Source organism: Bacillus sp. Nf3 (assembly GCF_003028545.1).
Classification (GTDB): domain Bacteria; phylum Bacillota; class Bacilli; order Bacillales; family Bacillaceae; genus Bacillus; species Bacillus safensis.
Genome location: NZ_PYUA01000005.1, coordinates 57,235 through 114,905 on the forward strand (window position 1 = coordinate 57,235; position 57,671 = coordinate 114,905).

The window sequence follows — 57,671 nt, forward strand, 5'->3', positions numbered from 1 at the left end:
TTGGCTGACCATTAATGAACAAAACATGATGATCTTACATGGATCAGCGCTCGGTACACTTGATCCAAATTTAGAAAATCCAAAAAAAGAACTGTATCAGCAGAATCACCATATGCTCGTTGCACAGGCAAAAGCGATGACGCTTTGTCATCAAATGCTGCCTGAAGCGAAAATTGGACCGGCGCCAAACATTGCGCTCATTTATCCGGCTTCTCCAAAGCCAGAAGATGTGCTTGCTGCGGCGAATTACAATGCGATCCGCAACTGGCTTTATCTTGATATGGCGGTCTTTGGCCGTTATAACAACCTTGCTTGGGCGTACATGAAAGAAAAAGACATTCTTCCTGTTATCGAAGAGGGAGATATGGATATTTTGAAAAGCGCAAAGCCAGACTTCATTGCCTTTAACTACTACACCTCACAAACGGTTGAAGCGAGTAAAGGAGATGGCAACGACGAATTTGCACGCGGTGGAGATCAGCATTTGAAATCAGGGGAAGATGGCGTCTACAAAGGCGGCAACAACCCGTTCTTAAGTAAAAATGCCTTTGGCTGGGAGATTGACCCTGTCGGCTTCCGTTCAACGATGCGCGAGATTTATGATCGCTATCAGCTGCCGCTTATTATCACGGAAAACGGATTGGGTGCTTTCGACAAGTTAGAAGAAGATGGTTCAATCCAAGATGATTATCGAATTGATTATTTAGAAAAACATATCGAACAAATCAAATGGGCGATCACAGATGGCGTCGAAGTATTCGGATACTGCCCGTGGTCAGCTATCGACTTAATCAGCACACACCAAGGGTGCTCCAAGCGCTACGGGTTCATCTACGTCAATCGCGACGAATTTGACTTAAAAGACCTCAAAAGAATTCGCAAAAAGAGCTCTTATTGGTATGAAACCTTGATTCAGCAAAATGGAGACAACATCGGGAAATAACGATAAAAAAGCCAATCACCTTATGCGGGTGTTTGGCTTTTTTTTGTTCACTTTATTGGCAAGATCATATTGTTCGAGTTGTTCTCACATGATAGTCTGATGGTATATTGTAAAAATTGGTTAAATATCCATTATAAGAAAGGGGCTGTTTATATGATGACAATTCTTTATATGTTCTTCCTATTGTTTTTCATTTTTTATGGTTTGAATTATATAGGACAGAAATTAATTGCGAAGGAATATCCAATGAACCATGGAGTGATTGTGACTCTGTCAGCTGTGGAAGGTATTCTTGTTTTCGTCATTGTTGGTGTGAATGCGAAATTCCCATTTTTATTTACAGTATTTATGTCCGTTAACATCTAACTCTCTACTATCATTATACCCCGAATTTATTGAAATTTATAGACTGTTTCTCGCCCATATCTAGCCGTATACTGTTATACGCAAGTCAAAAATGATAAGGGGTGTGGCTGTATGAATGACAAGCAAAAGGTGTTAGATCCTGGGCCATTTTTTCATGGGACAAAAGCGGAATTGAAGATTGGGGATCTGCTTGAACCGCTGCATTTATCCAATTATCAGGATAAAAAATCGAACCATATTTATTTCACCGGAACACTAAACGCAGCCAAATGGGGTGCTGAATTAGCTAGGTCTAATGCAAAAGAAAGAATTTATATTGTAGAACCGTTAGGCGAGTTTGAAAATGATCCAAATGTGACGGACAAAAGATTTCCCGGCAACCCAACACGTTCTTATCGATCGAAATCTCCGTTGAAAATAGTCGCAGAATTAGGTTCATGGGAAAGACATTCCGATGAAGAAATCAATCATATGCTAAGCTCCTTAAAAAAATTAAGTGAAGAAGGAAAAAATATCATCTACGATTGATGTTACGTATATCTAAATAACACAAAAGCCGCCTCATGAACTGGGCGGCCTTTTATTTGATCTTATTGGAACAACGCATCCATCAGCTCATCAAATGTTTTGGCTTGCTTGAGGGCGCGAATGCGCTCTGGATTGTCTAGTAAATCGACGGCCTGTTCAAAGAATTGGTTCATGCAGGCAGCGTCATCCTTATGAATCGCTAATAAAAAGACAATTGATACTTGGTCTCCCTGCCAGTCAATCGGCTGTTTTAAGTGTGCGATGGCTACAGAGGAAGTCCCTTCATTTGTGATGAGCGGATGCGGCATTGCAATACCGCTGCCAAGATAGGTAGACGACATTTGCTCACGCTGAAGCACCGAGGGCCGAAATGAAGACGATACTAGCTGATGCGCCTCCAAACGGCTGCATAATATATCTAATACCTCATCCTTGCTGCTTAGGTCAGCATTCATTAAAGTCAATCGCTCTTGAAAAAACGCCATCAGCTCTTTTGAGGGTGCCCCGTGTCCATTTAATAAATGAATGACTTCATTCACACGCTGTATATCATGCTGTTCAAAAAAGGCACTGACCTGAATGACTGGTTTCCCCTTTGATGTGAGTGGAACGGTTGTGATGATGACGTCACACGGCAAAGAGGAGCTCATGAGATAATCCTGATAGGAATAGAGCTCAACGATGTCAAGCTCGTGCTGAAAGGCTGACTTCAATTTAATTTCAAGGAGCCTTGCCGTCCCTAGTCCAGACCCGCACACGATAATGGCTTTCTTTTTTTGCGAGGTGTCGAGCTGACTTCTTTCAAACGAAGCAGCGATATGCAAGGCAACATATGCGGCCTCGTCTTCATTTGGTGTACGCACCAGCTGTAAGGCATTGAGTCCGCTGACAGCCAAATCAAACGGGTAAGGATAGGACGCTTTGATCTCATGTAAAAGCGGATTTTGTAAGGATACGCCATATTGGATTCGATTTAATAGCGGCTTCATATGAAGCATCAAGTCTTGCTGCAGAATGCTGTCATCAGCAAAACGATGGCCGCTTGTTTTTTCAATGTGCTGTAGAAAGACTGTAACCGCCTGTTGGACTTCCACTGTTGTTTGATGCTGGGCGGCTTCTTTCCACGTTTGATTTGCCAATAGATGCATGACTAAGTAATCTGTTTCATCCTCTGATAAGGTCACATAAAAAGTGTCACTCACCTGCTGTATGATTTTTTGTGCAATTCTCATTAAAACTGGTGATCTTTGTGTGCGGACAGTACTAGCGGATACCCGCTGGTTTTTTCGTGTTTGCTGAATCGCAATGGCTAAGTGAATGACTAAATTTTTTAAGGCAATGTCTTTAATGAGCAATGACTCTTGATGCAGGTTCGTCAACACAATAGATCGAATGGTTTCAAGAGAAATATCAGGAAAATGGAGCTGCTCCCGCTCGGTGATATGAGAGAGAGCAGGCTCTTCTTCAAGAAGTAAGTCTGCATAGCACGTTCTTTTTTGCAGCTCGTCTCCTTCAATCTTTAAGCCAAATCCAGGCTTTGATACAAGGGTCATGCCGTAACGGGCTAACATCTCTCGTCCTTTTTTCAAATCACTGCTGACCGTCATGCGGCTGATAAACAGTTCTTCAGCCAGCTGGTCAATTTTTAAGTAATCTGATTGAAGCAGCAGCTTTCTCATCATAAATCGTACACGCTCTTCTGGCATGACGGGGACAAGAGAGCGGGCAGGAAGTTTTTGTTGATGAAGCCAAAGTAAGAAAGCGTCTTGGTCACTCGTTAAAAGAGTATATCCCTTTCCGCGAATCGTTTTAATTATGGCTCCAGCTTCCTTTAAATACTCATTTGCTTCCTTGATTAAATTGCGGATAGAGCGGTCAGATAAGCGAAAAGAGGCAGTGAGCTCCTCCAGCTTCACGAACCCCTTCGTTTCAAATAGCCGCTGAATCAGCTGATAGGTTCGAGGATCTGCCGTCATCATCATTGCGCGGCTCCTTGCGCCTGTAAGGCATCCGTTCCAAGAGCGATGGCGCCCATTAAACCAGATAATCCATCAAAGGATGGTTTTGTGATAATTTCATGTAAAGGCTTTGGCAGCTGCAAATAGCCGCGAAGCCGCTTGTCTGTTTCATCAAGAATAAGTGGCAGCATAGCTGGCTGTTTCATCACGCCTCCACCTAAAATGATGCGTTCTGGTGAAAGGGTGAGCAGCAGGTTAGCAGTCATCTGCCCGAGATAGTAAGCATGAAGTGACCAGGCAGGATGATCCTCTGGCAGCATGGGTGCCAGTGTATGATAGCGCCCTTCTATGGCAGGTCCAGATGCCAGTCCCTCTAAACAATCATGATGTATAGGGCAGCAGCCTCCGTATGTGTCATGAGGATGCCGCTGAACAGTGATATGACCCATTTCTGGATGCAGCAATCCGTGAATAAGGCGATGTTCAATATAGGCACCTCCGCCTATTCCAGTCCCAACAGTAATATAGACCAAGGAGGCAGGTTTTTCTGCTTCAGTTGAAAAACGGGCTTCTCCGAGTGCTGCACAGTTTACATCGGTATCAAGCTTCATCGGGATCCCGAGGGCTTGTTTTAAGGTAGAGAGGAAAGGGAATTGGCGCCAGGCCGTTTTTGGTGTGTCTAAAATCGTCCCGTAGCTTGGGCTTTGCTCTTTCACATCGACAGGACCGAATGCCCCAATTCCAATTGCATCAACACGATTCTTTGTAAAGTAATCGATCACTTGCCGGCATGTTTCATCTGGATTCCCCGTCGCAAAGGAAGTCATGTGTTCAATCGTTCCGTCTGTTGTTCCGTAGCCGCAGACAAATTTCGTTCCGCCTGCTTCAATGCCTCCAATTCGCATGATCAATGCCCTCCATTAAAGAGGGGCGGAATCCAATGGATCCCGCCCCTACATGTTCATTTTTTCTTTACAATGTAGGTTTGTACCTGACAAGGTGTAAGCGGTTCAATGTGTAATGATCCATGTTGTGCTTTGAGTATCTGTCCTTCAGGTGTTTCTCCTAAATTCGCTGTTTCTCCGTGTTGTAGAGATGAACTATTGATTGAAGCGGCTGTTTGACGCGTTAAATATGGATTGAAGAGACGAATGACAATGCCTGTTCCATGCTCTTCTTTTTTCAGAGCGCTTAGAATGGCTCCATCTGTCTCGATGTCAAGCAGGCTATAAGTAGATTGTAAGTCTTCTTTTTCATCTCGGAAAGAGAAAATTAAACGACCGTTTAAAAAATCTGCGCGCTCATAGCATTGAACAGGGGTGGTATACCGTTTGGCAAGCTGCGCTAAGTGTCCCTCGCTGACTGCATCCTTGCTATAGTGCATACCAAATGAGAATGACAGTGCACCTTGCAGCTGAGCGTCAGGTGTCTCCACAATTTTTTCCCCAGATGCGCGTCCTGGACGATAAAGGAGATTTTCTTTCCCCATTTTTCCGAAACAGCGGAAGAGTGTATACGCAATGGTTGTGTAACCTTCTCCTGTGATTTGGTATTCTCTCACGCAGTCGGTCAACAGAGCGGCACCATATGCTTGATCACGAAGTGCAACAAAGGATTGCATCGGTTCAATGGTGATTGGTTTTTCTTCCCAATGTTCATTGTTCCACCATTCAAGCTCTTGCGTGAGCTCTGTTGGACGTTCGATTGTACCAAACTGTTGATCGCTTAGTGATACGTTTGATGCGATGCCTGTATCAAAAAGAACACGAAGGCGATGATCTAATGCATGGTTATCGACATCTACATGAAAACGGATGACAGCCTCGTCTTTGTTTAATGCCACCTTCGCTGTGATCGGAAGTGAAGTCGCAGCCGATTGCTGAGAGCGCGCCTCTAGGTCATAAGGGACAGTGAGCTGAAGCTTGATGGTCAGCTCCTCTTGCAGTCCGCTTTTAGACACTGAGATGTCCGCTGATGAAAGATCTTTTGATGTGACATACAGATCCTCACGCGGTGGTGAATAGTTGTAAGAATCCCCATCGTCTCCGTTGTCTTCAAAGATCATTTGCTCAGAGAAGGTCTTGCCAGTTTGTTTGTCTGTGATGTCCAGTGATCCGTTGTCATTTGCCGCAATGCGGTAATACGTATTTTCGATCACGCGTCCTTCTGTTTGTTCCCACGCAGATTCGCTTGATTCATTGAAGACCATGCTGACTTGTGTATAGCCTACTGACGGTAAGTCGATGGCTTCAATCAGCAGCACGGCTTTCCATACTTGCTTTGGCATGTACACTTCTTTACTTGGGTTAAGAGAAATTTGCTGTGCCAGCACATAATCTGTGACATCGGTTTTGCTTTTCACTGTGTACTGAAGCGTTCGTCCATTTGCATCCTTTAGTATAAATGGACGTTCTGTGATAAACGTTTCGACTTCAATGACTTCAGAGCGCGTTGAAGGCAGTGTATTGAATAAAGTGAACGTGATTTCCTGCTCTGTTTGCAGTCGAATAGCGATGAGACGCATGTGTAAGTCCACCAGATTCTCGGCGATTTCCTTTGCCTGTTTGTAGCGGAAGAAGACATCTTGGTTTGTCGTGTCACTATTACAGCCGCCAATGCTGTCATGCGCTGCATTTTCAAACATGAGGTACCAAATATCACGAACCGTGTCATGAGGATAGTCATGTCCGAGTGAATAGCTGATCGTTAAGATTGGCTCCATCACATTGACGAGATAGTTTTCAATTTGATTGTTTAAGATTTTTAAATCAGCTCGTGTTGAAAAGATCGATTTGTGAATCCGCATATGCTTCGCGTGAATAAGCTCTCCTTGTAACGTCTCAAAAGATGTCCGCTCTTTTTTCACGGCTGCAATATAATCTTCTAAACTACTGATTTGATAATGATTCTCGTCAAGCTCATTGGCTTTTTCTAATAAGTCAGGCAGGTTTTTACGGATCGGTGCCTGGTCAAAGCCATTTGGGAAATAGACATTCTTTGTGGTGGCCTTTGCTTGCAGCGCACCAATTTTTTCAGATAAAAAGGCTTGTAAGTCCTCATCCTTCTCAGGAATATTTCCACCGTAGTAGTAGCCAAATGGCAGGTTCACAGCAAAGACTTCACTGCCGTCAGCGCCGCGCCAATTGAATTCAGTATGATTCGTCATATGGTCAGAAACGCCACGCCAAAATGCTGTATCGACAATGCCGAAGCCGCGATAAATTTGGGGCATTTGTGCGGATTGACCGAAGGAATCAGGGACATAGCCGACTTTCATCACGTGGCCGAACTGCTGACAGCGTTCAATTCCATATTGCAGGTTCCGCACAATCGATTCACCTGAAATGACGAGCTGGTCGGTTTGGGTATACCATGGGCCGATGATGAGACGTTTCGCTGTGACGAGCTTCTTGATTCGATTCTCATCCTCTGGACGCCATTTCAAATAATCATCTAATAAGGAAGCCTGGGCATCGAGCATGAAGTAATGGAACCTTTCATCTGTTTCAAGGGTATCTAAAATGTCCATTACGCTTTTCATTAAGTAGATACGGGAGCGGGAGGTGGTGAAATACCATTCCCGGTCCCAGTGAGTATGTGGAATCACATGTACATTGACAGTCATTGATCAACGACACCTTTCTTCGTTCAAATTATCCTTCTAGCACAAGGTCAAAATCATCTTCTTCTTTCTGCTTCTGATCATGTTCCGGCGTTTTTGGCTCTTTTTTCTCAGAGAAATTCACAAGCAGGTTGGCGCCAATACCGATGACGAGTGCGCCAGTAAGGGCTCCGATTAAATAAGCCCACCAGTTTCCGACTGAGAAGAAGCCGTATAGCCCGCCAATTGGCGGCATGATGTCATGAACTCCTAATAATGCAGCGACCCCGCTTCCAACAGCACATGCGACAACATTGAGCGGAATCAATTTCAAAGGATTGACGAGGGTAAAAGGGATCGCCCCTTCCGTAATACCGATAATGCCCATAACAAGGCCGCCTCGCCCGGCTTCTCTAAAGGTTGGAGAGAAGTTGCGTTTTCGAATCAATGTCGCAAGCCCGTATCCCAGCGGTGGAATGACAATCGCAATATTGACAAGAATGGCAGGGAGATAGACGCCTGATAGGAAGAGCGCGTTACCAGCCATCCATGCGGATTTATTCACCGGTCCGCCAAGATCGAAGCCAATCATTGCACCTAAAATGAGAGCGAGCGCGAGTGTGCTTGTTCCATCAGCGACCATGCCTTTAATCCATTCAATTAATGCCGTGTTCAAAGCGCCTAATGGTCCGCCTAGAAGAACTGACATTAGAAGTCCGGTTAAGCCAACGGTAATCAGCGGCAGGATGAGCAGAGGGACGAGCCCAGCTGCAGAGCCTTGAATTTGAATTTTTCTTTTCACAAAAAGAGCAACATATCCTGCGAAGAAGCCTGCAATGACGGCACCTATAAATCCGGCATTTGTTGAGCTGGCAAGGGCACCGCCGATAAAACCAGCCGCAAGACCTGATTTATCTGCAATGGAATAGGCGATAAATCCAGCGAGCAGGACGTTCATTAAGCCAATGCCTGTCCAGCCAACCTGCTCCATTAAATAGGCACCGTGCAGTATGCCGCCAGCATCCTTATAGGTGTTTAAATCTGAAACACCAAACCCTAACCCGACCAATTTTGCTAAACCAACGATAAGTGAAGCACCGATGATTACCGGAAGAATATAAGAAATACCGGTCATGAGATGGCCTTCAATGACTTTTAATTTTGCTTTCATTTTCTTTGCTCCTTTCTATATGGCATTGCTCATGTTTATTGAGATTCAGATTTTTTCTTTTCTACAAGTGCTACGGCTTTGGTGATAATTTGTTCAGCATTTTTTAAGGCACGTCCGATTTCGACACGTACAGTGGGAATGCCTGAGAAGCGTTCTGCATCGTTGATATGCTGATTTGAGGCAATGATACAGAGGTCTGCCTGCTGTGCTTCCTCTGCTGTAATGCCGTTCACCTGTCCCATAATTCCTTGCTGTTCGATTTTGATCTCGTGTCCGAGTTGTTTACCCGCATTTTCTAACGCTTTGGCTGCCATTGGAGTATGAGCTAACCCTGCTGGACATGAAGTGACACCGACAATTTTCATTGTGTAATCCCCTCTTTCAATTGTTGTTCAATGACTTCGTAATAGTAATCAGCTGTTTGACCTGGTTGAATCTTTTCGATAAAAGCAGGTTCCATTAGGCTTGTCGCAATACCTGACAGTAATTTCAGATGTGTGACATTTGCTTCTTCTAGTGGAACAAGCAGTGTAAATAAATAGCTTGTGGGCAAATCATCGAAGCTTCCCCATTCAATGGGTTGTTCAAGTTCTAAAAAAAGAAGTGAAGCCGTTTTTACAGCGGAGCTTTTTGTATGTGGAATGGCGAAGCCTTGTTGAAGTCCTGTTGAGACTTCGTCTTCCCGTTTCAATAAATCCGTTAATAGCCCTGCTTGATTGTTTGTAATCTGAAGGTCTTCAGCTTTCTCGGAAATGTATTGTAAAATCTCATTCTTTGATCGTCCGTTTACTTGTGTGAAAACATGATCTTTTTGGAACAAGCTGATCCCTTCTCTCTTGTTTGTTAAGCGCTTACAAGTTGATTGTAATGTACTTTTCAGCATGGTTAAATAGCATCATTTTCCGTTTGAAACGGCAAAAAGTTTATGAAGCTATCCGTCTTGCTGACTGAATATCTCAAATCCTAGCTTAAAACGAGTTTAATTATATAAAAAACAGATTCTACTAAATGTATTTCTGTGATATTCTTCCAAGGTATCATAAAAGATAAGGGGGTCTTTTCATGTTCAAAAAGCAGGTCAAATCCTGTGTGGTCGTACTCATGGCCGTTATTCTATGTATGGCAGCATTACCTGGATACGAGGCAGCAGCTGCCAGTCATGGAACAAGTGTCAATGAAGCCATTGGGTTAAAAAATGGTGAAGTCATCTCAGGTACATTACAGAATGAAAAGGAAGAGTCATGGTATCAAATCACGCCATCTGCACAAGAAGTGGCAAAACATACACACATGCAAATTTCTGTGAAAAGTAAACAAGTGCTGTCCGTATCGGTCTATCCAAGTAAGGACAGAGCGATGAAGGATGACACCTATTCAAGGTATCGCGTAGACACAGTAAGCGGAGAGACAGAGATCAACTTCCCGCATGCATGGTCAGGTCCCTATTATGTCAAAGTGCTCTATTTAGGGTCAGAGGAAGACAGCCGTGATGAGGAAGAGGATGCGGCATATACAATCGGATATAAAGGAGCTAACCTTCCGCCTTCTGAACCCGTTTTCCCTGAAGAGGATGAGCCTGAAATCATCATTATTGAGAAAAAGTACGGGCGTGAAATTTTTCAATCGATTCGTACAATCGAAGATAAACGATTCAATGAAACAGCAGAAGGTCGGAAGCTTTCGCGTCTGCTCCAAAAGACAAAACCGTTTCTCAAATCGAAGCTCATCAAACATCAAAAAGAGCAGCAAAAGGTATACAATCATCTGCTCACATTAAAAACACTGCTAAGTGACGTAGAGAAAAATGGTGCATTTAGCGGTCATATCGTAACAGAAAAAGAACAGCAGGCGATCGACTCCCTTTTTGATATGCTCAAAGAAGCAAGTCCGGCTTATTTAAAAAAGGAATTAGAAGCTGTCAGTCAAAAAATTGGCATTGATCAGCTTGAAGGAAAATCAGCTGGTTATGTATTAGAGAAACAAAAGCTTGTAAAAGAAGAGAAGGTTAAAACGAATAAGATCATTTTTAAATTAAAGGATGGCCAAACACTTCAATCTACGAAAAAGAAGATGAAAAGCTACGGCATCCAAGAAAACCGTGTGACATCACAGTCAGCCAGTCCTTTATTCAAAGGCATGTATGTCTATGATGTACCAGCAGGTCAAGAATCAGCTGGAAAGACACTAAAAGCAGGCAAAGCGGCCATCAAGAGCACGGCAAGAAAGCTCTCCAGCATGCCGAATGTTGAATTTGCAGAGCCTGTTCAAACCTATCGCGCGCTAAGCAACGACGCGCAGTATGGTTATCAGTGGCCGCTGAAAAACAGTGCGCAAAACAGTGGGAAAAAAGGCGCTGACGTCAAATTTGAACAAATGAATACACTGATTGGCACAAGCAAAATGAAGCAAACATTAATTGCTGTTGTGGATACAGGTGTAGACAGCCGTTTGACAGATTTAAGCGGGACTGTTCGGACAGACTTAGGTGCGAATCTCATTGGGCGAAACAAAGATGCCATTGATGACAATGGACACGGTACGCATGTGGCAGGCATCATTGCCGCAAAATCCGATAACCATTACTCAATGGCAGGTCTCAACCAACATACGGGCATCATTCCAGTGAAGGTGCTGGATGCTTATGGATTTGGAGATACAGAACATATTGCACTTGGCATCAAGCATGCAGTGGACAAAGGCGCAAAGGTGATCAACATGAGCCTTGGCGGCTACTACAGCAGAGTGATTGAATATGCAATGAATTATGCTGCACAAAGAAATGTACTAGTCGTCGTGGCAAGTGGGAATGATGGCGTACCAGAAATGGGCTACCCTGCGACGTCAAAATACGCAATGGCGGTTGGCGCAAGCAACCGTATGGATATTGCCGCTGAGTTCTCAAGTTATGGCAAAGGACTGAGCATGTCAGCACCAGGTTCTGATATTCCGAGCTTAATGCCTGATGGGAACGTCTCATACCTTAGCGGGACATCAATGGCGACACCATATGTGGCAGCAGCAGCAGGATTACTGCTTTCTAAAAATCCATCCTTGAAGCCAAATCAAGTGAGAAATCTTTTGCAAAGTACAGCAGATGACATCTCATTTAAATCTATTGATGGAAAAGACGACGTTTTCTATGATGAAAACGAGGAACCAATTGTTGATCCGAAAATTCCAGGTGTCGATTGGATGACAGGACACGGCAGACTGAATGCATTTGCTGCATTAAGTGCTGTCGAATTGAATGCATCTGTGAGCAAAGTGGAGGATCAGCATCAAAAGGTGACAGGTAAAGCAAAAGCTGGCGCTGCTATTTCTGTGTATAGAGGAAAAACCCTGCTTGGAAAAGGCACAGCAGGCAAAAAAGGAACCTTTAGTGTGAAGATTAAACATCAGAACAAAAACAAGGTACTTCACATTAAAATTTCAAAAGGAAAGGCCGCAACGACGCTCAAAACCGTCGTGAAAAAAGGCAAAGCACCAGCTAAGCCGAAAGTGAGCAAAGTAACAGTCAAAAGTAAAGCGGTCAAAGGGACTGCGGGTGCAGGCTTGACCATTAAAGTGAAAAACAAATCAAAGAAAGTCATCAAAACAGTCAAAACCAATAGCAAGGGCGCATTTACTGCCCAAATAAAACCACAAAAAGCTAAAACGGTTTTGTATGTGACCGCTTCAGATGTGAGAAAAAGAGAAAGCAAAGCAGTAAAAGTGGTTGTGAAAAAATAAAAGAAGAACTTCCCTTTCTAAAAAAAGGGGAGTTCTTTTGTTTTATACTGGAAAAATACCAATTCCTGTCGATAGTAATATAGTAGGAAATAAAAGGAGGATTTATCGATGAAAAAAATCATGTTTGCTTTCGTTCTATCATTGCTTCTCGTATTCCCAACCTTTGCACATGCTGAAGAAACGGGAGCAGCACCAGCATCTGTACAAGTAACAAGTGTTACAGCCGCAGACGGTGGAATGGTCAATTACGGCTCTGGCAGTAAATATCGAGTGGGTTCGTATTATCCAGCTACGTTTAAAGGAACATTAAAGGATACAAGCGGAAACCTCATGCCTAATCAGCCGATCCAGCTTTATTTTGAAGCAGCGATCAAATCATATGCTCAAACAGCGACAGGAACAACAGACGAGTACGGACAATTCTCATTGACCATTCAAGTTCCTGCAGGTGCAGGCTACCGTTCATATAATAATGCAGGCTGGTCTACACATTATTACGATATCGTTCCAGTTACTTTTACTTCAAACAATATCAAGCTTTCTTCAAATGTCACAAGTGTGTACCATTTGGCATATACATCACGTTACTAATCTCATAAAAAAAGAATGTCAACAATCTGAAACTTCCCTTTCTAAAAAAAGGGAAGTTTTCTGTTTTTTTACTGGAAAAATACCAATTTATGCCGATGGTAATATTGTAGGAAAAAAAAGGAGGATTTATCGATGAAAAAAATGTTGTTTGCTTTCGTTTTATCATTGCTTCTCGTATTCCCAACCTTTGCACATGCAGAGGAAACAGGAGCAGCACCAGCATCTGTACAAGTAACAAGTGTCACAGCAAAAAATGGTGGAATGGCCGATTACGGTTATGGCAGTAAATATCGAGTGGGTCCGCGTTATCCAGCTACGTTTAAAGGAACGTTGAAGGATAAAAATGGTAAATTGATGGCTAATCAGCCAATCCAGCTTTATTTTGAAGCAGAGATCAAGTCATTGGCTCAAACAGCGACAGGCACAACAGACGAGAATGGACAATTTTCACTAACGATTCAAGTTCCTTCAGCTGCAGGCTACGATTATTTTGATAATGGCAGGTTTAAACATTATTTTGATGTCGTTCTAATCAAGTTCACTTCAAACGACATCAAGCTATCTTCAAATGTCTCAAGTGTGTACCATTTGGCATATTCAATCAATTCTTAACTAATCTGCTGGATGAGACGACTTAGCGAAAACCCTGTCGTTTTCATAGAAAAAAGGATGTCATCAAGTGACATCCTTTTCTTTTTGTTAGCAAACCTGCTGGGCGGTAACCGAAAGAGTCGATAAACAAACACTCATTAGCCGTTATTCCCAGATTCGATCGAGCGTTTACCTTTTAATCTTGAGCTTTGATGGATAAGAACCTTCACACTTGAACTTTGATCCTTGAACGTTCAGCTTTGAGCTTTTATCAAGGATCATCCTAAGATGATCATCAGATGAGGAGGGAATGACCTTTCCCTCGGAGGTGTTTAGTTCTATCGATTTTCGGCTCACTAACAAAATCAATTAATCGATCTGTATTTTCGTTAGTGTATTGCTTTCAGACAAGGAAAAATCAACTTCCATTTGGAAATCTTCAATTTCTTTCGAAAGCTGTTCAATTTTTACTCGAAGGCGAAGCGGATCGATGATCACTGCCTCATTTTCAGCTAGAAAAGACTTCACGATCTCTTGGTTGGCAGCCGCTTGTGTCTTTCCATCTTTCCCAAACAAGGTTTCTAAATGCTGATCAAGTCTCTTTTTCACATCTTCATTGGTTTGTTCTGCTTTGTCGACCAGCTCTTTGTACACTTGTTTCATTTTCCGTAAATAACGAATATCGTAGTCTATCGACGTCTTACGTTCAATCGCCTCTGCCACCGTCATACGGACACCTGCCACATCAATCATTGTGGTTGCATTTGATACAACGATGGCTGATTTGATGGCATTCCGGCGTTTGATTAAAGCTTGAATCGATTGATCATCAGCCTTCGCCTTTTTTTCAATTTCTTCTTGCTTCTGAAATCCGTGCTGTATATGTTTCCCGATCATCAATCCACCAAGTACGGCGTCATCAACGGTTCGGTTGATTCTTTTATCTAACATTTTCAGTTCACTTAATGCTCTTGTAATGGTCATTTCCATATTCACGACAACTCCCTTGGTTCATCCTGAAAATCATAGATTCCTATCATATACCAAAGTGTGCTTCTTTTACTAGTGATATCCTTTTCTGTAAGCAGCTTTATATAGAAAAAACCTGATGTTTATACACCAGGTTTTTCTCGTTTTTTCTGAATCCAAGCTGTCATGTAATACGCAGCATAGCAGAGCGCAATGAAAGGAATGCCGCAGATGAGGGCAATCCGCTGATTTGGATCAAAGGCAATGCCGATGACAGATGCTAGACATAGGAGGAAGGCAGCAATCGGAACCACTGGATAGAGCGGAGTTCGAAATGATAAATCTTGAAGCTGTCCGCCTTCCTGTAAAAATCTTTTCCGAAACATCAACTGTGAGGCAGCAATTCCCATCCATACGACCACAACAGCCAGTCCAGAGATTGACACAAGAACAAGGTATACCGTTTCTGGAGCGATCACACTCGATAGCAATGAAAGAATACCACCGATCATACTTAAAATGAGTGCATTCAAAGGAATTCCTTTTGATGTCAGTTTCGCCAGTTTTTTAGGAAGTGTCCGTTCTTCAGAAAGCGACCAGAGCATACGAGATGACGCGTATAATCCTGAGTTTGCGGCAGATAAGATCGCGGTCAGGATGACAAAATTCATGAAATCTGCAGCATAAGGAATCCCGATACGATCAAATACCACGACAAATGGGCTTTTGATCACCCCGGCTTCTTCTACTGGAATCAAGCCAGCCAAAACAACGATCGTTCCAACGAAAAACAGGACGAGACGCAGGACAGTTGTGCGAATGGCTCTTGGGATGGTCTCGTCAGGATTGACGCTTTCACCCGCAGCAATCCCAATCAACTCCGTCCCTGAAAAAGCAAAATTGACAGCAAGCATCGTCATTAAAATGGGTAAAAAGCCGTTTGGGAAAAGTCCGCCTTCGCCAGTGAAATTAGAAAAGAATGGAGCGGCCTCACCGCCCTTTAATGGAATCAAACCAAACATTGCAGCTCCGCCAAGAATAATAAAGAGAATAATAGCCATCACTTTAATACTGGAAAACCAAAACTCTGATTCTGCAAAAAATTTGACTGTAAATGCATTCAGTAAAAAGATGAGAAGAGCAAAAACACCACTCCACATCCAAACCGAAGTGTCTGGAAACCAGCGCTGCATTAATAATCCTGCCGCTGTAAATTCCGAACCGAGTGCTACTGTCCATGTCAGCCAGTATAGCCAAGCGACCGTATAGCCTGTACCAGGTCCAATGTATTTTGTTGCGTACGTATGAAATGCCCCTGTGACCGGCATAGCAACAGACAGCTCACCTAAACAAAGCATCACGAGGTAGACAATTAATGCCCCCACAAGATAGGCAAGAATGGTTCCCGCAGGTCCGGCCTGATTGATGGTATACCCAGAGCTTAAAAAGAGCCCTGTTCCAATGACGCCGCCTAGAGAAAGCATGAACAGGTGCCGGCTCGTCATTTTTCGTTGATATTGTTGTGACTGATCTTTTGCTTGTTCCATGTCTTCCCGCCCTTTTGCTTAGAAGTATGTGTGATGATTCATGATGTGGTTCGTTTTAAGATGTCATTGATATCTTCTGGAGTCGTGCGGCAGCAGCCGCCGATGATATGCGCGCCGTCTTTGTACCATTGATACGCACATTCGCCAAAAGTAAGATGTGGCGTATCACCGCTCCAAACCTTTTCTTCAGGATCATATACTTCACCTGAGTTTGGATACACCACAATCGGTTTGCTTGTTCCTTTTTTCATTTCTTGAATGAGAGAAGTGATAAATTGCGGCGGCGTACAGTTCACGCCGACAGCAGCGATTTGTTCATAAGGTTCAAGTGCCTGTACACATTCCCGTATGGAGTCACCTTCACTAATGTGCAGGCCATCCTTTGCGCTGAATGTGATCCAAGCAGATACCCCGCTGAATTCATCCCGCAGCAGCTTTGCGATGGCTGTTGCTTCAATCAAACAAGGAATTGTTTCACATGCAAGAATATCTGCCCCCGCTTTTACTAATGCCTGAATTCTTGGTCTGTGAAAATCAATGAGAGCCTGCTCAGAGAGTCCGTAATTTCCCTTATATTCTGAACCATCAGACAAATAAGCGCCGAATGGCCCCACAGATCCAGCGACAAATGGTTTTGTCCGCCCTTCACGACGCGCTTCATCCTGCCAAAAAAGATCGCGTGCCTCTTTCGCTAAAGTGACAGAGCGTTTCATGAGTTCAAGCGCTTCTTCTTTTGTATAGCCTTTTTCAGCAAAGCCTTCAATCGTTGTTTGGTAGCTGGCGGTTGTGGCACAGTCAGCACCTGCTTGGAAGTAGTCCAAGTGTACTTGCTGAATCAATTGTGGCTGTTCAATAAGTATTTTGGCTGACCATAAACTGTCATTTAAGTTACAGCCCTTTCGTTCAAGCTCTGTTGCCAATGCACCGTCTAAAATCAAAGGTGCGTGAGCCTGTAAACGGCTTTGAATAGGATTCATCGGAATCAAACAGCCTCCTTTTTAGATCGGAAATAATGGATATGATATGAGGCAGTAGTTTAAATGACTAAAGCGTTTTTGTCAAGGAGAGGAAAAAGCATATTAGGGCGCGAAAACCCTGAAAACATGCGGGTTTTGATGCATAAAAATGCAGTCAAAATAATAGAAAACCAAGTCATTGACAGCCTCTAAAAAGAGATATATATTATGGAAAGATTGATTTCAGAAAGCTTCATCAAAAGGCGCCGTCTTTTGATTTTTATGTTGTCCAACGACTGTCTTCTTTCGTGCAGAAAGAGGGTTTTTTATATGCTTAAAAAAGGAGGAAAGAAGAATTGAAAAAATGTGTAAAAGATATAGCGATGATTTTAGTTGGTTCTTTTTTATTTGCCGCAGCAGTGAACATGTTTGTCATTCCGCTTGAATTTGGTGAAGGCGGCGTAACGGGGCTGTCCATTATTTTTTATTATTTGTTTGAGATTGCACCGTGGCTGACGAACCTCGTGTTGAATGCGATCTTATTACTTGTGGGATATAAATACTTGGACAAGAAGACCACGATTTATACGGTGGTTGCCGTCGCAAGTAACTCTCTATTTTTACACTTGACCACAACATGGGTCGTGAATGTTCATGAATTGATCATTGGAGCGATTTTTGCAGGAATTATCATCGGTATTGGGATTGGTCTAGTGCTAAGAGCAGGCGGAACAACGGCGGGCTCTGCCATTCTCGGAAGAATTGCCAACAAGTATTTAGACTGGAACGTGAGCTATGCCATCTTGTTCTTTGATCTGATCGTTGTATTTGCTTCTTACTTTATTATTGGTGCGGAAAAATTAATGTTCACCATTGTGATGCTGTACGTGGCGACAAAGGTGATGGACTTCGTGATAGAAGGACTTAACACGAAAAAGGCAGTGACGATTATTTCTTCATGCAAAGATGATATTGCGGAAGAAATTAATCACACCCTGGATCGAGGCGTAACGATTTTAAACGGACGCGGTCATTATTCAAAGGAATCGAAGGAAATTCTTTACGCAGTCATTCAAAAGCAAGAGCTCATGCGCCTCAAGAAAATTATCAAGAAAATTGATCGAGACGCATTTGTGGTTGTCCATGACGTGCGCGATGTGTTCGGAGAAGGATTTGTAAATATATAAAAATGAAAAGACCCGAAAAAGGGTCTTTCAGCGTGTAGACAAACCCTCGCATTCTTTGTCAGTCCTGCGCGCTGGTGCTCACGAATGGTTACATTCGCTCCGCGCCAGTGCTCGTCCTTCCTAGACTGCAAAGGTTTTCTATCACGCTGAAAAGAAGACAAAGAGCTAAAAGACCCGAAAAAGGGTCTTTTTTTTATTCTCTATACCTCTTGTCACACAATACTATGTAATGTATAGTATAAAGAGTTAGGAGTTGTAAACATGAATGCACAATTAAAAAAAGGATTACTGGAATTTTGTGTACTGGCGGTATTAAAGAAAGGCGATTCCTATGGTTATCAAATCATTAAAGATATGTCCCGTTGTATTGAGATATCAGAATCGACATTGTATCCGATTTTAAAGCGTTTAGAGCAAAACAATTATGTGGAGACATATTCCCAGGAACATAACAGTCGATTAAGAAAATACTACCGTATGACAGAAAGCGGGCGGGAGCATATGGCGCAGTTTTTAGAGGAATGGGATCAGGTGATGGCGATTTACGACTTTATTTCTGGAGGACAGGGCAATGAATAAAAAAGAATTTTTAAGCAGCCTAAAGAAGCATCTGCATCTTCTAGGCGACAAAGATAGTGATCGGTTTATCGAATACTACGATGAAATGATTGAGGATTATCAGGAAGATGGCTACAGTGAACAGGAAGCGGTTCAACAAGTCGGGCAGCCTGCTATGATCGCTGAAGGGATTATGAAGGAACAAGGAATAAAAACCGTTCAGGTGCCGACGTTTGGAGAAAAAGCCACAAGACTCTCCATTCTCATTTTAGGTTTTCCGTTATGGGGCAGTATTCTAGCAACAGTCTTTCTGCTGATTCTTTCTGTGTATATGGTGATTTGGTGTATTCCACTCGTGACAGGTACAGTGACGCTGGTTGGTCTGCTCGGAGGTTTTTGGAGCATCATTGGTTCTCCATTTATCTTTCAGGACGGTTTGCATGTGGTGGTGACGCAGATTGGCGTTGGTATTCTTCTATTAGGTGTCGGATTATTAAGCGGCATAGCCACGGCGTATTTGACAAAGCTATTTGTGCAAATGACTATTCAAACAACTAAGGCATTCATAGGGATGTTTAAAAAGAAGGTCGTGAGAGTATGAACGTGAACGATTTAAAAAAGCAAGTCATCAAATGGGGGATCATCTTCACCGTTGCCGGAGGAATTGTCATGGCAATTGGTTTTGGCATATCAGGCTTTGATCTAGATGCATATCACAACAATGACCAGAGCAACGTGTTCCGCACCATCAATTGGAGCAAGCCATAATAAATGAAAAACCCGCTTATGCGGGTCTTTTTTTCGCTCGGGCCACAAAGAAGAAATAACAGCAAAGTGCGCCTAGATCACAAAGCATAATGATCAGCCCCATTGGAAAGGCCGTTTGGCTTCCGGCTAGTCCGACAAGAGGTGTCATGCAAGCGCCTAGCAGCATTTGCGCCACACCGATCAGTGCAGCTGCACTTCCTGCATGTGCCCCGTGATGCTGCATTGCAAGAGACGGTGCAGAGGTGCCGACAATTCCAACGCTTGATACCACAAAAAAAAGCGGAATGAGAATACCGTACAATCCTGCATCAATCGAGATCATGAAAAATAAAGTGACTCCCCCTACCGCAGCTGTCAGCAATCCAATGCGAAGGACTTTCTCTTCACCGATTTTCGCAGCGACTCGGGCAAATACTTGTCCAGCTGTGATGATCCCAAGACTATTCACCGCAAAGGCCGCACTAAAGCCTTGTGGAGAAAGGTTAAAAATATCCTGGAGCACAAACGGTGAACCGGAAATATAAGCAAACATCGCTGCGAATACAAGACCTTGTGAGAGGGCATATCCAACAAAGAGACGATCACTGGCTAAAATTTTCATCGCGCCTGCAATCTGTTGAAAGCCCCCGGTCTGTCTACGATCCGCAGGTAAGCTTTCTTGCAGTGAAAAGATGGATCTCAGCAGCATCAAAGCCCCGAGAATTCCGAGTAGGACAAATACACCCTGCCATGTCGTGAAGCGTAAAATCTGTCCGCCTGCAATAGGTGCTGCTGCCGGAGCCACCCCGTTGACTAACATCAGCAGTGCAAAGAATTTCGTCATTTCTGATCCTTCATAATGATCTCGCACGATAGCTCGTGCAATGACAATGCCTGCTGAACCAGCAAGTCCTTGAATCAATCTAAGAAGAATGAACATCCAAATCGATGTGACCACTGTACAAAGAAGTGATGCCGCTATAAAGATGATCAAGCCGATCATCAGCGGTTTTCTTCTGCCGATCGTATCGCTGATCGGGCCTGCAATCAGCTGGCCAAGCGCCAGTCCAATGAGACAAGCCATGAGACTTAATTGGGACAACGCCGTACTTGCCTCAAAATCACGAGCAATATGAGGCAATGCAGGTAAATACATATCCATTGCCAGCGGAGCAAGGGCTGTTAAAGATCCGAGCAATGCGGCAAGGAGAAATCGATTTTTTTTCGATTCTTGGGGATAAGATAAAGAACTCATATGATGACAACACTCCTCGTATACTTCCTCAACACAGCATAATGAATCAAGCGTTCCTTTTCAATGAAAAATTTTCAAAGATGTTTCCGTGCAAAATGATTGATCTTTCGAATGAGACTCTTTACATTAAATGAGTAGAGAAAAGAGTAAGGCTATCACATGCAGTGATTGCATGATACGTATATCCACTAATAGAGAGCAGGAGGTGCTGACATGGAGCAGCAAGAGCTAATCATTCGTCAAGCAGTCAAAGAAGATCATGAGGCCATCAGGAACGTGCTGATCAAATCCTATGCACAGTATGCGCCTCAATTTACAGAGGAAGGCTGGCAAGATTATTCTGCCGCGCTTGCAGCAGCTGTAGATAATCCGAACATGGAGCTGATGTTGGTGGCGGAGCTTGACGGCAAGGTTGTGGGGACGCTTCAAATGTTCCGATCATCAGAGCAAGCATATGACAATCCCGAAATGGGCATTACATCAGCCATCGTCCGGTTTTTAGGAGTAGATCCCGATGTGAGGGGAAAAGGAATTGCAGAGTCATTGCTACGTAAAAGTATTGAACTAACGCAATCATGGGGCGAAAATGTCCTGTATCTGCATACATCTGATAAAATGCAGGCCGCCATTCGCCTATATGAAAGAATGGGCTTTGAGCGTGCGCTTGATAAAGATTTTGTGAGCTCGAGTGGGACGCATGTCAAGAGTTATCAATATGTGATCAAGAAAGAACAGCCAGCAGGTTCATAATATAACGTGCAGCAAAAGGAAGAGCTTACGTCCATGGGCAGCTCTTCCTTTTTTCAATTTACGCCCACAGTGCCAGCGCCCAATATGATACCCCCCACGAGATTAAACCGAACATGACAAAGAATTTTAACATACGCTCATAAGGAGACAGCTTTCGTTCTCTCTTCGTTTTCACTAGCTGCCAATAAAGGGCAAAGCCGCAAATCATGAGGATGATTTGTCCAAGCTGTGTAAAGTTTTCAAGAATCGTGATTCCGTTCATTTATTTCACCTCATCATAGGTCTTCCATAAGTAAATGAGGCAATCCTTTATTTCTTCAAAAAAAATCGGTGTATACTAGAAAGAAACGAGTGTTAGAGGGAGTTGTGACATATTGTTTTCGCTGCATGCGGATCGTTGGGATGAAGTCATCGAGAGAAAAATCAAATACGATCAAAAAGTTGTGGAACATACCTGTCAGCTGTTAGACGCACAGAAGCAGCAGGCTGTGCTGTTTCACAAGATTGAAGACCCGTTTACGATGAGGGCAGGTGATGGTGCTCTAACCATTCCTAAAGGAAGCTATACGACTGCCTATTATTGGAAGGATCGTCCTTACAACATATATTTCTGGAGAGATGATCAAGGAAAGGAACTAGGGTCTTATCTTAATATGGTGGGAGATACTCAGTTCAACGGCCAGCTGGTCATGTTTGAAGATCTCATTATTGACCTTCTCGTTCTTCCGAATGGTGATGTCTTTGTGCTGGATGAAGATGAATTGCCGGAGAGTTTAGCGGATTTTGAACACGGTTCGGTGCAACGGGCATTAAAGGGCGTGATGGCTTCGTTAGAAAGCATTCTCGATCAAGTGAGGGCAGATGCCGAAGGAAAATATCATCACAGTTTGTTTGAGCCGATGTTGAAATAGAAAAAACGATTCCTCGCTGAAAGGAATCGTTTTTTTGTTAAACCTTAATACGGTTTAATCGTTTTTGTAAATTGGTTTTTGTTTTGGAGGCTTTTAGCTGTTTGACAGCGCTTTGGGCCGCTGCTTTTGTTTTCTTTGTTCGTTTCGCTTCCGCTTTTTTGACCTTTTGTTTAGCGTCTGTCACTTTCTTTTGATAAGCGACTTGTTTTTTGACTTTGTCGAGCCGGTTTTGCAGGCTTGTTTTTTCTTTGCCTTTGTTTAGTTTTTTGATGGCCGTTTGAGCACTTTTAATAGCGCCCTGTGTTTTGTTTTTTTCGGCTGTTTTGACCTTTGCACGTGCCGAGCGGATATCAATGGCTGCTTGGACTTTCTTCACCCGTTCTGTGAGTGCTGTTTTTTGTTTGCTTGCAGTGAGCCGGCCAATTCTTGTTTTGGCTTGATTGACATCTTCCTGCTTTTTAGATGTTTCGGCTTTTTTAACAGCACTAGCCGCAGCCTTTAAAAAGGAGGATTGCGGCACATATTGCACGCGGCCATAGCCGAATTGTGGATCCTTCCCTTTTGCACCAAGATCCACTGTATAGCTGCGCAATAAAGTGCGAAGCTGTGCATTTGTTTTCTTCGGATGAAGCTGCTTTAACAGTGCCAGCATTCCTGTGACATGCGGTGCAGCTTGTGATGTACCCGTTGCATACCAATATTCATTTTTTAAATAAGTGCTGATGACGTTCTGGCCAGGGGCAGAAAATTCAATCCCTTTCCCTGTATTCGAGATAGACGCAAGTTTGTCTTTGTCAGTCGTTGCAGAAACGGCAATGACGCTATTGTAAGCGGCAGGGTAGCTAATATGATTCTTTTTCCCATCATTTCCGCTTGCAGCGACCACAAGCAGTCCTTTTTTATAGGCTTCATCCACTGCTGAACGCAAGATGGGGATATTGTCTTCAAAGCCTAAACTTAAATTAATAATGTCCATCTTGTTGGTAATCGCCCAATCGATGCCTCGAAGCAGACTATATAGATCGCCTTCTCCCTTTTTATCTAACACTTTCACAGCATACAACTTCACACCAGAAGCGACGCCGACTGTTCCATAATCGTTATTAAGCGCACCAATCGTGCCGGCTACATGTGTGCCATGTCCTTCATCATCTTTATAAGAGGATGTGTAGTTCACGAATGATTTACCGCCGGCTACCTTTAAATCCTCGTGTGAGAAAATGCCAGTATCTAAAACGGCTACTTTTACATTTTTACCAGTGACGCCTTCTTTTATTGCTTGCTTTATATTTAGTTTTTGCAGGTTGTAAGATTTTTGTACCAATGCATCCTGATTAGTAGCAGCGGCTGTTTTCTTCACAGTAGAAGCCGCGAGTTTAACCTTTACGTTTTTTGAGACGTAAGCGATGTTTGGGTCTTTTTTGAGTGAGGTGACCGCTTGTTCATCTGCTGTCACAGCGACAGCGGGAAGATGTATGTATTGTGCGTTCACTTTCTCACTTTCATCAATAGCTGTTTGTTTTCCTTTTTGGTTTTTATAGACGATGATAACATCAGTTTCCTTTGATGGTGCAGCTGCTGCCTGTGAATGGAAGGGCAGAGCAGTTGTCAACGCAAGAAAAAAAGCGATGATGACGATTATTTTCCTTTTCAAGACGTGACTCCTCTCATCCGATGATCTCGGTCTTTTTTTCTCTATTATATCGGAGAAAGCAGGGGGATGGGATAGTAGAATTGTCGTCTTGTTGAGAAAGTTATTTTTACTAGTAACCTGAAATTGAAATTCATAGAATTCTAGTAGACAATAGAGACATCAAGATAAGAGAAAGAAGGACATGCTGATGAACGTAAAAGAGTATATGACGTATGATGCGACTGGCTTAGCAGCACTTGTGCGGAATAAGCAGGTAATGGCCGAGGAGCTTATGCAGACTGCATTTGATAGATTGAATGAGGTCAATCCAGAACTAAACGCTGTGATACAGACGAGACAGGCTCAAGTTTTAAAAGATATCAAGGAGTTACATGAGTATCAGCCATTTGCAGGCGTTCCGTTTGTGCTAAAAAATATATCGCAAGGGATTAAAAACGAACCGCTGACAGCAGGCGCTTTGCTGTTAAAGGATGTAAAAGCCAACTCGGATTCGCACTTTGTTGATCGATTGAAGCAGGCTGGTTTTCTCATGATTGGACATACAAATACACCGGAATTCGGTTTAAGAAATGTGACGGAACCTGCGTTACATGGGCCAACGAGAAATCCTTGGAATACGGACTATTCTCCAGGCGGCTCAAGCGGCGGGACAGCAGCAGCTGTTGCAAGCGGCATTGTACCTGCTGGCGGAGCAAGTGATGGCGGTGGTTCCATTCGGATTCCAGCCTCCTTTACCGGTTTGTTCGGTCTTAAGCCCACGCGGGGAAGAACGCCGGTAGGCCCAGGCGCAGGAAGGCAGTGGCAAGGGGCTTCCATCGACTTTACACTCACAAAAACCGTGCGGGACAGTGCAGCCCTTCTTGATCTTCTTCAAGTCATTCAGCCCGAAGCTGCTTTCCAAACGCCGTTATACGATGGCAGCTACCAAGAGGATCTGGCGAAACGTACATCTTCTATGCGAATTGCCTACAGTGTAGAATCTCCAGTTGGCACGAAGGTCAGTGAGGAAGCGAAGCAGGCGGTTCAGCAAACAGTGAAATGGCTGAGTGAGCAAGGTCATCAAGTAGAAGAAGCCAAGCCGGAAATTGATGGGGTTCATCTCATGCAGCAATATTACGTGATGAACAGTGGAGAAATGTCTGCGTTATTCACTTCCTTGGCTCGTTCGTTAGGGCGTCCAGTAAAGCCGGAGGAAACGGACATCGTGGCATGGGTGCTGGCGGAGGCTGGCAAGAATGTGACCGCAGCTGCTTATACAGAAAGTCTTGATGTGTGGGATCGGGCTGCTGCACAAATGGCGTCATTTCATCAAACCTACGATCTCTATGTGACACCAGCTACTGCCTATTCGGCTCCAAAGGTTGGTGAGCTTATGCATTCAGATCAGGAAACAGACGCACTTTTACGTGTGTCATCTCTTTCAATGCAAGCACAGCAGGATCTTATTTATGATATGTTCCTCAAGAGCTTGACCTACACCCCATTTACACAGCTTGCCAACTTAACAGGTCAGCCATCAATGAGTGTACCTGTTCATCTCACTAGCGCGGGCATGCCTTTAGGGGTACAGGTAACAGCGCCTAAAGGGAAAGAGGACTGGCTGCTCAGGCTTGCAGCAGAAATGGAGACATCCTCGATTTGGAAAGGAATTAGTCAATTAAATCGATAACGCATGATAAGCGACTTTGGTCTATGGAGGGAAAAGAGTGTCACACGTGAGTACGAAGGATAAAATCATTCAAACGGCAGCACTTCTTTTACGTAAACAGGGATACCATGCGACAGGATTGAATCAAATTATCAGAGAGAGCGGCACACCTAAAGGCTCTCTTTATTATTACTTTCCAAATGGAAAAGAAGAGCTGGCCATTGCATCTGTTGAATACATTAGTCAAAAGGTCATCAATCAAATTGAAGAAGGCTTTGCTTATTCGGATGATCCGTATATTGCCATCGATCGTTTTATGACAAACATCATTCGAGGATTTATGGAGAAAGAAAGTGAAAGAGGGATTCCAATTGTCTTGCTGGCGGCAGAGTCAAAGCCGGAAAACACGCAGCTCCATGCTGCATGCAAACAAGAAATGATCCGCTGGCAGGAGCTTGTAAAAGAAAAGCTAATGAACAGCGGGTATGAAGAAAACAAAGCGGATGAGCTGGCTTCTCTCCTTCACTCAATGGTAATCGGTGGTCTATCGATGACCACTGCACTCAAACAAACGACCCCTTTAGAACACGTAAAAAGTTACCTTAGACACTTATTTATGCGAGAAGAGTAAAATCTCTCGCATATTGTCTATCTATTATATCAATTGGTCTATATAATATAGATAGTCAATTCGTCATGAGGAGTGATGGGATGTCGGAGCAACCGCAATCGATCAAGCAATCCGAAGGTACCTCTTTTTATACCATGTCTGGTTCAGGAAAACTGTATGGGCTGGAGAATCAGCTTGTTCAAATGCTGGCAGAAGCAAATCAAACGAATCAGCTGTTTGAGCTTGCCTTAATCACAGGTGGGAAAGGAGCTTATTTCCCGCTGCACTGTCATGAGCACTTATTTGAAACCATTTTTGTGCTGGAAGGAAAGCTTGAAGTGATGCTGGACGGTAAAAAATACATGGTAACTGCCTTTGATTATATTCATATCCCGCCCAAAACGATTCATGGCTACAGAATGCATAGTCATAAAACAAGATTTATTTCATATACGCTGGGCGGAAAAATGAAAGATGTCTATCAGCAAATTGGGAAGAGGCTTTTTCAGAATGAAAGTTCTATGATGAATCATGCTTTCGATGCAGCCAGTTTTCAGCAGGCTGAAAAAGAAAGCGATATCATCCTGATGCATGGAATCAGAGAACTGTCCAATACAACGAAGCCCTCCGTTTTATTTCATAGTCAGCTCCCTCACGAAATAAAGTCCTATGTATTAGAGGCTGGTGAAGGGAAGCAATACATCATTGATGGTCAGATTCATGAGCTGATTGCAACAGTAGAAACAACAGGGGGCGGATTCAGTCATTTTGTGGTTGAAGGAGCGAAGGAGAAATATTTCCCGCCGCATTATCATCAAGTTCATACTGAAGCGCTCTATTGTGTTGAAGGAAAAATGAACATTCATTTGAATGGAGAAGATATTTGCTTGATGCCGGGTGACTTTGCCTATATCCCGCCTGATACGATTCACTCTTATGAATTTATGTCTCATTCAAATAAAATATTGGTTTTGCTGCTACCAGGAGAAATAGAGCAGGTGTATGAGCAGTTTGAAGAATCTCCAAGACAAAGTATATGTCCCTATTTTATTCAAGAAGGGAATTTCATGTTCAATCGGGAGACTTCAACTCAATATGATTTGTTTTTTGTCGAAAAGGAATAAGTGTGTAACGCGTTACACAACATCATGAGTCTGTCGAAACAATCGACAGGCTTTTTTGTTTTTTGCTTCCACATAAATTTCTCATATGATGAATGAACCATTCATTCAAGGTGAAGCTATGTAAAGATGACTTGAGCTAAAGGAGGAAATGCATGTGAGAGCTGTTACTTATCAAGGGAAAAATAGCATTGCAGTGAAAAAAGTAGATGCACCGTCGATTCAAGATCGAGAAGATGTGATTATACGGATTACATCGACATCAATTTGTGGATCAGATTTACATTTGTATCAGGGGAATTTCCCGCTTCCAATCGGCTATGTGATTGGGCATGAACCAATGGGGATAGTGGAGGAAGTTGGCCCGGATGTCACAGCCGTAAAAAAGGGAGACCGTGTCGTCATTCCATTTACAGTTGCATGTGGTAAATGCCAATATTGCGATCATCACTTAGAAAGCCAATGCGACAACTCAAACCCGCACTACGACTCGGGTGGGCTTTTTGGCTATAGTGAGAAATATGGGAATTATCCCGGAGGACAGGCAGAGTATTTACGCGTACCTTTTGGAAATTACACCCCGTTTAAGATTCCAGAGGATTGTGAGCTGGAGGATGAACAATTGCTGTTCTTATCAGACGTCCTACCAACCGCCTATTGGAGCGTAGAGCACGCAGGTGTGAAAAAAGGCGATACGGTCATCGTGCTAGGCTGCGGACCTGTTGGGTTAATGGCACAGCAATTTGCTTGGCAAAAAGGAGCAGAACGTGTGATAGCCGTCGATTACATCGATTACCGCCTGCGGCATGCAAAACGGATGAGCGGCGTGGAGGTTTTTGACTTTACAGAAGATCCCGACATGGGAGAAACGCTAAAGGAGCTCACCAAGGGCGGGGCCGATGTTGTGATTGATTGTGTGGGAATGGACGGGAAGAAGTCGCCGCTTGAAAAAATTGAGCAAAAGCTCAAGCTGCAAGGCGGAACGATCGGACCCATTCAAATTGCCACAAAAGCCGTTCGCAAATGCGGAACAGTGCAGATGACGGGCGTGTACGGCGGCCTGTACAATATGTTCCCATTAGGTGCTTTTTTCGCAAGAAACGTCACCTTGAAAATGGGCCAAGCCCCTGCTCGAGGATACATGTCAAAGCTCTATCAAAAAGTGACAAGCGGTGAAATCGATCCTAGAGCCATTATCACGCACAAATTGCCATTAGATGAAGCTGCTCATGCGTACCACATCTTCAATGATAAACAGGATGATTGTATAAAGGTCGTCTTAAAGCCATAAAAAGAAGGCTTAGGAGTATTCCTAAGCCTCAGCGTGTAGACAAACCCTCGCATTCGGTGTCAGGTCTGCGTGCCGGTGCTCACGAATGTTTAATTCGCTCCGCTCCAGTACTCGTCCTTCCTAGGGCTGCAAAGGTTTTCTATGACGCTGAAAAGAAGACAAAGGGCTTTTAGCCCTTTGTCAAAAATCTAAAGGCTTAGGAGTATTCCTAAGCCTTTAATGTGTGCTCGTCCATCATTTTTTCGATTAATTCAAAAAATGTTTTTTTATCTTCCTCTGAAAGGTGGTTGAACAATTGATTCACAAGCAGCTGGCGATTGTCGATCATTTGTTTAGCAATTTGTTCACCCAATTCAGAGAGTTCAATCCACACAGTCCGGCGGTCATTATTATTTCGAGAGCGGATAATCAGCCCTTCGTCTTCTAAGTGATTGAGAGCGGTTGTTGTTGCAGAGGGAGATAATGAAACTTCCTGAAGAATATTTTTCACAGTACATGATTGATGGCGGTAGATGATACGTAAAATAAATCCTTTAACATTCGTGACGTTTTTCGGAATATTTTCTTCATCTAATTGTTTCGTCGCCTTTAAATACTTTGTCAGTGCATGGTCTAACAAACTTGCCTCTAGCTCGAAATGTTGCATTCTCCATACCTCTTTTCCTATTGCATTCGCATTTTCCGATCAATTACTAGGTCTATCTTATCATAATAATCATCATGATTTAAACCAAAATGGAAGACGGCTATAAAATTACCTATATTATCAATTAATAAAAAGAACAATTCCAAAATGAAATGATTTTACTTTCAGCTGTTTTTATTTTAGAATGTGAATGAGATAAAATCTGCCAACCCAATTCACTGGAAATTGGCTATTGGAAATCAAACGTTTGGAGATGAAGATATTGAATACTTTACAGGCATTACTAAACGACAGAATGGAACGCTCTTCACAAATTGAGGCGGTAACTGGCGGAGGTGTGTCTTATACATTTGAAGAATATGCAAAACGCATCGACCAGCTCGCTCATTACTTACATCAAAAAGGAATTCGAAAAGGTGATCGCGTTTGCTTTATTTGTCAAAACCATCATCACTTTTCAACGATTATGCTTGCAGCCATTAAAGCAGGTGCAGTCGCAGTTCCGCTTAGCTGGCAACTTACTTCTTTTGAGCTGGAAGGGATTTTGAAAAAAGCAGAGCCAAAGGCTTTATTCTTTGACCGGGAATTCCGTGACATTATTGCTGCGGTGGATGTGTCTTTAGACAACTGTCTCATGGTAGAATCTGGTGTAAATGCGAAAACAACGCAGCTGTTTGAAGACATATTGGCTTCAAATGATGGCAGTGATCATGCAGAAGAGGTATCAGAAGAGGATCTAGCGATGATCTTATTTACCTCTGGGACAACGGGTAATCCAAAAGGCTGTATGGTCGGACATGGACGAATCTATCAATTTTTAACAAGACGTGGGAATCGAGGATTTGACTTGAAAGGAAAGCGGTACTTAGCGAGTCACCCTCTGTATCATATGAGTTCAATTAATCACCTGATCGCCGCTGCGATTGAAGGGTATACGCTTGTTTTCTTACATGATGCAACACCGAAGCGCATTTTAGAAACAATTGAAAAAGAAAGAATTACGTTCATGATGGCTTTCCCATCAGCTTATACGTACATGCTGGAAGAAATGAAGCGTGGTTCGTATGATCTTTCATCCTTTGAAATTGCGATTTCTGGCGGTACGAAGGTGCCGGTCCGTTTGATTAAGGACTACAAAGAAGCAGGCATTCAGATGATGCATGGCTACGGAAGCACGGAAGCATGGGTTGTCAGTGCGTGGCATCCTGCGATGGGCGAGGATAAAATGGGCTCTGCTGGTAAAGTGGATCCAGATGTAGAAGTGAAAATCGTTCATCCTGAGACAGAGGAAACACTGCCAGCTGGAGAAATTGGCGAAGTCGTCATGAGAAGCCCATTTTATTTCTTAGGCTATTATCATCAGCCTGACGCTACTGCGAAGGTACTCAAAGATGGCTGGTTCCATATGGGAGATGCAGGCTATCTAGACGAAGACGGTTTTCTATTTATCACAGGCAGATACAAAGATGTGATTTTATACGGCGGAGATAATATCTACCCTGATCAAGTAGAAGAAGTCATTGAAAAAATTCCGGGTGTGATTGAATCAGCTGTCATCGGGGTGCCGGACGAATTATATGGTGAAGTGCCAAGTGCATATATCGTAAAAGACGAATTCGCCGATTTCTGCGAAGAAGATGTGGTGAACTATTGTCAGGAACGTTTGGCAGATTACAAAGTGCCATCCATTCATTTCATCAGTGAACTGCCAAAAAACAAGCTTGGTAAAATCATGAAGAAAGATTTACGTGAATTGGTTGTGAATGCTTAGTACCTATTCTGCTATAATGAAATTTGGATGATTTTTTGTTTTTCTAACGTTTTGGAGGGAAAGGGTTTGCGACATATTCTTCGTAAGAAACACATTCACGATTTGTTGGAACAGAGCAGACAGCAAAAGGTAAAGAAAACGCTGGGCGGGCTTGATCTCACGCTTCTTGGTATAGGGGCAGTGATTGGCACAGGAGTTATGGTATTAACTGGAATTACAGCAGCTAAGGATGCAGGGCCGGCTGTCATTTTCTCCTTTGCGATTGCAGCCATTGTGTGCAGTTTGGCAGCACTTTGCTATGCAGAAATGGCGTCAGCGCTTCCTGTATTCGGCAGTGCATACATTTATTCATATACAACTATGGGCGAGCTTGTAGGCCATTTGATGGGCTGGACCTTATTATCTGTTTATATGCTGACTGCTTCAGCTGTCGCCAGCGGCTGGTCGAGTTATTTCAACAGCCTGCTTGAGGGATTTGGAATTTCGATTCCGCATCAATTCTTAGCGGGACCAGAGCAAGGCGGATATATGAATCTGCCGGCGATAATCATTGCTTTACTGATTGCGTGGATCTTATCTAGGGGAACGAAGGAAAGTAAAAAATTTAATAATATCATGGTGTTTGTGAAACTCGGTATTATTGTTCTTTTCATTGTAGTAGGCGGCTTTTATGTACAGCCAGCCAATTGGCAGCCATTTATGCCGTTTGGCGCAGAAGGTGTCATTGCTGGTGCTGCTGCTGTATTTTTTGCCTTTTTAGGATTTGATGCGATTTCTGCTTCAGCAGAAGAGGTGAAAAATCCGCAGCGGAACCTGCCAATTGGGATCATAGGTTCATTACTAATTTGTACGGTCATTTACATTGTCGTTTGTTTGGTCATGACAGGTATGGTGCATTATACAAAGCTGAATGTTACAGAAGCTATGTCCTATGTCCTGCAAAGTGTACATCAAAATAGCGTGGCTGGTATTATTTCTGTTGGTGCGGTCATTGGATTGATGGCTGTGATTTTCGCCAATAATTATGCGGCAACTCGAATTGCCTATGCGATGGGCCGAGACGGACTTTTGCCTAAAGTGTTTTCAAAAACAAACAAAAGCGATACGCCTGTTGCTAGCATATGGATGATTGGCGGAATGACAGCTGTTATTTCAGGCTTTATTGATTTGAAGGATCTGTCCAACTTAGCGAATATCGGTGCGTTATTAACGTTTGCCATGGTCAGTTTATCTGTGCTTATTTTGAGAAAGACACATCAGCAGCTTGAGAGGGGTTTCAGGGTTCCTTTTGTGCCGGTTTTGCCGATTATATCAATGGGCTGCTGCTTGTTCCTTATGCTCAACTTACCAGGCCGGACATGGCTTTACTTTGGGATTTGGCTGTTAATCGGTGTCGTCATGTACGCAGCGTATTCAAACAAACACAGTGAATTAGCGAAATCTTCATGAGAAAAAGGTGCAAATCCGTTGACGATTTGTGCCTTTTTTCATACGATTTGGGATAAGCTATAAAAGAGATAATGGACGGAACAAGAGGAGGATGAGGGATATGATTAGTGTTAGTCCTTATATTGTTGTAGATGATGTGAAAGAATCTCTTCAATATTATCAAGGGATTTTTGGTGGGGATATTCAGATATTAAATGAACATCAAGACCGTGTCCTGCATGCTGAATTGCATCTTGGGGAATCGCTGCTTCATTTTTCAGATACGTTTGGACGCACGCCAAAGCCAGAGAATCTCAGATTGATCATGCAGTTTGACAATGAAGAAGAACTAAAGGCTGTCTATGAAGCACTGGAAGCTGATGGAGATGTACTGGTTGAATTACAGGATACCTTCTTTGGCGCACTTCACGGACAAGTACAGGACCGGAAAAACGGGTTAATCTGGGTTCTGAATTATATGAAATAGACTAAGACCTTCACGAGTGTGAAGGTTTTTTTGTGAGTGTTTTTATTTTCTGAAAAATGGAAAATATGCTATGTTGGAAGAATAAAAGGACAAGGAGAAGGGTGGCAAAGGAATGGAACAAATTGAGTTTCAATCAATCCAAACAAATGGTATAACACTTCATACAGCAATGGCTGGACCGGAAAATGGCCCGCTGCTTGTACTGCTCCACGGGTTTCCTGAGTTTTGGTACGGCTGGAAAAATCAAATCATCCCCTTGGCTGAGGCAGGCTATCGTGTTGTCGTTCCTGATCAAAGAGGCTACCATCTAAGTGACAAGCCAGAAGGAGTCGAATCCTACGTATTAGATCAATTGAGAGATGATATTGTGGGTTTGATCAAGACGCTGAGCCCGAACCAAAAGGCGATTGTTGGCGGACATGACTGGGGCGGCGCTGTTGCTTGGCATTTGGCTTCGACCCGTTCTCAATATGTCGAGAAATTAATCATTGTGAATATGCCGCATCCGCGGGTGATGATGAGGGTTCTTCCTTTTTATCCGCCGCAGTGGAAGAAAAGCTCTTATATCGCTTTTTTTCAGCTCCCAAATGTTCCAGAGGCAGCACTTCAAGAAAATCACTTTCAAAAGCTGGATGAAGCCATTGGGCTAACGGCAAGACCACATTTGTTTACTAAGGAAGATGTCTCAAGCTACAAGCTCGCTTGGACACAGCCAGGCGCCTTGACCTCAATGCTGAATTGGTACCGAGCCATTAAAAAAGGCGGCTTTGAAAAGCCAATTTCCAAACGAATTCTCGTTCCTGTTCGCATGATCTGGGGGATGGAGGACAAATTTTTAAGCAGAAAGCTGGCGAAGGAAACGATTAAGATCTGTCCAAATGGCCAGCTGATCTTTGTCGATGATGCCTCTCATTGGATCAATCATGAAAAACCAGACGTCGTCAACAAACTCATACTTGAATTCTTGACATAAAGAATAAAGCTCTGATCAGAGGACCAGAGCTTTTTTTGATTTATCCAATTTGATTCTTTTTCAATGCAGCAGGTTCGTCGTCCCAGCATTCAATTTTCTCATTGTTTGGAACGGCATTTTTATAGAAAACAGGATCTTTGCCTTCTTTTTTCTGTCTCGTGTAATCCTTCAGTGCTGCGAAGGCGACCTTAGACAGCATGGTAATGGCGATGAGGTTGACGATGACCATGAGTCCCATGAATATGTCAGCTAGCCCCCAAACAAGATCAACTTTAGCAATTGAGCCAAACAAAACCATTCCTATAACAGCAACGCGGTATATGTTTAGCCAAATTTTGTTGGCTCCCAGGAATTCAATGTTCGTTTCCCCATAGTAATAGTTACCAATCAATGTACTAAACGCGAATAGGAAAATCATGATGGCAAGGAATCCAGAGGCCCATGGTCCAATGTGCTGACTGAGAGAAGCCTGTGTTAATTCAATTCCTTGCAGATTTGTTGTTTTATACGCATCAGAAAACAGGACAAGGAAGGCTGTGCTTGTACAAATAATTAACGTATCTGTTAACACGCCGAATGCTTGGATTAATCCTTGTTTAACAGGGTGGCTCGTTACAGCCGTTGCTGCTGCGTTAGGTGCACTACCCATACCAGCTTCATTTGAGAAGAGACCGCGTTTAATCCCTTGTAATAAAGCACCGCCCAGCGTACCGCCAGCGAACTGTTCAAACCCGAAGGCGTGTTTCACAATCGTGCTGATGACACCAGGAAGTTCCGTGATATTTGTGACAATGACAAAGAACGCAATACCGATGTAGGCAACTGCAAGCACAACCACAATGTATTCAGAAGCTTTTGCAATCGCCTGGATGCCTTTGAAAATGATCGCTGCAAAAATGACTGCCATCACAATACCGACTGTTAAACGGTCTAAACCAAAGGAATTTTTAAAAGCGACAGTGATCGTATTGGATTGAACCGCGTTAAAGACGATTCCAAAAGAAATCGTAATCAGGATCGCAAATAAAATCCCCATCCAGCGCTTGTTTAACCCTTTTTCCATGTAATAAGCGGGTCCACCGCGGAAGCCTGTTTTGTCTTTTACTTTATATACTTGAGCTAGTGTACTTTCAACGAAACTTGAAGCGGATCCGATAATGGCTACGATCCACATCCAAAAGATGGCACCAGGGCCACCAATGGCAATAGCGATAGCAATCCCTGTGATATTCCCTGTCCCTACGCGTGCTGCCATACTGATGGCGAATGCTTGGAACGGTGATATTCCCTCTTTTTCTTTTCTTCCTTCTTTCAGGACACGCAGCATTTCTTTAATCATTCTCACTTGCAGGAAGCGTGTTCTATATGTGAAGTACACCCCAACACCAAGTAACAGAGCAATCACAATATAAGTCCAAATAAAATCATTTGTATGTGTTAAATAAGATAGCAAAGCTTTTTCGTTCATAACATCACCTCTTCGAATTCATCACTGTTCTTTTTAAAAAATACTGAGATCCCACTCTTTAGCGAGCTTTTTCAGCATCATGACACCGGTAATACTATTTCCACAATCGTCAATGGCAGGACCGTAAATGCCAATGCCACAGCCTGTCTGAAACGGGAACTCTCTTCTTGCGCTTGGCGGAACGCAAGCCATAATTCCTCCAGACACACCACTTTTGGCTGGAACGCCTACGAAAGCTGCAAAATTCCCAGACGCATTATACATGCCGCATGTCAGCATCAATGCCTTTGTTAGTCTGGCGATATCTTTTGGGATGACTTGGACTTGTTTAAAGGGATGGTAACCATCACTTGATATAATCAGTCCAATCAAGGCGATGTCCTCTGTTGTGACCTCGATGGAACATTGCTTTAAATACACTTCTAACGTGTCCTCGACATCCGATTCTAAATAATTGGTTTCTTTTAAATAATAAGCAAGTGCCCGATTTCGATGTGCAGTTGCCCATTCTGATTGATAAACTTCTTCATTAACAGAAGGACGCTTACCTATTAAGTTTTCGATTAAATCGAAAATATATGCTAGCTTTTCTGTAGAAGTCTTTCCGGGAAGGATGGAGGATACGGTAATAGCTCCAGCATTAATCATTGGATTAAAGGGCTTCCCTGGTTTATGCATCTCAAGACGGTAGATGGAATTAAATGCATCACCAGTTGGCTCTACATCTACCCGATCCAAGACGTAAGGTACGCCTCTTCCTAAACAGGCAGCTATAAAGCTGATGACTTTTGAGATACTTTGCAGGGTAAAGGGAACGTCCCAATCACCATATCGTACAGATGATCCATCTGGGCCTATCACGCTGATACCAAGTTGAGAGGAATTCACTTTTCCGAGTGCTGGAATGTAGCCAGCATTCTGCCCGTTCTTGTAATACGGACGTATTTCTTCTGCCCATTGATCAACAGAAGACTGGCATGCGTGTTGTGTATTATTAGAAATTGCTGTTTTCATACGATTCCTCCAATCAAAAATCAAAAAGTACCCTATTGAATTGGCGGATGACAAAAAATGCGATCAAATAGGCACGAAAACATGTTACACATCTTCAAAGAACTTGTCATGCGCTGCTTGCACCACTCCTTTACACCTAAATATATGTACAAATGAAGGCATTGTCGGCGGAAAAACAAAAAGGGTTTTTAGCGAAAATTCAGAAAACGCTTACATCTAGTTTCACTAAAATTGTTCATTCAATTTATCTTGGAAACTACACAATCTGACGTAAATCTACAAAAAAACTTACAAATAAAAATCTGTCTGTCGACTATTGTCTAAACAATTCCTATTATTGTCGTCAATGATCAAAACACTGAATAGCTGAAAGGTCACCTTGCTGCCCCGGAGAATAGTCATAAAAAAGGATTTTGGAGATAAAAAGAGCGGTGAAAATTATTTTTTTGGACATTGTGGAGAAAAGAGTCTCCTTGTATACTGTGGCTATGCAAACAGGGGAAGGGATGTCAGTCATTTGAGTTTAAATCAACTTGTCAAAAAGGACGCATTCATTTTAATTTTTATGATGGTCATTGTGCCGCTTGCAGGAGAGCTGAAGTTTTATCCTGTGAATGAGACGTTTCGCATCAGCTTTGGTGCGCCTGCGTTTTTCTTTTGTTTATTACTTTTAAGAACATCTAGACCGCTATTGCCAGGATTTTTAACAGGCGCAGCTATTGTGCTTTTTCGTGTAGGCCTAGATTTGATTCAGCAGAATGCTGATCTGGCTTCATCATTGTATCAGCAATTCCCAAGTTTCTTTTTCTATTTTACGTATGCTTTCTTGTTTTTTGCCGTCCGTACGGGACGCTTTAAACAGCGCTCAATTTTCATTGGAATCATCGGACTAATGATCGAATTAGTTGCTGATTTTGTCGAGCTGTTTGTACAATTTTTAGTGTTTGATACAACAATGACTTTATCAAAGCTGAGCGATATGTTCCTCATTGCGTTTGCTCACAGCTTTGTTGTGATCAGTTTTTTTAATATGATGAAGCTGTATGAGGCACAATCAAGAGAGAAGCAGATCATGAAACAAAATGAGCATATGATGATGGTCATTTCAAATTTATATGAAGAAACGGTGCACTTAAAGAAAACATTAAAACATACAGAGCATATTACGCAGGAATCATACCGGCTTTATCGTCTGCTGCATGAACACGAAGCAGGGAAAAAAGTGAGTCAGGAGCTGTTAAAGCTCGCAGGAGAAATTCATGAAGTGAAAAAGGACAATCAGCGCATTTATGCTGGGCTTTCAAAGCTGATTTCGAAGGAAAATATGCAAGATTACATGAAGGCGGAAGAGCTCGTTCAAATTGTGATCCGTATTCAAGAGAAGTATGCTCTATCTCTTGGGAAAAACATCTCCTTTACCTCTGATATAAGGGGCATTCATCTGCATGATTATCATGTGTTTATTTTCTTATCGCTGATTAATAATTTAATGGCCAATGCAGTGGAAGCTATAAAGGATACCGGCATGATCTCACTCGAATTGAAAGGAAGTCATGATAAAATAGAGATTCGGATTGAAGATGATGGACCGGGGATTCCTAAAAAAATGAGAGAGATTGTGTTTGATCCAGGCTATACTTCTAAATTTGATGCATTTGGAACACCGTCTACTGGGATAGGCTTATCCTATGTGAGAGAGCTGGTTCAAGAGCTAGGCGGTCATATTCAAATCGAAGCAAAAGAAATAAAAGGTACAGCTTTTCTGCTTGTCCTTCCTATACAAAATTTAATACAGAGAGGGTGAGTGTATGCGATTCTTCATTGCAGATGATGATCGTGCAATACGCTCGATTTTAGGTCAAATCATAGAGGATGAGGATTTGGGAGAGGTCGTAGATGAAGCGGGTGACGGAGTTGGATTAGAGGCACATTCACTGAACCTCAAGAAAGTAGACATCCTTTTGATTGATCTTTTAATGCCTGCTAGAGATGGCATTCAAACCATCCGCCATATTCACCCTGAATTCAAAGGCAAGGTCATTATGATTTCCCAAGTAGAGGCGAAAGAGATGATGGCAGAAGCCTATGAACTGGGGATTGAATATTATATCCATAAGCCTGTCAATCGCATTGAAATCGTCAGTGTGATTCGAAAAGTCATGGAGCGTATCAAACTGGAAAAATCGATTTACGATATACAAGCCTCCCTTCGCCACGTACTGCCATTAGAGCCTGTGTTTTCTCAAGGTGCCGGCGCTGGAGCGAAGAGAAGAACGATGAAAGAGGCAGGGGAATTCCTCTTATCTGAGCTCGGAATTGTCGGTGAGAACGGCTCTAAGGATCTACTGGAGATACTTCTCTATTTACATGAAACTCAGTCAGCCAATTCTCATGAGGTCAATTTCCCGCCGCTAAAGCAGCTGTTTATCAAAACCGCAGAAAGAAAGCTGGATCATGGTGCAACCGATGTAGAGGTGATGCGGGAAGTGAAAGCGGCGGAGCAGCGGATTAGACGCGCTATTCATCATTCCTTGAATCATTTTGCCTCACTAGGATTAACAGATTTCTCAAATCCTAAGTTCGAGCACTACGCGTCGAAGTTTTTCGATTTTACCGATGTCAGCCAAAGAATGAAAGAAATGCAGAAGACATCTTCTCCCGCAGGATCAACGGGCAGAGTCAATACAAAAAAATTCGTTCAAATCTTTTATTTTGAAGCAAAGCAGTTATTCGAAGAAATGAGCTGAGGAAAATCTGTTGGTATGATTGGAGAAAATAAACAGAGAAAGTCTGCTTTTCCTATGATCTGTCTTGATCTTCAGGTGTCTTTATCATTTAACTGATCATTCTGATTTTTCTTTTTTCTTGAAAATAAAACCCTCCTGTACAATCGTTTGTTAAAATAGTGAGGTTAGACTAGAATGTCGGAGGTTTTATTTTGGGAAAAATTAAACGAAATGCGCTCTGCCCATGCGGAAGCGGAAAAAAATATAAACATTGCTGTGGTCAAAAATCAGGCGGAGAACAAACGTCTGAGCTTGTGTTTAAGGAAGCTGTACAAGTTCAAAAGGATTTAATGAATTATGCTTTTTCTAAACATCAAAGAGCGATCAATCAATTCATTAATGAGTTTTCTTTCCTTGCAGATATGGATAAAGAAACGCAACAAATCTCAGTTTTTCATTTGAGTGTATGGGGCATCTTTTTCCGTCCATTAACTGATCAGAAAGAAACCATTTTCCAAGAATTCCTGACAAAGAAAGCAGAAGATATTACCCGTCCGAAAACAAGACAAGTGGTCCAATCTTGGACAGACATGGAGCCATCTTTGCTTTTATTAAATGAAAAAACGGACGAGTCTCTTTACTTTGAAGATATGGTAACAGCAGAGAAGGTTGAAGTAGATGTAAAACCGGATCAAACGGTACTGCCTGAAAAGGGAAGTCTCGTTCTTGGTTTTCCTGTTCAATTTGAAGAAAAAGCAGAGTTTTTCATTCAGTATACGATGTTTGCGAAAGAGTTCACGGATACTCTTCTTCTTCAGGTCCGCCAGCTTGTTGACGCATATGAAGCAAATGGAGGAGCGCGCAGCACATTTATGAGAGAATCATTCCCTGATGTGCTGAAGTGTATGTTTGCGAAGCAAGAAGTAGAAGAATCAGAAACACCTGCTCAAACAGAAGGCGATGCAGGTCTATCAGCAGATCGTATGGACTGGGCAAGTGACGTCCAGTTGGAAACAGCTAAGCTGATTGAAGACGGAATGAAGGAGCATGGTGACCAAAGCCTGACAGATGGTGCTTTAACGGTTTGGAAAGCCTACTGTGATCAGAAATCACCTGTGATCCGTAAAGCAGCGTCATTTGCTGCAGGAATCGAATACTATATTCATTCACTTGCAAGCGATGCTCCGCTTTCTCAAGCACAAGTAGCGAAGAAGTATGGCATTAGTGCGTCGACTGTATCGAGCCGTTTTAAAGATATCGAAAAAGCGGTGAAAGAAGAGCAAGAGGCGACAGTATAATCTAAAAAAGACGCGGCACCTTCAGAGGCCAGCGTCTTTTTTTAGATTATCTCGTTTTAATAAAACCACTCATGTACTGCTCTGTATTATAATCGTTGAGGTCGATTTTCCATTGTCCATCCCCATTACGTTTCATTTTCACTTCATATTCAGCTGGGCTGGAGACGGGAGGAAGCTTTTCGAATTCAGATGCGTACATGTTTAAGCTTTTTTTATACAATTCTTCTTTAGAACGGATTTTCCCGTTGTAAAACTCGTCTCTTTGCTTGTCTAGCTTGTCTTTTAAGTTGGAAGCATCAAGGCCTGTTACTTGAGCGACAACCTTTGCTTCGTCATCAGAGATGGTTTTCACACTTGTTTCTACTTTGGCTTTATCCTTCATGGTGTTTTGAATGCGCTTGTACATCGACAAAATATCTCGGTCACTCACTTCATTTCCGTATATTCCTGCACTTCTTTTGAAGTCTTTGACAAACATTTCATGGTATTTATTGACGACATCCGATTGGTTGTCACCCGTTAAATCTGCGAATTGATCGTTTTTTTTGTCAAAAACAATAATATCGGTATAAGCGGATAACGCTTTTGCTGGGTTATCCAGCTTTTTTGCTGAATCGAGTATTTTGTTTCCATCTAGATCGATTTGGATGGAATCACTGTTTTTCTTGATGCTGTCCTGATACACAAACTGATATTTTTTCCCTTTGTCTACTAAGAAATAAAGAGCTCCTGAAAGTGACTTGCCTTTGTTCAATGAACCAAGGTCAAGGCGGTCTTTACTGCCGTAGAATTTTAAATCAGATACTTTGGCATCGTCCTGATAAAGGGAGAAGTCAGAGTTATATAATGAAAGGGCTTTGTCACCTTTGTTTGTGATCGTCAGGTTGACTTTTAGTACCAATTCATTGTCTCTCAGGGTAGTTGTTGAGTCTTCTGGTAACGTATATTCGTAGCTATTGACTTTTACCTCTGCTGTTTTCGTTGACTTTTGGTCAGCGTCTGTTGATTTGGCTGAGCTCTGGCAGGCTGCAGAGATGATCATCACGAATGAAATCATGAGGAGGGCACTTATTTTTTTAAGATTCACAGTTGATGCTCCTTTGCTTTTCTTTCGTCATTTCATTCCCGCTATCTGACTATGAAAAAAGAAACAGATAGAATGGTATATTCGGGTGTTAAAGGGGAAAATATCCTAATGACGATTTGCACTATTCATTCTATCGAAATTCATTCATGATGAGGAATAGGTTTTAGTCCCTATTTTTAATAATTTTTAACACAATTACCTATAAAATAAGGAATTAAATAAGCATAATATACTGGTTAATAAGTATTGATTTATAGATTTATTTTAGGTTTTAAATGTTTTTTGTATAAAAATCTTGAAATAAAGGTAGTTTTTTATTTGACGAGGCGATGCCGGATGGCGAAGACGACAGCCTGTGTGCGGTCTTGTGCATTGAGCTTTTGTAATATACGATGCACATGCGTTTTTACTGTACTTTTGCTGATAAATAATTGATCAGCGATGTCTTCATTCTTTAAGCCATAGGCCATTTGCTGTAAAACATCGCGTTCACGTTCAGTAAATGATTCGTGAAGCAGATGAGTGTGATGTGTATCATTTGCTTGCTGAAGAGCTCGGGCCATCATGTGCTCAGAGGCTGCCGTTCGAAAGACAGATTCACCAGCAAAGGCGGTGCGGATGGCCTCAATTAATTCCTCAGGCATTGTATCCTTCAGCAAATAACCGACTGCCCCTGCACGAATCCCGTCAAAGACGTATTCTTCCGTATCAAAGGTCGTGAGAATCACAACTTTTACATCTGGGTGCTTTTTTAAAATGTGCTCTGTTGCCGTGATGCCATCCATTCTAGGCATTTGTACATCCATGAGCAGTACGTCGGGTTTGTTGGTCAAGCAAAGCTCAACCGCCTCCTGACCGTCTGACGCCTCCCATATGACGTCAATATCCTCTTGAGCGCTTGCAATATAACGAAATCCTTGGCGGATCAGCGGCTGATCATCAATAATGCCAATCTTAATAGGGGTTGTCATGTCTCAGAGTCCTCCTTGATAGGAATTTGAACATGGATACAAAAGCCGTGCGGTTCGCGTATGGACGTCTTGAGGGAACCGCCTGCTGCGTCACACCGTGCCTTCATGCCTGACAGCCCAAATCCAAATGAAATATCTTTTTCGCTGGTCAAGTATCCATCATCTTCAATGTTCATCATCAGCTCATGCTGGTGGTTATATAGTGTAATGGTCATCGCGGTCGCCTTGGCATGGCGAATTGTATTGGTGATGGCTTCTTGTAAAATGCGGTAAAGCAGTTCAGAAACGGAGAGCGGCCATTTTTTATACGTAAGCTGCTCTGTATAAAATTGAATATCTAGCTCTCCTGATATCTCTCCTTGCTTGATGAGACTGCGAAGTCCGGCAAGTCCGAGACCTGCATCATCTGACGCCATATGATGAACCACAGAACGAACTTCGGTGAGACAATTTTTAGAAATATTGATCAGCTCCTGAAACGTCTGCGCCATATGCTCTGGTTCTTCCTGTTTTAAACGGTAGGGCAAAGACTGCAGCTGGACAATCATTGAGGTTAATTGGTGACCGATGCTGTCGTGCAGGTCACGTGCAATTCTGCTTCGCTCCTCCAGCACAGCAAATTGGAGTGACTGAACGGTCGCTTCTTCAAGCTCTATATGCGCCTTTTTTAATTGTTCATGGGCTTCTGATAATTCCTTGTGAACCAATTGCAGTTCTCCGAAATGTTCTTCCTTTAATTCCTGTTCACGCCGCCGCATTCTAGAAATCAAGACAAGTGTATACACAAGCAGCTGGAATAGCGGGAGAGTGATCACCATGTTCCAAGAAAAATCATTTACATAATAACTGACCCCACTAGTGAAAAAGATGATAGCAAATAGATAGGGATGATGCGCCTCTGAAAAACGAAAAGCGATAAAACCAATCATAAAAAAGGTCAACCCAATACTGTCTTGAATATGACCTGTCACCATCCACAAGAGATGTGTCAGAATCCACATCAAGAGGAGCATAGAAATTTGCTTTTTAGGTGACAGCTTACTTTTTGGAAAAAGACAAAGGAGAAACACCAAATAGACGAAGGTGCGAAACACCAATTCGCCTATTGAAAGGGGCTCATACATTTGAATATACATATAGGTCAATACAAGGCCTAATACGAATTTTCGCCTTATTTGACCTAAAAGCTTGAGTGGCTGCTGAAGGTTCATATCAAAAACTCCTGTCTATCAGTTAAATAGCAGCAGATGCCTTGATGTTCATATATCTTTTTAAAAGAATAAAACGTAATCCGATCATACTGCCAATTGGAAGGAATGTCAGGCCATTTGCGAAAATGATCAGGGAATGACCGCCATCCTGTACAACTGAACCTACTGTCATCCGGATAAGGATGATTCCGATGAAAAAAAGTGTTCCATAGAGTGAGCTGGCGGCGGTGATACGTCCCGACTGTTGATCATATGTTACTTTGTATAGTTTACCTCTCCAAAGCCCGATTGCAAAACCTACGAGTGCAAAGCCAGTCATCACAAGTAGGCTTATCGCCGTGATTTGAATATGCTGAGTGATGGAATAAGAGAGAAAGCCTAATAAAATGAGCGGCCCTATGAGAAATCTGACGGGGCGGATTTCTTTTTCTTTGCCTGTTCTCAATAGCATAATAATAATGATGATGACAATTTGAATGGTCATGAGAAGATCTCCTTTTCGTTTTAGTCTATCTTCATCATACGCATCTTCTATTTTCGCGGCGTCCACCCGCAGGTTGATTTTCAGAGAGCGGGATACTTGAATGTTGGAAATGATTCGTGGGAAAATAAGGATGATTATGTAGATAAGGGAGATGAGCTTTTGAAAAAGGTAACGCTTGGACGAACTGATTTGCAGGTAAATCCGATAGGGCTTGGTACGAATGCAGTAGGTGGACATAATTTATTCCCGAATCTTAGTGAGGATGCTGGACGGGAGCTTGTGGAGACGGCTCTTGATCAAGGTGTCAATTTCTTAGATTCTGCTTTTATTTATGGGCTGGGCCGTTCAGAGGAATTAATCGGTGAGATCATTGCCAAAAGAGGCGGCAGAGAAAAGCTTGTCCTTGCGACAAAAGGAGCTCATAAGGAAGTAAACGGGCAAATTGAACTTGATAACAGCCGTGATTTCTTAAGAGAGCAGGTTGAAAATAGCCTAAAACGACTGCAAACAGATTATATTGATTTGTACTATATGCATTTCCCGGATGGACGTACGCCGCTCGAAGAAGTAGCAGGCACATTAAAGGAATTGAAGGACGAAGGGAAAATCAGGGCAATCGGTGCATCAAACCTTGATTTTGAGCAGCTTCAAGCCTTTAACCAAGATGGTTACTTAGACGTGCTTCAATCAGAGTATTCTCTACTGAAACGTCAGGCAGAGCAGGAACTTCTTCCATACTGCGTCGAGCATGGTATTTCCTTTATTCCTTATTTCCCATTGGCATCAGGCTTGTTGACTGGGAAATTTACAAAGGATGCGACATTTGATGATATTCGAGCAAAGGACCCGCTTTTCCAAGGAGATGCATTCCTTTCAAATCTCGAAAAAGTAGACAAGCTGAAGGCCATTGCTCAATCAAAGAATGCAGAAACAGCACACGTCGCACTCGCTTGGCTCTTAGCTCAGGATGGCATTGATGCTATTATTCCAGGGGCAAAACGAGCAGACCAAGTCCTGCAAAATCTAAAAACAAACGATGTTCAACTAACTGAAGAGGAAATTAATCAAATCGACAAGATTTTCTCTTAACACGAAAAAAAGGTGCAGCTATGCACCTTTTTTTTATGACATTGTAAGAGGGATTTTGATGACGAGCCGCAAATTTGGAGAACGGTATGTGAAATCAAGTGTACCGTCTGCCTTTTCAACAAGCTGATGAATGATATACGTCCCCATGCCTTGATGATCGCCGCCTTTTGTCGAGCGGCCAAAAGTTTTGAATAAATGATCTAACACGTGTTTTTCCATACCCTTTGTGCTGTTTTCACAATGGATTAAAAATAGCCCGCTCCGAATAGAGGTTGTGACCGAAATGCTGCCCTCTTTTCCAGCTTTCTTTGCTTCAATCGCTGCATCTAGGGCATTATCAAGCAGGTTGCCAGTAAAACTAACCTGATCCGCCTTTGAAAAGGGCAGCGATGAAAAGGGAGCTTGAAGGTCTAGTGAAAGTGCAATGTTCTCTTTCTCAGCCCGCTCCAAAAAGGGGTGAAGGGTAGAGGCTAAATATGCATTTTCTCCTTTCATCCATGGGAAATGTTTGACGTATTGCTGAATCAAATCTTTGATCTCATGCTCGTCGTTCGACGCCGAAAAGGCATTTAAATGTCTGGCTGTTTCATGATGTTTACTGCGCAGCTCAAGAAGTAATTCGTTGGTTCTAGCTTCTGCGTTTATTAGCTCTTGAAGCCGTCCACTTAACTGATTCTCTGTCTGCATCACCTTCAATGAGAGGATATCGACTGTCAACATGATGGTGAGCGCCAAAAGACAGCTCAGCCCATTCTCTTGCGTTAGAAACAGCAAAAAGCCTGCACAGGTGATGAGTATAAAAGCACCTAACATCACATAACCACTCGTATGAGGTAAAAATCTTTTGTACATGAAGAATGTATAAACACACATCGTGCAAAAGGTAAGAATCCACAACACAATTGAGGATAGCGGCAGGAAAGCTTCAGCAGCTGTATGAAACGCAAGACCCAGCCATATGAGGGCATAAATGCGAAATCCAAGATAGAAAGCGTTCACGTTCGTTCTCCTTAAAAATAGTATTTCTTAAAGAATTCTAATTGCTGCTTGGTCATCATGGCTTTTTTATCTGTCCCTTCAAAAGACACGATAAACGAATTTTTAGCATACGCCGAGAAATTCTTAATGTAATGAATATTGATGATAAACGATCGATGGGAGCGGATAAAATCTTTTTCAGCCAGATCACCCTTTAACTCGTTTAAAGTTTGATATGTCTGGATTTCTCCTGTTGTTGTCACGATAGTTGTTGACCGGCCCGTTCGCTCAACAAAAATGACATCCTTTTTCTGCAGCACATGAATATCTGACTGCTGCTTAATGAGAAGTCGCCCATGAATGCTTTTCTCCTGTTTGGTGGACATATAGCGCTCTAAGCATTTGGCAATGCGATCAGCTTGGTAGGGCTTCATAATATAATCATGTACATTCAAATCAAACGCATGGACCGCATATCCACTGTTTCCTGTCACAAAGACCACATCGACATTCAGTGCGTGAGAGTGAATGAGGTCCGCCAATTCATAGCCGGACATTCCAGGCATTTCAATGTCAGCGAACAACAGATCAATGTCTCCTTGTTTGACCTTCTCATATGCATCCTCTGCTGACTGTGTGACAAAGACAATGTCCACAGCCTCCATTCTGCCCACAATGGCGTGCAGCTTTTCTAAATCTACTCGGTAATCATCGACGAGACCTACTTTTATCATAAAAATCACCTATGACTCTTCTTATTATTTGTCTATTTTACCATTTGTTTTTTTGAAATAGATCATTTCAAGACAGAAAAAGGACGTTTCGCGACATTTTTATATCAGGCAAGCATTATTTTTTCTATCATAGACTTAGAAAGTAAAGTTGAAAGGGGCGAACCAAATGATTACTCTCAGCGATTGCAGCTGCTGGTTTAAAGATAAGAAAAAAGTCGTGAAAGCGATGAAACATATGACGTTCTCCGTGAAGGAAGGGGAAGTCGTTGGTATCCTAGGAGAAAATGGTGCAGGGAAAACGACATTATTGCGCGCCGTAGCCACATTATTAGAGCCTACGCACGGGTCAGTCACTGTCGCAGGCTTTGATACGGTGAAAGAATCAACGGAAGTGAAAAAGCGAATTGGTGTCTTGTTTGGCGGTGAGACGGGGCTTTACGATCGTTTGACGGCACGAGAAAACCTTGAATACTTTGGCAAATTGTATGGCTTAGATCAGCATGAAATCAAAGCAAGAATAGAGGATTTGGCAAAGCGTTTTGGAATGAGACAATATATGGATCGCAAGGTGAAAGGATTCTCAAGAGGGATGAAACAAAAGGTGGCGATTGCCAGAACGTTAATTCATGATCCTGACATTATCTTATTTGATGAGCCGACAACAGGCTTAGATATCACGTCGAGTAATATTTTCAGAGATTTTATCCATCAGCTCAAGCAGCAAAATAAAACGATCCTCTTTTCAAGCCACATCATGGAAGAAGTCAGCCAGCTTTGTGACAGTGTCATGATGATTCATCAAGGAGAGCTTGTGTACAAAGGGACACTTTCAGAATTATATACTCAGGAACAAAGTGATGACTTGAACTATATCTTTATGTCGAAGCTCGCTAGGGGGATTTCATAATGTGGAAAACCGTCTTTTTGAAAGAAATGACAGATGCGCTGAGAGATCGAAAAACGTTGCTCTTAACCGTGCTAATTCCTCTTTTGACCATGCTTGGACTGGTGTTCTTTTATGAAAGCATGATTGCAGATCCAGGGGATAAAGCCTATACAGTCGCCATCAATGAACAGCTTCCAGCCGAAATGAACCAAATGATCAAAGAGGTTAAAAACCTAAACCTTGAAACATTTGATGATCCGCAGCAAGCCGTCAAGGATGGAGAGGCAAATGCTTACCTGGAAATGCCGAAAGAGGCAGGCGATATGCTCAAGCATCAAAAGCCATTCGCTATTAAAATTCATGGATACACGACAGATGATGATTCGGTCATCACCGTTCAAATGCTGCAATCAATGCTGGAGCAATATCAAAACCAAGTGGTCGAGAAGCGTTTAGCAGCGGATCAAATCGACACATCCGTTATTCATCCGTTTGAGGTGCAGTCCGTTGATGTAGAAGAAGGGGATGAAGGGGAAAACGGAGTGACCGCTATGCTGTTGTCGATTCTCCTTCCGATGATTTTGGTGACCTCCGTCATCTCAGGAGCTTTGCCGGCTGCGCTTGATATTGTAGCAGGTGAAAAAGACCGAAAATCAATTGAAGCCTTATTCCTGACACCTGCCAGCAGACTCCAGATTCTCATCGGAAAATGGCTCGCTGTCTCTATGTTCGGTATTTTAAGTGGAATTGTGGCGATCGGCATGCTGCTCCTATCCACTTTGCTCTTTACAGAAAAGCTGAAGCAGGCTCTGAACTTTGGTGATCAAATGTGGAGCATTATTGGCGTCATGTTTGCGGCGTTAATCATCTTCTCCTTCATGGTATCCATGATTGAATTGCTGCTCAGCGTCATTTCGGGCTCAGTCAAAGAAGCGCAGTCGTACATGTCCATGATCATTACGCTAGGTGTGCTCCCGATGTTCTTTACCATGAGAGCAGGTGCTACGCAGCTAGATACGTATTACTTTGCGGTCCCATTCCTTAATATTCATGCGCTTTGTAAGCAACTGATGTTTGGTATCATCGATCCGGTGGCTGTCACTTTGACACTCGGCTCCTCAGCCTTGGCAGTCGTTATCCTGTTTGTCATCGTGAGAAGCTTGTTTATGAAAGAAAAATGGATGCTTGCGAAATAAAGAAAGGAAAACTTGTAGATTTTTTCTACAAGTTTTTTTATATTCGGAGATTCATATAAAAAAGGCTCGGGATAGAATTGTTATGGCATAATGGAAGAGGAAATGACATAATCATCCTATTTTTACTAAAGAGAGGAGGTGGAGATATGTCTTATCAAACAGATGACGATGATGTGTTAGGACTATGTAATATATATGCTCAGCAAACACACCATTTTGAAGCCTTTATTTTGGGAAATAGGAAAGGCTTATTAGAACTAAGAAATGCAATAGACAAGGCTTTAGAAACCGGTTGTTCTACTTCAACATTATTTCCGTCTGATTATGAAGGATATGATGTCTATGTTGCTTTAGTAGAAGAGGAGCAAAGGTTTAAAAAATTAACGACTCCTTATGTAGAGGAATACGCACAAGAGGAAGATGCGGTTGATCCAATTGAGATCATTAAAGAATATGAAGCTAAAAAGGGGAATTCCGTATAAAGAGATTCCCCTGCTTGTGAACTCGTTTGCTAGTGAATCAAATGTCTATGGATTTGGCTTGTCATTGGGTTTTGTCCAGTACTTGATGTCTTCCAATGCTCTTTCAATGTCATCCATATCGTCAATTCCTAAAGTACTATCAAATTTCGAAGATAGTATCTTTCGTACTTTAGCGAGCCTTTGAGTGACCTCCCACTCATCTATAAATCGTGTGGTTTCTGTTTCATATTCTCCTCTATATGCTTCCTCACCATACTGATGAAATTTTTCACCATAATAAGAACCCATGTTATGCAAAGACAAAAGAATCAAATTCATTTCTTTTAATACCTCTAACATTTCATCACCCGTGTAGGTGATGTTTTGATTAGACTTTAGCATTGACTCCCACCCTTAAAATAAGAAATGTTGATATACGCCGCAACCAATACGCTTGTGTTCATCATATTAAAAAAACCCCCGGGATCGGGGGTTTCAGCGTGTAGACAAACCCTCGCATTCTTTGTCAGTTCTGCGCTCCGGTGCTCACGAATGTCAAATTCGCTCCGCTCCGGTGCTCGCCCTTCCTAGACTGCAAAGGTTTTCTATCACGCTGAAAAGAAGACAAAGGGCTAAAATAAAGATCATTTTAGCCCTTTGTCAACAATCTGAAACCCCCGGAATCGGGGGTTTTTCTTTAGTTCTTGATGAATTTCTCAACTAATGAGCTTGTTTTGTAGTCGTTCAAATCGAGTTTCCATTGGTCGATATCATTTTTCTTCATGTTCACTTCTACTGTTTCTTCAGAAGATGATGGTCCTAATTTTTTAAATTCATCTGGATAGATAGAAAGTAGATATTTCTGTGCATCATCATAAGATGCTGAACGGTTTTTGCTGTAGAACTCAGTCGCTTTCTCTTTCAAACGATCGACAAGCGGACTTGCATCGATTGGTGTAAGAGTTACAGTCACGACAGCTTTATCACCACTGATCGCTTTTGTTTTTGTTGATACTTTTGATTTTTCAGCTAATGTTTCTTTTACTGCTTTTAAAAGCTTATCAAGGTTTTCGTCCTTCGCTGAGCTAGAAGAAATACCTGATGAAGTGATGTAACCTTGTTTGAATGATTTATCGAATTCATTCACAACAGTTGATTTGTTATCACCTGTTAGTTTTTCGAAATCGTCGTTTTTCTTACCAAAAATCATCACATCAATATAAGAAGAAAGAGCTTTTGCAGATGCTTGTAGTGTATCTGCTTTTTTCATTAAGTCTTTTCCTTTAATATCGAATTCTAGTGTTTTGTCATCTTTTTTCGATCCACTGCCTGGCTCTGTGTAAACAAGCTGATAGTCCTTGTCTTTGTCAACAACAAAGAATAGACCGCCTTTTGTTACTTTATCAGCATTTAAAGAGCTTGAAGATAATACTTCGTTGTAGTCATCTGGAGAGATCGTAGATACCTGTGCGTCATCTTGGTAAAGTGTGAAGTTGCTTTTATCAACATTGAGAGGCTCTTTGCTGATATTTTTTACAGATACATTCACTTTTAGTACATACTGATCATCTTGTACAGATGTATCGTATTGAGGTGGTAATGTGTACTCAGCACTTTCTACCTTTACTTCTGCTGCATCAAGAGATTTTTTGGTATCGTTTTCTTTCGCAGCTGTTTTGTCTTTACCACCACTACAAGCGGCAGCGACAACAGTTACACACAAGATCAGAAGAAACAGGGATAATTTCTTTTTAAACATGTCGTGTTTTCCTCCTCGGGTTTATGGTGAATTTCATTGAAAAGCTGTAGTTCATATCGTTCTTTTTGCACAAAAAGAAAAATACTGTATGTTTTTTACTGTAGAATGAAGCGAAAGTACTGTCAATACCTCAGTGCGTTTCCGAGGTTGATTGGCTTCAAGTAGTAAAAATGACACTAAGTTGAGAGGAGAAACTTGTAATTTATTATTTGATATCTCCTGTAGAAACTCAACATTTTATATTTTAAGGTTTTGAGTCGGATTATTGAATAGGTTCAAATGACTGTTTTTGAAGATGATGTCGCAATTAGAAGGATTTTTATGACTTGTAAATGAGTATATAGTAATGAATATTTTTTCCTGCTATGTGGATGATCACTTGGTTCGTGTGTTGTTGACAGCAAGACACATGTCCAGCAAATTTAGACAGGCTGCCCGACACTGAACGTGCTTTTTCATGTCAAAATGGCAGTCATCTACACAGAAACGCTACATAAAATAAAAGAGAAATGAAATGGAGGTGGATGTATGGCAGTGGTAAGAGCGACAAGCTCTGATATTGATTTAATGGCCAGACTGCTGAGAGCGGAGGCAGAAGGTGAAGGGAAGCAAGGGATGCTGCTCGTAGGAAATGTGGGCATCAATCGGCTGCGTGCCAACTGCTCTGACTTTAAAGGGCTGCGTACGATTCCACAAATGATTTATCAGGAGCATGCATTCGAAGCGGTCACGCATGGGTACTTTTATCAACGAGCACGAGAAACTGAAAAAACACTTGCGCGGAGAAATATTAACGGAGAACGTTTTTGGCCGGCAAAATTCAGCCTTTGGTATTTTAAACCGCCTGGCAATTGTCCAGCGACATGGTATAATCAGCCGTTTGTGGCAAGGTATAAGTCGCATTGCTTTTATCAGCCAACCGCCGAAACGTGTGAAAATGTCTATAACACCTTTTAGCTTGATGAAACGCACAATCCTCTTAGAGTACGAATGCAGAGGGTTGTGTTTTTGTTTTTTCCAAAATGGGTAACCATTGTGTATCAACAAGATGAAGCACGTGAATGGAGGAAATGATGATGTATCAAGATTTAAAAGGGAAAACGGCCATTGTCACAGGCTCTTCAAAAGGAATTGGACAAGCGATCGCATTGCGGTTTGGACAAGAGGAAATGAATGTGGTTGTAAACTATAAAGGCGATGAAGATGGAGCTGAAGAGACGGTACAAGCCATTCAGAAGCACGGAGGTGGGGCGGTGAAAGTACACGCAGATGTCTCCAAAGAGGAAGGCATCCAAGCTATCATGGATACAGCATTGGAACATTTCGGTACAGTAGATGTATTCGTCAATAATTCAGGCTTTAACGGGGAAGAAGCGCTACCGCATGAGATGACGCTGGAGCAATGGCAAAACGTCATCGATGTGAACATAACAGGTGCATTTTTAGGCGCAAAGGCTGCGCTCGCCTATATGATGGAGCATGACATCAAAGGATCTATTTTAAATATTTCCAGTGTCCATCAGGAGATTCCGCGCCCATTCAACGTTCATTATTCCACTTCAAAGGGCGGAATGAATATGATGACAAAGACGCTGGCTCTTGATTATGCCGAAGCAGGTATTCGAATCAATGCGATTGCGCCAGGTACCATGGCAACCGAATCAAATGATGATTTGCAGGATGAACAGAAAAAACAAAAGCAGCTTGAGAAAATTCCGATGAGAACCTTTGGTGAACCGAAGGAGATTGGGGCCGCTGCTGCATTCCTCGTTTCTAAGGAAGCGGCATATATCACAGGCACCACCTTATTTGTGGATGGTGGAATGACACTTTATCCTTCTCAAATCAATGATTAATCCGAAAAACATCCGCCTGTTCAGCCGGCGGATGTTTTTTGTTCGTAGCGTTGTGTAGCTTTGGCTCGTTTGCCGAGCAGCATCGGGTACTTGCTCAGGAAGGAGATACATGGCACCATGAGCAGCAATGTGCCGATCGTATAAAAAAGTGTCCAAGAGAGCTGCGCTGTATCAGCAATATTGATACCAAGTCCATAAAAAACAAATGCTTTCATGATATCAATACCGGCAAACTGCAAAACAAGAATGACAATAGAATTTCGTCCTAGATACGTCAAAATAGGGGATGTTTTCAATTTAAAGCTTAAATAAATCACGGCAGCTGAACCGAGCAGAGCACATGCATAGAAAATAAAGAGATCACCGTAGTCGTTGACGCGCATATCGATCCGTGAATTAAAGCTCTGCATGTAAGCCGTCAGCACAAGCAGACCTGTACATAAAAGCAGGGTTGGATCTGTTTTTAATTCCACAAACCACTGCTTTGCTAAAAATCCAATCGAATAAAACACAACAGCCGTCAAGGCGACATTGGCATTCCAAGGAAGACTTTGATCTAAAAGCAAGGTAGAAGCATATCCAGCACCTCCGCAAAGAATAGTCAGCAAGATCACGGCAGCAGGTCTCCCTTTTGAAAGACGATGCATAAAGAAAAATAAAATTTCCACTAAAAAGAGTGTCGTTAAAAACCAAATCGCTGGGTTATGTGTAAGTCTTGCTTCATCTGCATTGGATATGAAAATACCTGTAAACGGAACGAAAGGGTCGATATCCGTTTGTCCTTTGAATGCGAAAAAACGAGTAACGGAGAACCAAAATACATACGTAATGATGGAGAAATAGAGATAGGGCAGGAGTAAGCTTTTGGCTTTTTTCTGAATAAATGACAGAGCAGGGGATGAGGATGATCGAAACATCATGCCTGATAGTAAAAAGAAAAGCGGCATATGAAAAGAGTAAATGAATTGCTTGAGCGAATCTGGAATGGGCACATGCGCCATAACCACGAGCAGAATGCCGATTCCTTTAGCTGCATCTACCCAATCGAGTCTCTTTTTCATGTCTGTCATCTCCTTTTTCTCAGCGTCGTAAACCGTTCATTGAATATGTACCTCTACTATATAAAAGGTACACCTCTTATGCGTTTACAGTTCGCTAACGATTAGAAGACACATTTGCGATTAGATGACAGAAGGAAGGATTTTGACATCTTGATGTTACATTTCCCATTTTTTATGACAATGTAAAAAAAGAAGCCTGAAAAGCTGGCTTCAAAATAATTCTGCTATTCGCTTGTAGGAGCGTTGTTTTTCAATCGGATCAAAGGAATTGTTCAGAATCATGATGTCATCCGTTTGATAGCGGTCCATCAAGGTCTGTAATTGCTCTTTCACCGTTTTCTTCGAGCCGACAATCATCCGCTGGCGGTTTTGCAGCACTTTTTTCTTTTCCTGCGTGGTGTAGTGATAGGCACTTGCTTCTTCTATAGAAGGAACGCGGCTGTCCAGTCCTTTTTCAACACGCAGCAGCCATAAATCTGTACTGCTGGCGATCCGATCTGCTTCTTCATCTGTTTCACCGCAGATGACAAAGACGGCAAACATAGATTGTGGCTGCCTAGAAAAGACAGATGGAGAAAAGTGTGATCGATACGTCTCAAATGCTTGTTTGCCGCGTGCAGGATGAATAAAGTGGCCAAAAATATAGTTGATTCCAAGCTCCGCCGCCTGTATGGCACTATTTTCTCCTAGTCCAAGCAGCCAAACCGGCGGATGAGCATCAACAAGCGGAGCAGCTTTCACACCTGCATGCGGATGACCAGAAGGCAGGCTATCTGATAAGTAAAAAAGAAGATCCTTCAGCTGGCGGTCAAACTGAGACAGATCTTTATGCACGCTGTCCGTCAAAGCGAGTCTCGTCCTTTCAATCCCGCCCGGGGATTTGCCGACTCCGATCTCAATCCGTCCAGGATAAAGGGCTTCAAGCTGCCGCGTGACCTCTGCTACTTTAAAAGGACTGTACTGAGGAAGTAAAATGCCGCCAGATCCGGTACGCAAGGTCGATGTATGAGCCGCAATATGAGCCATTAATATTTCAGGCGCTGTACTAGCGAGCCCCCTTGTGCTGTGGTGTTCAGCGAACCAATAGCGCTCATACCCAAGCGTTTCAGCCAGCTGAGCCAGCTGCGTTGTATGAATCAATGTCTCCTGAGCAGACTGACCTTTAGGAATGGCGACTTGATCTAATATATGAAGTGATGGCATCATCAACATCCTTTCAACAACATGCTGAATATAAGTATAAAGAAATCAATGGATGGAAGGAAACGAAAGGGTTTATCCTTTGAACACATGCTTTTATGTTTTCTATATCAACATATGAAACCACATCTTACGCTCCTTATCAGCAAGAGCTGCTCGCCGGGACCTTTCGACAATGTTTCACATGAAACACTTCATTTACGACATGAACTATTTTCAATGTGCATCTTTCTTTAAAAAAATATAAAGTGTTTGAAACCTATCTTGAACATAGATCGTATATACTAGTAACTAGAAAAAAGAGTAAGAGGCTCCAATGTCATTTCATGAATTTTGTCGAATTTTCATGTATGATGATTTTAATAGGGTCCATCGCTTAATAAATAGATTTTTATTATGCTGGAGGAGTGATTGATTTGGCGATTACATTAGAAAAAGGTCAACGTATTGATTTAACAAAAGGGAAAGCAGGGCTAACGAATATTCTTGTTGGACTTGGCTGGGACCCTGTATCACAAGGCGGAGGATTTTTAGGAAAGCTGTTTGGCGGCGGAGGCGGCGCTGATGTTGATTGTGATGCTTCAGTGCTCATGCTGAAAAATGATAAGTTTACGGAAAATAAAGATTTGATTTATTTTGGCAACCTAAAAAGCAAATGCGGCAGTGTTGAGCATACAGGTGACAACCTGACTGGTGAAGGAGACGGAGATGATGAACAAGTCCTCGTCAACTTGAGCAAGGTGCCGGGTAATGTGAATAAATTGGTGTTTGTCGTGAACATTTATGATGCCCTTAGAAGAAACCAACACTTTGGTATGATTCAAAATGCTTACATTCGCATCGTTGATCGTTCAAATAATCAAGAATTAGTGAAATATAATTTAAAAGATGACTATGCAGGAAAAACATCGTTAATCGTCGGAGAACTTTACCGTCAAGAGAATGAGTGGAAGTTTGCGGCTCTTGGAAATGGTACAAATGATGCGAAGCTTGCCGATATTACGAGAAACTACATTTAAACAGAAGGGAGAGGTTCCTAGTGGGAATTTCTTTAGCGAAAGGTCAAAAAATTGATTTAACAAAAACGAATCCGGGTTTAACAAAAGTAGTCGTTGGTCTTGGCTGGGACGTCAATAAGTATGACGGCGGACATGACTTTGATTTAGACGCAAGTGTATTCCTTTTAGATGCGGCAGGTAAAGCAAGCTCTCCATCTGACTTTGTCTTTTACAACCAAACAACTGGCGGAGGCGGCAGTGTCGTACATACAGGCGATAACCGCACTGGTGAAGGGGACGGAGATGACGAGCAGGTCAATGTTGACCTTGCAGCTGTACCAGCAAGTATTGAGAAGATTTCATTTGTCATTACAATTCATGATGCAGAAGCGCGCAGTCAAAACTTCGGACAAGTGTCTAACGCATATGTACGTATTTTAAATGCGGCTTCGAATGAAGAACTTATTCGCTACGATTTGGCAGAGGATTTCTCAATTGAGACAGCCATTATTGTAGGTGAATTATACCGTCATGGCGGGGAATGGAAATTCTCAGCTGTCGGATCAGGCTATCAAGGCGGTCTTGCACGCATTGCAACGGACTTCGGCTTAGATATCGGATAACGATAGTTTCCTATTTTCAAAGACAGGAGAGATACGAATATGGCGATTCAGCTTTCAAAAGGACAACGTGTCGATTTAACTAAAACCAACCCAGGGCTGACGAAAGTGATGATCGGTCTGGGCTGGGATACGAATAAATATTCTGGCGGAGCCGAATTTGATTTGGACGCTTCGGCTTTCTTGGTGGATGCAAACAATCGTTGTCAGCAAGATACAGATTTTGTGTTCTATAATAACCTTCAGCATCCGAGCGGCAGTGTCACTCATACAGGTGATAACCGGACGGGTGAAGGAGATGGAGATGACGAGCAAATTCTCGTTGATTTCTCGAAAATTCCTGCTAACATTGATCGTATCGGAATTACAGTTACGATCCATGATGCAGAGACGCGCAGCCAAAATTTTGGACAAGTCTCTAATGCATTTGTTCGTGTTGTAAATGAAGAGGGCGGGGAAGAATTGATTCGCTTCGATTTAGGCGAAGACTTCTCAATTGAAACAGCTGTTGTGGTATGTGAATTGTACCGACACGGAAGTGATTGGAAGTTTAACGCGATCGGAAGCGGATTCTCTGGCGGACTTGC

Annotated in this window: 57 protein-coding genes (2 of these 57 only partly in view); 32 read left to right on the forward strand and 25 right to left on the reverse strand. The window is 42.5% G+C overall.

Annotation, left to right across the window (positions count from 1 at the left end):
• From C9414_RS14755 to arr, 3 genes are all read left to right on the forward strand, one after another.
• On the forward strand, positions 1–943 hold the 3' portion of the coding sequence (locus C9414_RS14755; RefSeq protein ID WP_107163920.1) for a glycoside hydrolase family 1 protein. Its footprint begins 479 nt before the window's first position; 943 of the gene's 1,422 nt are visible here — the last part of the coding sequence; the start codon falls outside the window, past its left edge; the stop codon is at positions 941–943.
• A gap of 153 nt (positions 944–1,096) precedes the next feature.
• Complete coding sequence (locus tag C9414_RS14760; RefSeq protein ID WP_075612296.1) at positions 1,097–1,309, forward strand: hypothetical protein; 213 nt, start codon at positions 1,097–1,099, stop codon at positions 1,307–1,309.
• Positions 1,310–1,420: 111 nt separating this feature from the next.
• Positions 1,421–1,837 carry an NAD(+)--rifampin ADP-ribosyltransferase gene (gene arr, locus C9414_RS14765; RefSeq protein WP_107163921.1) on the forward strand — a complete coding sequence of 139 codons (417 nt, stop codon included), beginning with the start codon at positions 1,421–1,423 and terminating at the stop codon, positions 1,835–1,837.
• 62 nt (positions 1,838–1,899) lie between these two features.
• Here arr and C9414_RS14770 read toward each other — a convergent pair whose 3' ends face one another.
• The 6 genes from C9414_RS14770 to C9414_RS14795 are packed head-to-tail and all read right to left on the reverse strand — an operon-like array spanning position 1,900 to position 9,450.
• Positions 1,900–3,819 (reverse strand): BglG family transcription antiterminator, encoded by a 1,920-nt coding sequence (locus tag C9414_RS14770; protein ID WP_107163922.1) that lies wholly within the window; start codon positions 3,817–3,819, stop codon positions 1,900–1,902.
• Entirely contained in the window at positions 3,816–4,700 is an 885-nt protein-coding gene (locus tag C9414_RS14775; RefSeq protein ID WP_075612298.1) for an ROK family protein, read from the reverse strand. Before C9414_RS14775 ends, C9414_RS14770 begins: the two co-directional genes overlap by 4 nt.
• 56 nt (positions 4,701–4,756) lie before the next feature.
• Positions 4,757–7,420: a mannosylglycerate hydrolase gene (mngB, locus tag C9414_RS14780; RefSeq protein WP_107163923.1), complete on the reverse strand. Its 2,664-nt coding sequence runs from the start codon at positions 7,418–7,420 to the stop codon at positions 4,757–4,759.
• Between the two features lie 28 nt (positions 7,421–7,448).
• On the reverse strand, positions 7,449–8,567 hold the full coding sequence (locus C9414_RS14785) for a PTS fructose transporter subunit IIC (protein ID WP_024424401.1): 1,119 nt from the start codon (positions 8,565–8,567) through the stop codon (positions 7,449–7,451).
• Between the two features lie 35 nt (positions 8,568–8,602).
• Positions 8,603–8,932, reverse strand: a complete 330-nt coding sequence (locus tag C9414_RS14790; protein WP_024424400.1) for a PTS fructose transporter subunit IIB — start codon at positions 8,930–8,932, stop codon at positions 8,603–8,605.
• Complete coding sequence (locus tag C9414_RS14795) at positions 8,929–9,450, reverse strand: PTS sugar transporter subunit IIA (protein WP_224930105.1); 522 nt, start codon at positions 9,448–9,450, stop codon at positions 8,929–8,931. The genes C9414_RS14790 and C9414_RS14795 overlap by 4 nt, the downstream gene beginning before the upstream one ends.
• A gap of 179 nt (positions 9,451–9,629) precedes the next feature.
• On the opposite strand from C9414_RS14795, the gene C9414_RS14800 reads away from it, so the two are divergent.
• From C9414_RS14800 to C9414_RS14810, 3 genes are all read left to right on the forward strand, one after another.
• On the forward strand, positions 9,630–12,296 hold the full coding sequence (locus C9414_RS14800; RefSeq protein ID WP_107163924.1) for a S8 family peptidase: 2,667 nt from the start codon (positions 9,630–9,632) through the stop codon (positions 12,294–12,296).
• 108 nt (positions 12,297–12,404) lie between these two features.
• The gene (locus C9414_RS14805; RefSeq protein WP_107163925.1) at positions 12,405–12,887 is read left to right on the forward strand and encodes a DUF2059 domain-containing protein; all 483 of its coding nucleotides are present in this window, start codon (positions 12,405–12,407) and stop codon (positions 12,885–12,887) included.
• 132 nt (positions 12,888–13,019) lie between these two features.
• On the forward strand, positions 13,020–13,499 hold the full coding sequence (locus tag C9414_RS14810; RefSeq protein WP_107163926.1) for an Ig-like domain-containing protein: 480 nt from the start codon (positions 13,020–13,022) through the stop codon (positions 13,497–13,499).
• 348 nt (positions 13,500–13,847) lie between these two features.
• On the opposite strand, the gene C9414_RS14815 is transcribed toward C9414_RS14810, so the two are convergent.
• The 3 genes from C9414_RS14815 to mmuM form a co-directional block, all read right to left on the reverse strand.
• Positions 13,848–14,468, reverse strand: a complete 621-nt coding sequence (locus C9414_RS14815; protein WP_107163927.1) for a hypothetical protein — start codon at positions 14,466–14,468, stop codon at positions 13,848–13,850.
• Between the two features lie 122 nt (positions 14,469–14,590).
• A complete protein-coding gene (mmuP, locus tag C9414_RS14820; protein WP_039176176.1) occupies positions 14,591–15,994 on the reverse strand; it encodes an S-methylmethionine permease in 1,404 nt (467 codons plus the stop codon).
• 38 nt (positions 15,995–16,032) lie between these two features.
• Positions 16,033–16,971 carry a homocysteine S-methyltransferase gene (gene mmuM / locus C9414_RS14825; RefSeq protein ID WP_107163980.1) on the reverse strand — a complete coding sequence of 313 codons (939 nt, stop codon included), beginning with the start codon at positions 16,969–16,971 and terminating at the stop codon, positions 16,033–16,035.
• A gap of 335 nt (positions 16,972–17,306) precedes the next feature.
• On the opposite strand from mmuM, the gene C9414_RS14830 reads away from it, so the two are divergent.
• From C9414_RS14830 to C9414_RS20270, 4 genes are all read left to right on the forward strand, one after another.
• Positions 17,307–18,137 (forward strand): YitT family protein, encoded by an 831-nt coding sequence (locus C9414_RS14830; protein WP_024424393.1) that lies wholly within the window; start codon positions 17,307–17,309, stop codon positions 18,135–18,137.
• 261 nt (positions 18,138–18,398) lie between these two features.
• Positions 18,399–18,716 (forward strand): PadR family transcriptional regulator, encoded by a 318-nt coding sequence (locus C9414_RS14835; RefSeq protein WP_039176181.1) that lies wholly within the window; start codon positions 18,399–18,401, stop codon positions 18,714–18,716.
• On the forward strand, positions 18,709–19,296 hold the full coding sequence (locus tag C9414_RS14840; protein ID WP_047203429.1) for a DUF1700 domain-containing protein: 588 nt from the start codon (positions 18,709–18,711) through the stop codon (positions 19,294–19,296). Before C9414_RS14835 ends, C9414_RS14840 begins: the two co-directional genes overlap by 8 nt.
• Positions 19,293–19,463 carry a hypothetical protein gene (locus C9414_RS20270; protein WP_165585035.1) on the forward strand — a complete coding sequence of 57 codons (171 nt, stop codon included), beginning with the start codon at positions 19,293–19,295 and terminating at the stop codon, positions 19,461–19,463. The genes C9414_RS14840 and C9414_RS20270 overlap by 4 nt, the downstream gene beginning before the upstream one ends.
• Before the next feature lie 16 nt (positions 19,464–19,479).
• Here C9414_RS20270 and C9414_RS14845 read toward each other — a convergent pair whose 3' ends face one another.
• Entirely contained in the window at positions 19,480–20,697 is a 1,218-nt protein-coding gene (locus C9414_RS14845) for a multidrug effflux MFS transporter (RefSeq protein WP_047203430.1), read from the reverse strand.
• Positions 20,698–20,910: 213 nt separating this feature from the next.
• Here C9414_RS14845 and C9414_RS14850 point away from each other — a divergent pair, with 213 nt between their 5' ends.
• A complete protein-coding gene (locus C9414_RS14850) occupies positions 20,911–21,447 on the forward strand; it encodes a GNAT family N-acetyltransferase (protein WP_047203431.1) in 537 nt (178 codons plus the stop codon).
• Between the two features lie 58 nt (positions 21,448–21,505).
• On the opposite strand, the gene C9414_RS14855 is transcribed toward C9414_RS14850, so the two are convergent.
• Complete coding sequence (locus C9414_RS14855) at positions 21,506–21,709, reverse strand: hypothetical protein (RefSeq protein ID WP_047203432.1); 204 nt, start codon at positions 21,707–21,709, stop codon at positions 21,506–21,508.
• A gap of 112 nt (positions 21,710–21,821) precedes the next feature.
• Here C9414_RS14855 and C9414_RS14860 point away from each other — a divergent pair, with 112 nt between their 5' ends.
• A complete protein-coding gene (locus tag C9414_RS14860) occupies positions 21,822–22,358 on the forward strand; it encodes a ribonuclease FAU-1 family protein (RefSeq protein WP_107163928.1) in 537 nt (178 codons plus the stop codon).
• A gap of 37 nt (positions 22,359–22,395) precedes the next feature.
• Here the strand turns inward: C9414_RS14860 and C9414_RS14865 are convergent, their stop codons facing one another.
• Positions 22,396–24,012: a S8 family peptidase gene (locus tag C9414_RS14865; RefSeq protein ID WP_107163929.1), complete on the reverse strand. Its 1,617-nt coding sequence runs from the start codon at positions 24,010–24,012 to the stop codon at positions 22,396–22,398.
• A gap of 187 nt (positions 24,013–24,199) precedes the next feature.
• On the opposite strand from C9414_RS14865, the gene C9414_RS14870 reads away from it, so the two are divergent.
• The 4 genes from C9414_RS14870 to C9414_RS14885 all read left to right on the forward strand — a co-directional run bounded on the left by C9414_RS14870 (position 24,200) and on the right by C9414_RS14885 (position 28,682).
• Positions 24,200–25,681, forward strand: coding sequence for an amidase (locus C9414_RS14870; RefSeq protein ID WP_181286154.1), 1,482 nt, complete (start codon positions 24,200–24,202; stop codon positions 25,679–25,681).
• Positions 25,682–25,718: 37 nt separating this feature from the next.
• Positions 25,719–26,291 carry a TetR/AcrR family transcriptional regulator gene (locus C9414_RS14875; protein ID WP_224930128.1) on the forward strand — a complete coding sequence of 191 codons (573 nt, stop codon included), beginning with the start codon at positions 25,719–25,721 and terminating at the stop codon, positions 26,289–26,291.
• A gap of 80 nt (positions 26,292–26,371) precedes the next feature.
• On the forward strand, positions 26,372–27,394 hold the full coding sequence (locus tag C9414_RS14880; protein ID WP_107163931.1) for a quercetin 2,3-dioxygenase: 1,023 nt from the start codon (positions 26,372–26,374) through the stop codon (positions 27,392–27,394).
• A gap of 154 nt (positions 27,395–27,548) precedes the next feature.
• Positions 27,549–28,682, forward strand: a complete 1,134-nt coding sequence (locus C9414_RS14885; protein ID WP_047203435.1) for a zinc-dependent alcohol dehydrogenase — start codon at positions 27,549–27,551, stop codon at positions 28,680–28,682.
• A gap of 208 nt (positions 28,683–28,890) precedes the next feature.
• Here the strand turns inward: C9414_RS14885 and C9414_RS14890 are convergent, their stop codons facing one another.
• On the reverse strand, positions 28,891–29,328 hold the full coding sequence (locus C9414_RS14890) for a MarR family winged helix-turn-helix transcriptional regulator (RefSeq protein ID WP_039176203.1): 438 nt from the start codon (positions 29,326–29,328) through the stop codon (positions 28,891–28,893).
• Positions 29,329–29,590: 262 nt separating this feature from the next.
• On the opposite strand from C9414_RS14890, the gene C9414_RS14895 reads away from it, so the two are divergent.
• The 4 genes from C9414_RS14895 to C9414_RS14910 all read left to right on the forward strand — a co-directional run bounded on the left by C9414_RS14895 (position 29,591) and on the right by C9414_RS14910 (position 33,987).
• A complete protein-coding gene (locus tag C9414_RS14895) occupies positions 29,591–31,099 on the forward strand; it encodes a class I adenylate-forming enzyme family protein (protein ID WP_107163932.1) in 1,509 nt (502 codons plus the stop codon).
• Positions 31,100–31,165: 66 nt separating this feature from the next.
• Positions 31,166–32,548: an amino acid permease gene (locus C9414_RS14900; protein ID WP_107163933.1), complete on the forward strand. Its 1,383-nt coding sequence runs from the start codon at positions 31,166–31,168 to the stop codon at positions 32,546–32,548.
• 100 nt (positions 32,549–32,648) lie between these two features.
• A complete protein-coding gene (locus tag C9414_RS14905; protein ID WP_039176211.1) occupies positions 32,649–33,014 on the forward strand; it encodes a VOC family protein in 366 nt (121 codons plus the stop codon).
• Between the two features lie 112 nt (positions 33,015–33,126).
• Entirely contained in the window at positions 33,127–33,987 is an 861-nt protein-coding gene (locus C9414_RS14910; RefSeq protein ID WP_107163934.1) for an alpha/beta fold hydrolase, read from the forward strand.
• 40 nt (positions 33,988–34,027) lie between these two features.
• On the opposite strand, the gene C9414_RS14915 is transcribed toward C9414_RS14910, so the two are convergent.
• On the reverse strand, positions 34,028–35,455 hold the full coding sequence (locus C9414_RS14915) for an alanine/glycine:cation symporter family protein (protein ID WP_107163935.1): 1,428 nt from the start codon (positions 35,453–35,455) through the stop codon (positions 34,028–34,030).
• Between the two features lie 33 nt (positions 35,456–35,488).
• Positions 35,489–36,469: a glutaminase gene (locus C9414_RS14920; RefSeq protein ID WP_008342152.1), complete on the reverse strand. Its 981-nt coding sequence runs from the start codon at positions 36,467–36,469 to the stop codon at positions 35,489–35,491.
• A gap of 517 nt (positions 36,470–36,986) precedes the next feature.
• On the opposite strand from C9414_RS14920, the gene C9414_RS14925 reads away from it, so the two are divergent.
• The 3 genes from C9414_RS14925 (at position 36,987) to C9414_RS14935 (ending at position 40,493) form a co-directional block, all read left to right on the forward strand.
• Positions 36,987–38,273 (forward strand): ATP-binding protein, encoded by a 1,287-nt coding sequence (locus tag C9414_RS14925; RefSeq protein WP_107163936.1) that lies wholly within the window; start codon positions 36,987–36,989, stop codon positions 38,271–38,273.
• A gap of 4 nt (positions 38,274–38,277) precedes the next feature.
• Positions 38,278–39,216, forward strand: coding sequence for a response regulator (locus C9414_RS14930; protein WP_039176221.1), 939 nt, complete (start codon positions 38,278–38,280; stop codon positions 39,214–39,216).
• A gap of 191 nt (positions 39,217–39,407) precedes the next feature.
• Complete coding sequence (locus C9414_RS14935; RefSeq protein ID WP_039176224.1) at positions 39,408–40,493, forward strand: SEC-C metal-binding domain-containing protein; 1,086 nt, start codon at positions 39,408–39,410, stop codon at positions 40,491–40,493.
• Positions 40,494–40,539: 46 nt separating this feature from the next.
• On the opposite strand, the gene C9414_RS14940 is transcribed toward C9414_RS14935, so the two are convergent.
• From C9414_RS14940 to C9414_RS14955, 4 genes are all read right to left on the reverse strand, one after another.
• Positions 40,540–41,580: a DUF4352 domain-containing protein gene (locus C9414_RS14940; RefSeq protein WP_107163937.1), complete on the reverse strand. Its 1,041-nt coding sequence runs from the start codon at positions 41,578–41,580 to the stop codon at positions 40,540–40,542.
• A 314-nt stretch (positions 41,581–41,894) separates the two neighbouring features.
• On the reverse strand, positions 41,895–42,551 hold the full coding sequence (locus tag C9414_RS14945; RefSeq protein ID WP_107163938.1) for a response regulator: 657 nt from the start codon (positions 42,549–42,551) through the stop codon (positions 41,895–41,897).
• Complete coding sequence (locus C9414_RS14950; RefSeq protein ID WP_107163939.1) at positions 42,548–43,762, reverse strand: sensor histidine kinase; 1,215 nt, start codon at positions 43,760–43,762, stop codon at positions 42,548–42,550. Before C9414_RS14950 ends, C9414_RS14945 begins: the two co-directional genes overlap by 4 nt.
• Positions 43,763–43,784: 22 nt before the next feature.
• Entirely contained in the window at positions 43,785–44,246 is a 462-nt protein-coding gene (locus C9414_RS14955; protein WP_224930144.1) for a DUF1453 domain-containing protein, read from the reverse strand.
• A gap of 159 nt (positions 44,247–44,405) precedes the next feature.
• On the opposite strand from C9414_RS14955, the gene C9414_RS14960 reads away from it, so the two are divergent.
• Positions 44,406–45,335 carry an aldo/keto reductase gene (locus C9414_RS14960; RefSeq protein WP_107163940.1) on the forward strand — a complete coding sequence of 310 codons (930 nt, stop codon included), beginning with the start codon at positions 44,406–44,408 and terminating at the stop codon, positions 45,333–45,335.
• Positions 45,336–45,368: 33 nt separating this feature from the next.
• On the opposite strand, the gene C9414_RS14965 is transcribed toward C9414_RS14960, so the two are convergent.
• The gene (locus C9414_RS14965; RefSeq protein WP_107163941.1) at positions 45,369–46,334 is read right to left on the reverse strand and encodes a sensor histidine kinase; all 966 of its coding nucleotides are present in this window, start codon (positions 46,332–46,334) and stop codon (positions 45,369–45,371) included.
• An 11-nt stretch (positions 46,335–46,345) separates the two neighbouring features.
• Positions 46,346–47,047, reverse strand: a complete 702-nt coding sequence (locus C9414_RS14970; protein ID WP_039176235.1) for a LytR/AlgR family response regulator transcription factor — start codon at positions 47,045–47,047, stop codon at positions 46,346–46,348.
• 166 nt (positions 47,048–47,213) lie between these two features.
• On the opposite strand from C9414_RS14970, the gene C9414_RS14975 reads away from it, so the two are divergent.
• From C9414_RS14975 to C9414_RS14985, 3 genes are all read left to right on the forward strand, one after another.
• Positions 47,214–47,954: an ATP-binding cassette domain-containing protein gene (locus tag C9414_RS14975; RefSeq protein WP_039176238.1), complete on the forward strand. Its 741-nt coding sequence runs from the start codon at positions 47,214–47,216 to the stop codon at positions 47,952–47,954.
• Positions 47,954–49,129: an ABC transporter permease gene (locus C9414_RS14980; RefSeq protein WP_107163942.1), complete on the forward strand. Its 1,176-nt coding sequence runs from the start codon at positions 47,954–47,956 to the stop codon at positions 49,127–49,129. The genes C9414_RS14975 and C9414_RS14980 overlap by 1 nt, the downstream gene beginning before the upstream one ends.
• Positions 49,130–49,275: 146 nt before the next feature.
• Positions 49,276–49,611 (forward strand): hypothetical protein, encoded by a 336-nt coding sequence (locus C9414_RS14985; protein WP_047203447.1) that lies wholly within the window; start codon positions 49,276–49,278, stop codon positions 49,609–49,611.
• Positions 49,612–49,656: 45 nt separating this feature from the next.
• Here C9414_RS14985 and C9414_RS14990 read toward each other — a convergent pair whose 3' ends face one another.
• Entirely contained in the window at positions 49,657–49,992 is a 336-nt protein-coding gene (locus tag C9414_RS14990) for a hypothetical protein (protein ID WP_064498775.1), read from the reverse strand.
• 295 nt (positions 49,993–50,287) lie between these two features.
• Entirely contained in the window at positions 50,288–51,349 is a 1,062-nt protein-coding gene (locus tag C9414_RS14995) for a DUF4352 domain-containing protein (protein ID WP_039176247.1), read from the reverse strand.
• Between the two features lie 528 nt (positions 51,350–51,877).
• On the opposite strand from C9414_RS14995, the gene C9414_RS15000 reads away from it, so the two are divergent.
• A complete protein-coding gene (locus tag C9414_RS15000; RefSeq protein WP_039176249.1) occupies positions 51,878–52,306 on the forward strand; it encodes a cell wall hydrolase in 429 nt (142 codons plus the stop codon).
• 119 nt (positions 52,307–52,425) lie between these two features.
• A complete protein-coding gene (locus C9414_RS15005; protein WP_107163943.1) occupies positions 52,426–53,205 on the forward strand; it encodes a glucose 1-dehydrogenase in 780 nt (259 codons plus the stop codon).
• A gap of 20 nt (positions 53,206–53,225) precedes the next feature.
• Here C9414_RS15005 and C9414_RS15010 read toward each other — a convergent pair whose 3' ends face one another.
• Entirely contained in the window at positions 53,226–54,266 is a 1,041-nt protein-coding gene (locus tag C9414_RS15010; RefSeq protein ID WP_107163944.1) for an acyltransferase family protein, read from the reverse strand.
• Between the two features lie 210 nt (positions 54,267–54,476).
• Positions 54,477–55,469 (reverse strand): LLM class flavin-dependent oxidoreductase, encoded by a 993-nt coding sequence (locus C9414_RS15015; protein WP_107163945.1) that lies wholly within the window; start codon positions 55,467–55,469, stop codon positions 54,477–54,479.
• A 413-nt stretch (positions 55,470–55,882) separates the two neighbouring features.
• On the opposite strand from C9414_RS15015, the gene C9414_RS15020 reads away from it, so the two are divergent.
• The 3 genes in view from C9414_RS15020 to C9414_RS15030 are tightly spaced (at most 39 nt apart) and all read left to right on the forward strand, a layout consistent with a single transcriptional unit that may run on beyond the window.
• Entirely contained in the window at positions 55,883–56,485 is a 603-nt protein-coding gene (locus C9414_RS15020; RefSeq protein WP_039176264.1) for a TerD family protein, read from the forward strand.
• Between the two features lie 20 nt (positions 56,486–56,505).
• Complete coding sequence (locus tag C9414_RS15025) at positions 56,506–57,087, forward strand: TerD family protein (protein ID WP_039176267.1); 582 nt, start codon at positions 56,506–56,508, stop codon at positions 57,085–57,087.
• A gap of 39 nt (positions 57,088–57,126) precedes the next feature.
• Positions 57,127–57,671 carry the 5' portion of a TerD family protein gene (locus C9414_RS15030; protein WP_034664245.1) on the forward strand. The gene runs 34 nt beyond the window's last position, so the window shows 545 of its 579 coding nt (coding positions 1–545); the start codon lies at positions 57,127–57,129; its stop codon lies beyond the right edge, outside the window.

Bases quoted from the DNA above. Each gene is read 5' to 3' on its own strand.
- C9414_RS14890 (WP_039176203.1), bottom strand. From the start codon at position 29,328: ATGCAACATTTCGAGCTAGAGGCAAGTTTGTTAGACCATGCACTGACA.
- C9414_RS14930 (WP_039176221.1), top strand. From the start codon at position 38,278: ATGCGATTCTTCATTGCAGATGATGATCGTGCAATACGCTCGATTTTA.
- C9414_RS14995 (WP_039176247.1), bottom strand. From the start codon at position 51,349: ATGTTTAAAAAGAAATTATCCCTGTTTCTTCTGATCTTGTGTGTAACT.
- C9414_RS14800 (WP_107163924.1), top strand. From the start codon at position 9,630: ATGTTCAAAAAGCAGGTCAAATCCTGTGTGGTCGTACTCATGGCCGTT.
- arr (WP_107163921.1), top strand. From the start codon at position 1,421: ATGAATGACAAGCAAAAGGTGTTAGATCCTGGGCCATTTTTTCATGGG.
- C9414_RS14970 (WP_039176235.1), bottom strand. From the start codon at position 47,047: ATGATAAAAGTAGGTCTCGTCGATGATTACCGAGTAGATTTAGAAAAG.
- C9414_RS14840 (WP_047203429.1), top strand. From the start codon at position 18,709: ATGAATAAAAAAGAATTTTTAAGCAGCCTAAAGAAGCATCTGCATCTT.
- C9414_RS14950 (WP_107163939.1), bottom strand. From the start codon at position 43,762: ATGAACCTTCAGCAGCCACTCAAGCTTTTAGGTCAAATAAGGCGAAAA.
- C9414_RS14910 (WP_107163934.1), top strand. From the start codon at position 33,127: ATGGAACAAATTGAGTTTCAATCAATCCAAACAAATGGTATAACACTT.
- C9414_RS14870 (WP_181286154.1), top strand. From the start codon at position 24,200: ATGAACGTAAAAGAGTATATGACGTATGATGCGACTGGCTTAGCAGCA.
- C9414_RS14955 (WP_224930144.1), bottom strand. From the start codon at position 44,246: ATGACCATTCAAATTGTCATCATCATTATTATTATGCTATTGAGAACA.
- C9414_RS14815 (WP_107163927.1), bottom strand. From the start codon at position 14,468: ATGGAAATGACCATTACAAGAGCATTAAGTGAACTGAAAATGTTAGAT.
- C9414_RS14905 (WP_039176211.1), top strand. From the start codon at position 32,649: ATGATTAGTGTTAGTCCTTATATTGTTGTAGATGATGTGAAAGAATCT.
- C9414_RS14915 (WP_107163935.1), bottom strand. From the start codon at position 35,455: ATGAACGAAAAAGCTTTGCTATCTTATTTAACACATACAAATGATTTT.
- C9414_RS14785 (WP_024424401.1), bottom strand. From the start codon at position 8,567: ATGAAAGCAAAATTAAAAGTCATTGAAGGCCATCTCATGACCGGTATT.
- C9414_RS14985 (WP_047203447.1), top strand. From the start codon at position 49,276: ATGTCTTATCAAACAGATGACGATGATGTGTTAGGACTATGTAATATA.
- C9414_RS14770 (WP_107163922.1), bottom strand. From the start codon at position 3,819: ATGATGATGACGGCAGATCCTCGAACCTATCAGCTGATTCAGCGGCTA.
- C9414_RS14980 (WP_107163942.1), top strand. From the start codon at position 47,954: ATGTGGAAAACCGTCTTTTTGAAAGAAATGACAGATGCGCTGAGAGAT.
- mngB (WP_107163923.1), bottom strand. From the start codon at position 7,420: ATGACTGTCAATGTACATGTGATTCCACATACTCACTGGGACCGGGAA.
- C9414_RS14795 (WP_224930105.1), bottom strand. From the start codon at position 9,450: ATGCTGAAAAGTACATTACAATCAACTTGTAAGCGCTTAACAAACAAG.
- C9414_RS14975 (WP_039176238.1), top strand. From the start codon at position 47,214: ATGATTACTCTCAGCGATTGCAGCTGCTGGTTTAAAGATAAGAAAAAA.
- C9414_RS14810 (WP_107163926.1), top strand. From the start codon at position 13,020: ATGAAAAAAATGTTGTTTGCTTTCGTTTTATCATTGCTTCTCGTATTC.
- C9414_RS14805 (WP_107163925.1), top strand. From the start codon at position 12,405: ATGAAAAAAATCATGTTTGCTTTCGTTCTATCATTGCTTCTCGTATTC.
- C9414_RS14855 (WP_047203432.1), bottom strand. From the start codon at position 21,709: ATGAACGGAATCACGATTCTTGAAAACTTTACACAGCTTGGACAAATC.
- C9414_RS14775 (WP_075612298.1), bottom strand. From the start codon at position 4,700: ATGCGAATTGGAGGCATTGAAGCAGGCGGAACGAAATTTGTCTGCGGC.
- C9414_RS14880 (WP_107163931.1), top strand. From the start codon at position 26,372: ATGTCGGAGCAACCGCAATCGATCAAGCAATCCGAAGGTACCTCTTTT.
- C9414_RS15005 (WP_107163943.1), top strand. From the start codon at position 52,426: ATGTATCAAGATTTAAAAGGGAAAACGGCCATTGTCACAGGCTCTTCA.
- C9414_RS14835 (WP_039176181.1), top strand. From the start codon at position 18,399: ATGAATGCACAATTAAAAAAAGGATTACTGGAATTTTGTGTACTGGCG.
- C9414_RS14990 (WP_064498775.1), bottom strand. From the start codon at position 49,992: ATGCTAAAGTCTAATCAAAACATCACCTACACGGGTGATGAAATGTTA.
- C9414_RS14760 (WP_075612296.1), top strand. From the start codon at position 1,097: ATGATGACAATTCTTTATATGTTCTTCCTATTGTTTTTCATTTTTTAT.
- C9414_RS14790 (WP_024424400.1), bottom strand. From the start codon at position 8,932: ATGAAAATTGTCGGTGTCACTTCATGTCCAGCAGGGTTAGCTCATACT.
- C9414_RS14850 (WP_047203431.1), top strand. From the start codon at position 20,911: ATGGAGCAGCAAGAGCTAATCATTCGTCAAGCAGTCAAAGAAGATCAT.
- C9414_RS15010 (WP_107163944.1), bottom strand. From the start codon at position 54,266: ATGAAAAAGAGACTCGATTGGGTAGATGCAGCTAAAGGAATCGGCATT.
- mmuM (WP_107163980.1), bottom strand. From the start codon at position 16,971: ATGAATCCTATTCAAAGCCGTTTACAGGCTCACGCACCTTTGATTTTA.
- mmuP (WP_039176176.1), bottom strand. From the start codon at position 15,994: ATGGAACAAGCAAAAGATCAGTCACAACAATATCAACGAAAAATGACG.
- C9414_RS14945 (WP_107163938.1), bottom strand. From the start codon at position 42,551: ATGACAACCCCTATTAAGATTGGCATTATTGATGATCAGCCGCTGATC.
- C9414_RS14920 (WP_008342152.1), bottom strand. From the start codon at position 36,469: ATGAAAACAGCAATTTCTAATAATACACAACACGCATGCCAGTCTTCT.
- C9414_RS15015 (WP_107163945.1), bottom strand. From the start codon at position 55,469: ATGCCATCACTTCATATATTAGATCAAGTCGCCATTCCTAAAGGTCAG.
- C9414_RS15000 (WP_039176249.1), top strand. From the start codon at position 51,878: ATGGCAGTGGTAAGAGCGACAAGCTCTGATATTGATTTAATGGCCAGA.
- C9414_RS14845 (WP_047203430.1), bottom strand. From the start codon at position 20,697: ATGAGTTCTTTATCTTATCCCCAAGAATCGAAAAAAAATCGATTTCTC.
- C9414_RS20270 (WP_165585035.1), top strand. From the start codon at position 19,293: ATGAACGTGAACGATTTAAAAAAGCAAGTCATCAAATGGGGGATCATC.